This window comes from Nocardia sp. NPDC004568 (genome assembly GCF_040609955.1).
Taxonomy (GTDB): Bacteria; Actinomycetota; Actinomycetes; order Mycobacteriales; family Mycobacteriaceae; genus Nocardia.
This window is the reverse complement of sequence record NZ_JBEXLL010000031.1, coordinates 1-57,100: the sequence shown is the minus strand read 5'-3', so window position 1 is coordinate 57,100 and position 57,100 is coordinate 1. Positions and strand designations below refer to the sequence as shown.

Annotated in this window: 54 protein-coding genes (1 of these 54 cut by a window edge); 18 read left to right on the top strand and 36 right to left on the bottom strand. The window is 69.5% G+C overall.

Going from position 1 to position 57,100, the window contains the following annotated elements:
• The 5 genes from ybeY to hrcA form a co-directional block, all read right to left on the bottom strand.
• Positions 1-419 carry the 5' portion of an rRNA maturation RNase YbeY gene (ybeY, locus tag ABZV91_RS16390; RefSeq protein ID WP_355241707.1) on the bottom strand. The gene continues 151 nt to the left of window position 1, outside the view, so 419 of the gene's 570 nt are visible here — the first part of the coding sequence; it begins with the start codon at positions 417-419; the stop codon falls past the left edge of the window.
• A gap of 94 nt (positions 420-513) precedes the next feature.
• Positions 514-2,598 (bottom strand): PhoH family protein, encoded by a 2,085-nt coding sequence (locus ABZV91_RS16385; protein ID WP_355241746.1) that lies wholly within the window; start codon positions 2,596-2,598, stop codon positions 514-516.
• Between the two features lie 263 nt (positions 2,599-2,861).
• Positions 2,862-3,602 carry a 16S rRNA (uracil(1498)-N(3))-methyltransferase gene (locus ABZV91_RS16380; protein WP_355241704.1) on the bottom strand — a complete coding sequence of 247 codons (741 nt, stop codon included), beginning with the start codon at positions 3,600-3,602 and terminating at the stop codon, positions 2,862-2,864.
• Positions 3,603-3,607: 5 nt separating this feature from the next.
• Entirely contained in the window at positions 3,608-4,765 is a 1,158-nt protein-coding gene (gene dnaJ / locus ABZV91_RS16375) for a molecular chaperone DnaJ (protein WP_355241701.1), read from the bottom strand.
• 244 nt (positions 4,766-5,009) lie between these two features.
• Entirely contained in the window at positions 5,010-6,041 is a 1,032-nt protein-coding gene (hrcA, locus tag ABZV91_RS16370; protein WP_355241698.1) for a heat-inducible transcriptional repressor HrcA, read from the bottom strand.
• A gap of 484 nt (positions 6,042-6,525) precedes the next feature.
• On the opposite strand from hrcA, the gene ABZV91_RS16365 reads away from it, so the two are divergent.
• The gene (locus ABZV91_RS16365; protein ID WP_355241695.1) at positions 6,526-7,524 is read left to right on the top strand and encodes an SDR family NAD(P)-dependent oxidoreductase; all 999 of its coding nucleotides are present in this window, start codon (positions 6,526-6,528) and stop codon (positions 7,522-7,524) included.
• Positions 7,525-7,545: 21 nt separating this feature from the next.
• Here ABZV91_RS16365 and hemW read toward each other — a convergent pair whose 3' ends face one another.
• Both hemW and ABZV91_RS16355 read right to left on the bottom strand, forming a co-directional pair.
• Complete coding sequence (hemW, locus tag ABZV91_RS16360; protein WP_355241743.1) at positions 7,546-8,706, bottom strand: radical SAM family heme chaperone HemW; 1,161 nt, start codon at positions 8,704-8,706, stop codon at positions 7,546-7,548.
• Positions 8,707-8,775: 69 nt separating this feature from the next.
• The gene (locus ABZV91_RS16355; RefSeq protein ID WP_355241692.1) at positions 8,776-9,204 is read right to left on the bottom strand and encodes an SgcJ/EcaC family oxidoreductase; all 429 of its coding nucleotides are present in this window, start codon (positions 9,202-9,204) and stop codon (positions 8,776-8,778) included.
• Positions 9,205-9,411: 207 nt separating this feature from the next.
• On the opposite strand from ABZV91_RS16355, the gene ABZV91_RS16350 reads away from it, so the two are divergent.
• From ABZV91_RS16350 to ABZV91_RS16325, 6 genes are all read left to right on the top strand, one after another.
• Entirely contained in the window at positions 9,412-9,504 is a 93-nt protein-coding gene (locus ABZV91_RS16350) for an Ms4527A family Cys-rich leader peptide (protein WP_355241689.1), read from the top strand.
• A 127-nt stretch (positions 9,505-9,631) separates the two neighbouring features.
• Complete coding sequence (locus tag ABZV91_RS16345) at positions 9,632-11,365, top strand: nitrite/sulfite reductase (protein WP_355241686.1); 1,734 nt, start codon at positions 9,632-9,634, stop codon at positions 11,363-11,365.
• Positions 11,366-11,397: 32 nt separating this feature from the next.
• On the top strand, positions 11,398-12,126 hold the full coding sequence (locus tag ABZV91_RS16340; protein ID WP_355241683.1) for a phosphoadenylyl-sulfate reductase: 729 nt from the start codon (positions 11,398-11,400) through the stop codon (positions 12,124-12,126).
• Positions 12,123-13,055 (top strand): sulfate adenylyltransferase subunit CysD, encoded by a 933-nt coding sequence (gene cysD, locus ABZV91_RS16335; RefSeq protein WP_063060014.1) that lies wholly within the window; start codon positions 12,123-12,125, stop codon positions 13,053-13,055. The genes ABZV91_RS16340 and cysD overlap by 4 nt, the downstream gene beginning before the upstream one ends.
• A gap of 1 nt (position 13,056) precedes the next feature.
• The gene (locus ABZV91_RS16330; RefSeq protein ID WP_355241679.1) at positions 13,057-14,385 is read left to right on the top strand and encodes a GTP-binding protein; all 1,329 of its coding nucleotides are present in this window, start codon (positions 13,057-13,059) and stop codon (positions 14,383-14,385) included.
• Entirely contained in the window at positions 14,385-15,134 is a 750-nt protein-coding gene (locus tag ABZV91_RS16325; RefSeq protein ID WP_355241676.1) for a sirohydrochlorin chelatase, read from the top strand. Before ABZV91_RS16330 ends, ABZV91_RS16325 begins: the two co-directional genes overlap by 1 nt.
• A 178-nt stretch (positions 15,135-15,312) precedes the next feature.
• Here ABZV91_RS16325 and ABZV91_RS16320 read toward each other — a convergent pair whose 3' ends face one another.
• On the bottom strand, positions 15,313-16,110 hold the full coding sequence (locus tag ABZV91_RS16320) for an HAD family hydrolase (protein ID WP_355241673.1): 798 nt from the start codon (positions 16,108-16,110) through the stop codon (positions 15,313-15,315).
• A gap of 83 nt (positions 16,111-16,193) precedes the next feature.
• On the bottom strand, positions 16,194-18,275 hold the full coding sequence (locus tag ABZV91_RS16315) for an Hsp70 family protein (protein WP_355241670.1): 2,082 nt from the start codon (positions 18,273-18,275) through the stop codon (positions 16,194-16,196).
• Between the two features lie 726 nt (positions 18,276-19,001).
• Between ABZV91_RS16315 and ABZV91_RS16310 the strand changes: the two genes are divergently transcribed.
• Positions 19,002-19,961, top strand: coding sequence for an Lrp/AsnC family transcriptional regulator (locus tag ABZV91_RS16310; protein WP_355241667.1), 960 nt, complete (start codon positions 19,002-19,004; stop codon positions 19,959-19,961).
• Positions 19,962-20,036: 75 nt separating this feature from the next.
• On the opposite strand, the gene ABZV91_RS16305 is transcribed toward ABZV91_RS16310, so the two are convergent.
• Entirely contained in the window at positions 20,037-20,432 is a 396-nt protein-coding gene (locus ABZV91_RS16305; RefSeq protein ID WP_355241664.1) for a helix-turn-helix domain-containing protein, read from the bottom strand.
• Positions 20,433-20,496: 64 nt separating this feature from the next.
• Between ABZV91_RS16305 and ABZV91_RS16300 the strand changes: the two genes are divergently transcribed.
• Positions 20,497-21,336, top strand: a complete 840-nt coding sequence (locus ABZV91_RS16300) for an NAD(P)H-binding protein (RefSeq protein ID WP_355241661.1) — start codon at positions 20,497-20,499, stop codon at positions 21,334-21,336.
• Positions 21,337-21,450: 114 nt separating this feature from the next.
• On the opposite strand, the gene ABZV91_RS16295 is transcribed toward ABZV91_RS16300, so the two are convergent.
• The 7 genes from ABZV91_RS16295 to ABZV91_RS16265 form a co-directional block, all read right to left on the bottom strand.
• Positions 21,451-23,043 carry an FAD-dependent oxidoreductase gene (locus ABZV91_RS16295; protein WP_355241658.1) on the bottom strand — a complete coding sequence of 531 codons (1,593 nt, stop codon included), beginning with the start codon at positions 23,041-23,043 and terminating at the stop codon, positions 21,451-21,453.
• A gap of 19 nt (positions 23,044-23,062) precedes the next feature.
• Positions 23,063-24,076, bottom strand: a complete 1,014-nt coding sequence (locus ABZV91_RS16290) for a diiron oxygenase (RefSeq protein ID WP_355241656.1) — start codon at positions 24,074-24,076, stop codon at positions 23,063-23,065.
• Positions 24,077-24,270: 194 nt separating this feature from the next.
• A complete protein-coding gene (locus ABZV91_RS16285) occupies positions 24,271-25,266 on the bottom strand; it encodes a sulfate ABC transporter ATP-binding protein (RefSeq protein ID WP_355241653.1) in 996 nt (331 codons plus the stop codon).
• Positions 25,267-25,482: 216 nt separating this feature from the next.
• Positions 25,483-26,289: a sulfate ABC transporter permease subunit CysW gene (cysW, locus tag ABZV91_RS16280; protein WP_355241650.1), complete on the bottom strand. Its 807-nt coding sequence runs from the start codon at positions 26,287-26,289 to the stop codon at positions 25,483-25,485.
• The gene (cysT, locus tag ABZV91_RS16275; RefSeq protein ID WP_355241740.1) at positions 26,286-27,086 is read right to left on the bottom strand and encodes a sulfate ABC transporter permease subunit CysT; all 801 of its coding nucleotides are present in this window, start codon (positions 27,084-27,086) and stop codon (positions 26,286-26,288) included. The genes cysW and cysT overlap by 4 nt, the downstream gene beginning before the upstream one ends.
• 111 nt (positions 27,087-27,197) lie before the next feature.
• Complete coding sequence (locus tag ABZV91_RS16270) at positions 27,198-28,169, bottom strand: sulfate ABC transporter substrate-binding protein (RefSeq protein WP_355241737.1); 972 nt, start codon at positions 28,167-28,169, stop codon at positions 27,198-27,200.
• Between the two features lie 199 nt (positions 28,170-28,368).
• Positions 28,369-28,578 (bottom strand): hypothetical protein, encoded by a 210-nt coding sequence (locus tag ABZV91_RS16265; protein ID WP_355241648.1) that lies wholly within the window; start codon positions 28,576-28,578, stop codon positions 28,369-28,371.
• A gap of 83 nt (positions 28,579-28,661) precedes the next feature.
• Between ABZV91_RS16265 and ABZV91_RS16260 the strand changes: the two genes are divergently transcribed.
• The gene (locus tag ABZV91_RS16260; protein WP_355241646.1) at positions 28,662-29,324 is read left to right on the top strand and encodes a class I SAM-dependent methyltransferase; all 663 of its coding nucleotides are present in this window, start codon (positions 28,662-28,664) and stop codon (positions 29,322-29,324) included.
• A 42-nt stretch (positions 29,325-29,366) separates the two neighbouring features.
• Entirely contained in the window at positions 29,367-31,382 is a 2,016-nt protein-coding gene (locus ABZV91_RS16255; RefSeq protein WP_355241644.1) for a glycoside hydrolase family 15 protein, read from the top strand.
• A gap of 8 nt (positions 31,383-31,390) precedes the next feature.
• Here the strand turns inward: ABZV91_RS16255 and ABZV91_RS16250 are convergent, their stop codons facing one another.
• From ABZV91_RS16250 to lepA, 3 genes are all read right to left on the bottom strand, one after another.
• Positions 31,391-33,220: a hypothetical protein gene (locus tag ABZV91_RS16250; RefSeq protein ID WP_355241641.1), complete on the bottom strand. Its 1,830-nt coding sequence runs from the start codon at positions 33,218-33,220 to the stop codon at positions 31,391-31,393.
• Between the two features lie 78 nt (positions 33,221-33,298).
• Positions 33,299-35,728 (bottom strand): hypothetical protein, encoded by a 2,430-nt coding sequence (locus ABZV91_RS16245; RefSeq protein WP_355241638.1) that lies wholly within the window; start codon positions 35,726-35,728, stop codon positions 33,299-33,301.
• A gap of 191 nt (positions 35,729-35,919) precedes the next feature.
• Entirely contained in the window at positions 35,920-37,797 is a 1,878-nt protein-coding gene (lepA, locus tag ABZV91_RS16240; RefSeq protein ID WP_355241636.1) for a translation elongation factor 4, read from the bottom strand.
• 121 nt (positions 37,798-37,918) lie between these two features.
• Between lepA and ABZV91_RS16235 the strand changes: the two genes are divergently transcribed.
• The gene (locus ABZV91_RS16235; protein WP_355241633.1) at positions 37,919-38,500 is read left to right on the top strand and encodes a type II toxin-antitoxin system PemK/MazF family toxin; all 582 of its coding nucleotides are present in this window, start codon (positions 37,919-37,921) and stop codon (positions 38,498-38,500) included.
• A gap of 10 nt (positions 38,501-38,510) precedes the next feature.
• Here ABZV91_RS16235 and ABZV91_RS16230 read toward each other — a convergent pair whose 3' ends face one another.
• The gene (locus tag ABZV91_RS16230) at positions 38,511-39,305 is read right to left on the bottom strand and encodes an aquaporin (RefSeq protein ID WP_355241630.1); all 795 of its coding nucleotides are present in this window, start codon (positions 39,303-39,305) and stop codon (positions 38,511-38,513) included.
• Between the two features lie 312 nt (positions 39,306-39,617).
• Between ABZV91_RS16230 and rpsT the strand changes: the two genes are divergently transcribed.
• The gene (gene rpsT / locus ABZV91_RS16225; RefSeq protein WP_355241627.1) at positions 39,618-39,878 is read left to right on the top strand and encodes a 30S ribosomal protein S20; all 261 of its coding nucleotides are present in this window, start codon (positions 39,618-39,620) and stop codon (positions 39,876-39,878) included.
• A gap of 147 nt (positions 39,879-40,025) precedes the next feature.
• Complete coding sequence (locus ABZV91_RS16220) at positions 40,026-40,271, top strand: hypothetical protein (RefSeq protein ID WP_039823397.1); 246 nt, start codon at positions 40,026-40,028, stop codon at positions 40,269-40,271.
• Between the two features lie 30 nt (positions 40,272-40,301).
• Here ABZV91_RS16220 and holA read toward each other — a convergent pair whose 3' ends face one another.
• The 13 genes from holA to ABZV91_RS16155 form a co-directional block, all read right to left on the bottom strand.
• The gene (holA, locus tag ABZV91_RS16215) at positions 40,302-41,273 is read right to left on the bottom strand and encodes a DNA polymerase III subunit delta (RefSeq protein ID WP_355241624.1); all 972 of its coding nucleotides are present in this window, start codon (positions 41,271-41,273) and stop codon (positions 40,302-40,304) included.
• A gap of 188 nt (positions 41,274-41,461) precedes the next feature.
• A complete protein-coding gene (locus tag ABZV91_RS16210) occupies positions 41,462-43,090 on the bottom strand; it encodes a ComEC/Rec2 family competence protein (RefSeq protein ID WP_355241621.1) in 1,629 nt (542 codons plus the stop codon).
• The gene (locus tag ABZV91_RS16205) at positions 43,087-43,269 is read right to left on the bottom strand and encodes a hypothetical protein (RefSeq protein ID WP_355241618.1); all 183 of its coding nucleotides are present in this window, start codon (positions 43,267-43,269) and stop codon (positions 43,087-43,089) included. The genes ABZV91_RS16210 and ABZV91_RS16205 overlap by 4 nt, the downstream gene beginning before the upstream one ends.
• A complete protein-coding gene (locus ABZV91_RS16200) occupies positions 43,266-44,165 on the bottom strand; it encodes a ComEA family DNA-binding protein (protein ID WP_355241615.1) in 900 nt (299 codons plus the stop codon). The genes ABZV91_RS16205 and ABZV91_RS16200 overlap by 4 nt, the downstream gene beginning before the upstream one ends.
• A 117-nt stretch (positions 44,166-44,282) precedes the next feature.
• Positions 44,283-45,125, bottom strand: a complete 843-nt coding sequence (locus tag ABZV91_RS16195) for a DegV family protein (RefSeq protein WP_355241612.1) — start codon at positions 45,123-45,125, stop codon at positions 44,283-44,285.
• A 3-nt stretch (positions 45,126-45,128) separates the two neighbouring features.
• Positions 45,129-45,821, bottom strand: a complete 693-nt coding sequence (gene octT, locus ABZV91_RS16190; RefSeq protein ID WP_355241734.1) for a diglucosylglycerate octanoyltransferase — start codon at positions 45,819-45,821, stop codon at positions 45,129-45,131.
• Positions 45,822-46,021: 200 nt separating this feature from the next.
• Positions 46,022-46,195 carry a hypothetical protein gene (locus ABZV91_RS16185; protein ID WP_355241609.1) on the bottom strand — a complete coding sequence of 58 codons (174 nt, stop codon included), beginning with the start codon at positions 46,193-46,195 and terminating at the stop codon, positions 46,022-46,024.
• On the bottom strand, positions 46,185-46,844 hold the full coding sequence (locus ABZV91_RS16180; protein ID WP_355241606.1) for a histidine phosphatase family protein: 660 nt from the start codon (positions 46,842-46,844) through the stop codon (positions 46,185-46,187). The genes ABZV91_RS16185 and ABZV91_RS16180 overlap by 11 nt, the downstream gene beginning before the upstream one ends.
• On the bottom strand, positions 46,841-47,320 hold the full coding sequence (gene rsfS / locus ABZV91_RS16175; RefSeq protein WP_355241602.1) for a ribosome silencing factor: 480 nt from the start codon (positions 47,318-47,320) through the stop codon (positions 46,841-46,843). The genes ABZV91_RS16180 and rsfS overlap by 4 nt, the downstream gene beginning before the upstream one ends.
• A gap of 73 nt (positions 47,321-47,393) precedes the next feature.
• Positions 47,394-48,059, bottom strand: coding sequence for a nicotinate-nucleotide adenylyltransferase (gene nadD, locus ABZV91_RS16170; RefSeq protein ID WP_355241599.1), 666 nt, complete (start codon positions 48,057-48,059; stop codon positions 47,394-47,396).
• A 39-nt stretch (positions 48,060-48,098) separates the two neighbouring features.
• Positions 48,099-49,502 carry a VWA domain-containing protein gene (locus ABZV91_RS16165; RefSeq protein WP_355241596.1) on the bottom strand — a complete coding sequence of 468 codons (1,404 nt, stop codon included), beginning with the start codon at positions 49,500-49,502 and terminating at the stop codon, positions 48,099-48,101.
• Between the two features lie 5 nt (positions 49,503-49,507).
• Positions 49,508-50,401 carry a MoxR family ATPase gene (locus tag ABZV91_RS16160; protein WP_355241593.1) on the bottom strand — a complete coding sequence of 298 codons (894 nt, stop codon included), beginning with the start codon at positions 50,399-50,401 and terminating at the stop codon, positions 49,508-49,510.
• A 180-nt stretch (positions 50,402-50,581) separates the two neighbouring features.
• Positions 50,582-51,847 (bottom strand): glutamate-5-semialdehyde dehydrogenase, encoded by a 1,266-nt coding sequence (locus ABZV91_RS16155; RefSeq protein WP_355241591.1) that lies wholly within the window; start codon positions 51,845-51,847, stop codon positions 50,582-50,584.
• Positions 51,848-51,910: 63 nt separating this feature from the next.
• Between ABZV91_RS16155 and ABZV91_RS16150 the strand changes: the two genes are divergently transcribed.
• Positions 51,911-52,777: a ribokinase gene (locus ABZV91_RS16150; RefSeq protein ID WP_355241588.1), complete on the top strand. Its 867-nt coding sequence runs from the start codon at positions 51,911-51,913 to the stop codon at positions 52,775-52,777.
• A 172-nt stretch (positions 52,778-52,949) separates the two neighbouring features.
• Positions 52,950-54,167 (top strand): RtcB family protein, encoded by a 1,218-nt coding sequence (locus ABZV91_RS16145; protein WP_355241585.1) that lies wholly within the window; start codon positions 52,950-52,952, stop codon positions 54,165-54,167.
• A 227-nt stretch (positions 54,168-54,394) separates the two neighbouring features.
• Here the strand turns inward: ABZV91_RS16145 and ABZV91_RS16140 are convergent, their stop codons facing one another.
• Positions 54,395-54,685 carry a hypothetical protein gene (locus tag ABZV91_RS16140; protein ID WP_355241582.1) on the bottom strand — a complete coding sequence of 97 codons (291 nt, stop codon included), beginning with the start codon at positions 54,683-54,685 and terminating at the stop codon, positions 54,395-54,397.
• Positions 54,686-54,898: 213 nt separating this feature from the next.
• Between ABZV91_RS16140 and ABZV91_RS16135 the strand changes: the two genes are divergently transcribed.
• On the top strand, positions 54,899-55,420 hold the full coding sequence (locus ABZV91_RS16135) for a hypothetical protein (protein ID WP_355241579.1): 522 nt from the start codon (positions 54,899-54,901) through the stop codon (positions 55,418-55,420).
• A gap of 63 nt (positions 55,421-55,483) precedes the next feature.
• Here the strand turns inward: ABZV91_RS16135 and ABZV91_RS16130 are convergent, their stop codons facing one another.
• Positions 55,484-56,239: an SDR family oxidoreductase gene (locus tag ABZV91_RS16130; protein ID WP_355241576.1), complete on the bottom strand. Its 756-nt coding sequence runs from the start codon at positions 56,237-56,239 to the stop codon at positions 55,484-55,486.
• A gap of 102 nt (positions 56,240-56,341) precedes the next feature.
• On the opposite strand from ABZV91_RS16130, the gene ABZV91_RS16125 reads away from it, so the two are divergent.
• Positions 56,342-57,064, top strand: coding sequence for a helix-turn-helix transcriptional regulator (locus ABZV91_RS16125; RefSeq protein WP_355241574.1), 723 nt, complete (start codon positions 56,342-56,344; stop codon positions 57,062-57,064).
• The last annotated feature ends 36 nt before the right edge of the window (positions 57,065-57,100 follow it).

The following is a 57,100-nucleotide window of genomic DNA, read 5'->3' as shown; positions in this document are numbered from 1 at the left end:
AGTTCGAACATCTCCTTCTCCTCGGCCGGCTCCGCATGGTCGTAACCGAGCAGATGCAGCACCCCGTGCACCGTGAGCAGGGCGAGTTCGTGATCGAGGGAATGACCGGCCTTGGCGGCCTGGTCCAGGGCGAATTCCGGGCACAGCACGATATCGCCCAGCATCGATGGGCCGGGCTCGGGACTGTCCGGCCGGCCACCCGGTTCGAGTTCGTCCATCGGGAAGGACATCACATCGGTGGGGCCGGGCAGGTCCATCCAGCGCATGTGCAGGTCGGCCATGGTGTCGAGATCCACCAGCACCATGGACAGTTCGGCGGCCGGGTGCACATCCATCCGGTCGATCACGAACCGGGCGACGCCCACCAGGTCTTCTTCGGGCACTTCCATACCCGACTCGTTGGCGATCTCGATACTCACCTGGTCAGCCTAATGGGTACGGCCGGGGCCGGCCCATTCGCACTCCCGCACGGCCGAGTCGCTGCGGAGGTGCTGACGCGGGAGGTACGGACGTCTACCGCCGCGCCGTACGACCCGCTGCCCGCCGCTGCGCCCGGTTCCCCGACATATGCGGCGGACCCACCGGCGGCCGGGTTTCGGCCTCGAACTTCTCGTAGGCGTCGACGATATCGGAGACCAACCGGTGGCGCACCACATCACTGCTGGTGAGCTGGGCGAAATGGATGTCCTCGATATCGCCGAGTATCTCGGTGGCCGCCCGCAGACCGGACCGGGAGCCGTGCGGCAGATCCACCTGGGTCACGTCACCGGTCACCACGATCTTCGACCCGAACCCGAGCCGGGTGAGGAACATCTTCATCTGCTCGGCGGTCGTGTTCTGTGCCTCGTCCAGAATGATGAACGAATCATTGAGCGTGTTGTGGGTGAGCAGGAAATCCTCGGTCACGTACAGCGAGTCCTGCGCGGCGACTTGGATGCAGACCGCCTCCTCCGTACCGGCGGGCTCGATCCGATCGATGAACCGCATGGGCCGGCCTCCACCGGCCGAGTACTTCGCGGCCTTACGAGCGAGCCGGAAGGGTTCGATTCCGGCGGGCAGGCGGATATCGACAATGTGGGCGTTGTGGCGGTAGAGCACCGGGCGGCTGTTGGCTCGTCCTGGCTTGCGCCCGGCGGCGGGCCTTGTCCGCGTGTAGGCGACGCCACCCAGTGACCGCACCAGGAACACGATGTCGTCGCGAAGTCGATCCGAGACAGTGGTGAACTGGATCCGGCAGGTACGGCCTTCCTGCACGACGGGTCCGCCGTCGGAATCGAGAAGGCCCTGCAACACGGCGAGCCGCACCGAGGCGTCGTTGTAGAGATAGAGCTCGGGCACGAACTTCGTGTTCGAGCGGGTGCCCGCGAGCCCGAGCCGACGGGCGACCCCGGTGATCGGGTTCTCGAGCGTCACCACTTCACCCGGCTGCCGTTCCCGCTTCAATACGTGATCGACCCGCGAAGTACGCCGTACCGCGATGCCGGGTACAGCTTCCACCGGCATCCCGACGAGCTCGGGGTCTTCGGCCGAGAAGGCGGGCGTCGTGCTCCCGGTGAGGCAGCCGTCGCCGAGCAGGAGCCCGAGCGCATAGGCGTCCATCGGTACCGGACGCGACGGAAGGCAGACCGGCTCGCTCAGCAGCGGCAGTTCGTAACGGTGATAATGCGCCGCGCGCAGGTTTCCGACCATTTCTCTGGTCTCGAGCACGCGTGGTGGCTTGTTCCGACGGCGATCGCTCCGGGTGTAGACCGACCACAGGTGATCCGCGGAGGCGAGCGTGGACGCGCCGTCCTGGGTGTGGACGCGATAGATCTCCTTCGGGCCCTGCGGGTAGACCCCGAGAACCGGAGTCGGACGACCGTCCGAACCGATCACCAGGTCCCCGACCAGTAGGTCACCGATCGGGCGGAAACCGTCCGGAGTGAGGACCTTGGTGAACAGCGGCTGCGCGCGACCGCGCATGTATGCCAGGGGCGCGACCTCGATCACGCCGGCCGCCATCAGCTTGGGGATGGCTTCCGGGTCCATCATGTCGTGCAGCGCGTCGTAGAGCGGGCGCAGATACGGGTCGATCTTCTCGTTCAGCGTGCCCGGCAGGAAGCCGAGCCGCTCCCCGGCCTCGACCGCGGGACGGGTGAGAATGATGCGATTGACCTGCTTGCTCTGCAACGCCTGGACCGCTTTGGCCATGGCCAGGTAGGTCTTCCCGGTACCGGCCGGGCCGATACCGAAGACGATCGTGCTCTCGTCGATCGCGTCGACATAACGCTTCTGGTTCAGCGTTTTCGGGCGGATCGTCTTCCCACGACGGGACAGGATGTCCAGGCTGAGCACCTCGGCGGGCGATTCGGAACTGCCCTCGGTGAGCATCGACACCGTATGCCGCACCGCTTCGGGCGTGATCACCCGGTTGCGTCCGGTCAGCGCGACCAACTGCTCGACGACCCGCTCGGCCAGGGCCACATCGGCCGCCGGACCGGTGAGCGTGACCACATTGCCGCGCACATGGATATCCGCGACGAGCAGATCTTCGAGTTCCCGGAGATTTTCGTCCGCGGAGCCGAGGAAGGGGAAAACCGATTCGGGCGCGAGCTCGATACTGGAACGGACGGTGCGTGCCGCGGGCGCCGAGGCGCCGTTCTCGGCCGCGGTGGGATTCTGGTCGCCGCTATCGCCTTGTGATCGCACGTAGTCGCTATGGCCTGCTTTCCGGTCTCGGAGCTGCGGTGATGCGCCGCTGGTGGAGAGGGGTGCGAACGCTGTCGCTGGCACGAGTCTAACTCCCGGCCCCGACAGGTCCCAGTGGAATTCCCGCCGACCACGGCGCCACGGACCGCTGAGGCCGGCTGTTCACCCGGCGGTCACCATCGTGGAGTGAGCGCCCCCAGCGCCCCGAGCGCCACCGCGGCGGCCGTCGAAGTGCGCAGCACGGTGGGCCCGAGCCGGACCACTTCGGCCCCCGCCGCGGCCAGCACGGTCAGTTCGGCGTCGTCGAGGCCGCCCTCGGGGCCGACGATCAACGTGACCGCCGCGGCGCTGTGCCACGGCAGCTCGGTGAAGGCGCTCGTACCCGATTCGTGCAGGGCCGCCACCACCGCACCCTGCGCCGTCGCCGTGCGGACGGCGTCCACCACATCCGGTGTCCGGTGCAGGGCGGTGACCTCGGGGATGTAGGCGCGGCGGGACTGCCGGGCCGCGGCCTTCGCCGCCGACCGCCATTTGGCCACGCCCTTGTCCGCTTTGGCCTCCCAGTTCGAGACACAGCGGGCGGCCTGCCACGGCACCACCACATCCGCCCCGGCCTCGGTCATCAGCTCGACGGCCAGCTCCGAACGCTCGGATTTCGGCAATGCCTGCACCACGGTGACCGCCGGCGAGGCCGGCTCGGCGCGGCGGCGATCCTGGACCAGCAGTTCCAGCCGGTCCTTCTGCGCGGCGACGACTTCCGAATCGGCCAGCACACCCCGGCCGTCGGAGAGCGTGACGGGTTCGCCGGCCCGGATCCGGCGCACCGTGGCCGCGTGGCGGCCCTCGGCGCCGTCGAGCACCGCGACAGCGCCCGGTTCCGGAATCTCGTCCAGGTAGAAGACCGTCGCGGCCATCGGAGTCAGCGTCCGCTGAACGACGCGCGCAACCGGGCGAACAGGCCGCTGTTGTGCTCGGACTGCGCCGACATCACCTCGGCCTTGTCCTTGGCCCGCAAACCCTTGTACTTGCGCAGCAGATCGGTCTGCTTACCGTCCAGCTTGGTCGGCACGACGATGTCCAGGTGCGCCATCAGGTCACCGCGGGCACTGGAGCGCAGCCGCGGCATACCGTGTCCGCGCAGCACCGAGATCTCCCCGGGTTGGGTGCCGGGACCGATGGTCAGCTCGGTGGGGCCGTCCATGATGGTGTCGATCACCACCGTGGTGCCCAGCGCCGCGTCCACCATCGGGACCCGGACGGTGCAGTGCAGGTCGTCGCCGTCGCGCACGAACACGTCGTGCGGCTGTTCCACGATCTCCACGTACAGGTCGCCGGCGTGCCCGCCACCGGGGCCGACCTCGCCCTGCGCGGCCAGGCGCACCCGCATCCCGTTGGCCACACCGGCCGGGATCGGGGCCGCGATCTCCCGGCGCGCCCGCACCCGGCCGTCACCGCCGCATTTGTGGCAGGGATCCGGGATGGTCTCGCCGGCACCGCGGCAGGTCGGGCAGGGACGCGAGGTGAGTACCTGGCCGAGGAACGACCGCTGCACCGACTGCACCTCACCGGCACCGCCGCAGGTCTCACAACGGACGGGGCTGGAATTGCCGTTCGTCCCGGCGCCCTGGCACAGGTCGCACAGGATGGCGGTGTCGACGGTCAGATGCTTGGTGACCCCCACCGCGCACTCGGCCAGGCTCAACCGGGTCCGCACCAGCGAATCCGCGCCCGGCTGCACCCGCCCACGCGGTTTGCGGGTGCCGGCACCACCGCCGCCGCTCATTCCGCCGAAGAACGCTTCGAACACATCGCCCAGGCCACCGAAACCGGCACCGCTGAAACCGCCGGCGCCGCCACCGGCGTCCAGCGGGTCACCGCCCATATCGACGATGCGACGCTTCTCCGGATCCGACAGCACCTCGTACGCCGCGGAGACCTCTTTGAACCGGGTCTGCGCCGCTTCGTCCGGGTTCACATCGGGATGCAGTTCGCGAGCCAGTTTGCGATACGCGCGTTTGAGCTCTTGGTCGGAGGCGTCTCTGCCTACACCGAGCAATCCGTAGTAGTCCCGTGCCACTTGAGTTCTCTTAGTCCTTGGTCGCTGTCCACGGCTCCGGCTTCACACGGCCGGCCGCGTGGCTCCTGATGGATTGAGCCGCCCGCCCGTGAGCTTAGTCGGGTCGACTCAACTTTATCTCGGCGGAGAACACGAGCCTAACAGCGCGCCACCAAGCCCCCTTCCGCGGCGGGCAAGCCCGCGCTCCCGACAGCCGAACCACCGGCCGCGCCCTGTCGCGCAAGCACCCCGGTGCCGAGTCTTCCTATCGTTCGGCCAGAACCTCACCGATGTAGCGGGCGACCGCCGCGACCGAGGCGATGGTGCCCGGATAGTCCATCCGGGTCGGGCCCAGGACTCCCATACCGCCGAGGACCGCGCCGGCGGCACCGTAGCCGGTGGTCACGACGGAGGTGCCGCGCATCTCCTCGACCTGGGTCTCCTCACCGATCCGCACCGTCACCATCCCCGGCTGCTGGGCGGCGGCCAGCAGCTTGAGGACCACGACCTGCTCCTCCAGCGCTTCGAGCACCTTACGCAGGGAGCCGTGGATGCCGAAGTCACCGGCATTGCGGGTGAGGTTGGCCGTCCCGCCCAGGACCAGGCGTTCCTCGGGATGTTCGACCAGCGTCTCGACCATGACCGTGGAAACCTTGATCAACACGTCGCGGAGCTTGGGCGGCGCCTGCTCGGGCAGTTCGGCGACCGCGGCGGAGGCCGCGGCGAGGCGTTTGCCGTCCATGGCCGCGCCGAGCATGCCGCGCAGGGCGGCCAGGTCCTCGTCGTCGACGACGGTGCCGAGCTCGACGATGCGCTGGTCGACGCGACCGGTGTCGGTGATCACCACCAGCAGGAGCCGGGCGGGATTGAGGGCTACCACTTCCAGGTGGCGCACGGCCGAGGCGGACACCGTCGGGTACTGCACAACGGCGACCTGGCGGGTGAGCTGGGCGAGCAGGCGGACACCGCGGCGCAGCACATCGTCGAGGTCCACCCCCGATTCGAGGAATTGCATGATTGCTTTGCGTTCGGCCACCGACAGCGGTTTGACCTCGGCGATCCGGTCCACGAACTGGCGGTAGCCCTTGTCGGTGGGGATGCGGCCGGAACTCGTATGGGGCTGGGTGATGTAACCCTCGGCTTCCAGAACCGCCATATCGTTGCGCACCGTCGCGCTGGATACACCCAGGTTGTGCCGTTCGACCAGAGTTTTCGAACCGATGGGCTCCTTGGTGGAGACATAGTCGGCGACGATCGCTCGCAGGACCTCGAAGCGCCGATCCTCGGTGCTCGACATGACCCCACCTCCTAACCTTGCCGCGCGTCGATGTGGTCGTCCGGCGCACCGCGTCCAGCGAACCCGACGCACCTACCACCGGGTTCCTCACTCAGTGTAATTGCGCTCGCCGACTGATCCGGCGCCCGTGGCAGCACGCATGTCGACGCCGGATTCGCACAATCACGATACCCAGAGGGGCCGCGGCGCAGTCGATGATCCGTCCCGGGGTAACCGCCGATGGACTCGACAGGTCGAACGTACGAGCAGTGCCCTCGGGGTCGCCACCGTGGATGCGCGATGAACGCGGCCCCACCACCTCCAGCCACCAGCGCGTCACACCACGGGAGATCGGCAACGCGCAGCTGGTCCCCTCGGTCGTCGGAACGACCGCATACGAGAGCGCCACCGAAATTCTGGCGTGCACTACTTTCGACAGGACAAATCGGCCGGGGCGGCGCACAATCCACTCAGCAGAACAATTTCAAAGAAAGGCGCGACCGGAATGTGGTCTGTCACAGAGATCCCCGGCCTACACGATCGCTGCGCCCTGATCACCGGCGCGACCTCGGGACTGGGCCGGTACGCAGCCCTGCTACTGGCGCGCGCCGGTGCAGCTGTCACGCTGGCGGGGCGGGACGAGCAGCGGCTCGCTGCCACAGCCGCGGAATTCGCTGCGGACACCGCGGTCCAGGCCGCGGGCGGGGTCGTGGAGACTCTGCTGGTCGACCTGTCCGCAGTCGATTCCGCACGGCGCGCCGGCGACGAATTCCGCAGTAGGCATCAGCGATTGGATGTGCTGTTGAACGCCGCAGGTATGCAGTCGTTCCGGTACGCGCGCAGCGTGGACGGTATCGAACAGCACCTGGCAACGAACTATGTGGGGGCCTTCGCCCTGACCGGGGCGCTACTGCCGATACTTGCCACGACTCCGGACGCAAGGGTGACGATGGTGACCTCGGTGGCCTATAAATGGGGTGATCCCGCCGACCCCGCCGCCTGGTTCGACGCCGCACCGAGGCCGGGCGCAGACGGCGCCCCCTCGACCGGCTTCCGGGACCGCTTTGCCTATTCCAAACTGGCGTACTCGAATTCTAAACTGGCCGTCGCACTGTTCGCGGTGGAGTTGAACCGCCGGTTGCGTGCGGCGGGGTCGCCGGCATCCGCCACGGTGGCCCACCCGGGAATCGCACCCACCAATCTCTTCCGCGAATGGCCCGCCCCGGCGGCGCGGGCGTACCTGGGCCTGGCCAGATTGGTGCGGGCCGGGCATCCGATCGAGCAGGCGGCACTGCCGCTGCTGCGGGCGGCGACCGATCCGGAGGCCGATACCTCGGTGATCCACGCGCCCGGCGGTCCGATTCGTGAACAAGCTGGCCCGCCCGCCACTTTCCCGCTGGCGGCGACGATCACCGACGCAATCGCCCAGGGGGCCGCGGAACGATTGTGGACCGCCACCGAGGCCAGGATCGGGTATGCCGTGGCCGTCCCGAATCGTGCCTGATAGACGGCCACAGTCCGCCCATCAGCGGATCAGCACCCGGACCACACCGTCGGCCAGCAACCGGCCGCGATCGGTGAGGATCAACCGCCCATCGGAGATCGTGACCAGTCCTTCGGCGGCGACACGCTGCGCCGCGGCTCGCCCGTCCGCGTCCAGGTCGGCCAGCGGCAGCCCGGTGCGCAGGCGCAGAGTGAGCATGATGCGCTCGAGGTAGCGGTCGGCCGCGGTGAGGTCCTCCCAGTCCGCGGCGGGCAATCCGCCGCGAACCACCCGGTCGGCGTAGCGGGCCGGATGCTTCACATTCCACCAGCGCACTCCCCCGAGATGGCTGTGCGCGCCCGGTCCGGCGCCGAGCCAATCGCCGCCGTCCCAGTAACCGAGGTTGTGCCGGCAGCGCGCGGCGTCGCTGGATGCCCAGTTCGACACCTCGTACCAGGTGAGCCCGGCGGCTTCCAGTCGCGCGTCGATCCGCTCGTAGCGGGCGGCGAGTACATCGTCGTCGGGTGCGGGCAGTTCGCCGCGACGCACTCGACGGGCCAGCGCGGTGCCGTCCTCGACGATGAGCGAATACGCCGACACATGGTCGACACCCGCGTCCAGCACGGCGTCCAGGCTGGCGTCCAGATCGCTGTCGCGTTCGCCCGGGGTGCCGTAGATCAGGTCGAGGTTCACGTGGTCGAATCCGGCCGCGCGCGCCTCCCGGGCCGCGGCGACCGCACGGCCGGGTGTGTGGGTGCGGTCGAGCACGGCCAGGACATGTGGGGCCGCCGATTGCATGCCGAGCGAGATCCGGGTGAATCCGGCCGCCCGGATCCTGTCGAAGAACGCCGGTGAGGTGGATTCCGGATTGGATTCGGTGGTGACCTCGGCGTCCGGGGCGAGGTCGAATTCCCCGCGGATCGCGTCGAGCACGGCCGCGAGACCGTCGCCGCCGAGCAGCGAGGGGGTGCCGCCGCCCACGAAGACCGTCGCCACCGGCGGGGTCGCGGTGGGCAGCGCGGCGAACTGCCGGGCGGCGGTCGCCAGTTCGCCACGCAGTGCCTCCGCCCACGACTGCGTGGAGGCCGAGGTGCCCAGTTCACCGGCGGTGTAGGTGTTGAAGTCGCAGTATCCGCAGCGGGTCGCGCAGAACGGTACGTGCACATAGATCCCGAAGGGACCGCCGCCGAAATCACGCAGCACCGGAGCGGCGGCGTCGGTGTGCGATGTGGTGGTGGCGGGACTCACCCCTCCAGTGTGACCGGGCACGGATCAGCCCTCGACGATCGGGGTGTTCTGGTTCGCGGTCAGCAGCCAGCGGCCGTCCTCCTTGGTCATGACGTACAGGGGAGTGCCCTCACTGTCGAGGTCACCCGCGGTGGTGAGGTAGCGCTGCCGGACCTTGACCGCGGCCACATCGGGCCGCAGGAACATGATGTGCTCGATGTCATAGGTGGCGTGGCCGTGCGCGGTGGCCCCGGGTAGGACCCGGGCGGTGAACTCGGCGACGGCCGCCCGCCCGTAGAGGCGTTTACCGTGGCCGGTGGTCCAGATGGCGTCTTCTCGGAAGAGTGCGACGAAACCCTCGACGTCCTCGTCGCGCTGGGCGCGCGCCACGGCCGCGACCACTGCGTGGAGGGCGGCGGTCTCGGTATCGATATCGGCGGGACGGTGACCGGTATGCGCGGTTTCGAGTGTCATGATGTGGAGCCTGCAACCTCGAGTGAACTCGAGGTCAACTCCCCCGGACCCGCGTGGCCGGTCCGAACCACACCCGGATACCGCCGCCGGAGAAAATATGACGGCTGTCACAAATAGACCCGTAGAACCAGGGAATTTCCCGCCTGTTCGCGGGAAATACTGGTAGGGCCATCGGAACGCGCGCTCCGGCATGGCACAATAGACCGCATGCGCGCATCCGGAGTACGACTTGTGGCACGTCGCCACGTCGACTTCAAGCGTGTCTGCAGCGCCTGTTGTCTGCCCGGTTCCCCCCGGTAGCTCAGCTGCGCCCGCCCCGGATTTCCGGCGATTCCCCTTCGAGGATTTCGGCCCGCTGACACCGCGGGCGCGAGCGGAGTCCCTCGCGCCTTCAGCCCGGAGTACGACCACAAGCAGGAGCCACTTCATGACGTCGAGCACCGACGCCGATCCCACCGCGAAGCCCGAGGCCCCCGCAGGGCGGCCCACGCGCGCCCGTACCGGCAAACCGGTGCGCCGCCGCGCCGAGGGGCAGTGGGCGCTCGGTTATCGCGAACCGCTCAATCCCAACGAGCAGTCCAAGAAGGACGACAACCCGCTCAACGTCCGCGCCCGCATCGAGAACATCTACTCGAAAAACGGTTTCGACAGTATCGACAAGGGTGATCTGCGCGGCCGTTTCCGCTGGTGGGGCCTCTACACCCAGCGTGAGCAGGGGTACGACGGCACCTGGACCGGCGATGAGAACATCGACCTGCTCGAAGCCCAGTACTTCATGATGCGGATCCGCTGCGATGGCGGTGCGCTGAATGTCGCGCAGCTGCGCACCCTCGGTGAGATCTCCACCGAGTTCGCCCGCGATACCGCCGACCTCTCCGACCGGGAGAACGTGCAGTACCACTGGATCGAGATCGAGAACGTCCCGGAGATCTGGCGGCGGATCGAGAGCGTGGGCCTGCAGACCACCGAGGCCTGCGGCGACTGCCCGCGCGTGGTACTCGGCTCACCGCTGGCCGGGGAATCGCTGGACGAGATCATCGACCCCACGCCCGCCATCGAGGAGATCGTCCGGCGCTACATCGGCAAGAAGGAGTACTCCAACCTGCCGCGCAAGTTCAAGACCGCCATCTCCGGTCAGCAGGATGTGGTGCACGAGATCAACGATGTCGCGTTCATCGGCGTCGAGCATCCCGAGCACGGGCCCGGCCTGGACCTGTGGGTCGGCGGCGGGCTGTCCACCAACCCGATGCTGGCCCAGCGGGTCGGCGCCTGGGTGCCCCTGGACGAGGTGCCCGAGGTGTGGGAAGCGGTCGTCTCCCTCTTCCGTGACTACGGGTACCGCCGGTTGCGTACCAAGGCGCGGCTGAAGTTCCTGATCAAGGACTGGGGTATCGAGAAGTTCCGCCAGGTGCTCGAGGACGAGTACCTGAAGCGCAAGCTGATCGACGGGCCGGCGCCGGAACAGCCCAGCCGCCCCATCGACCACGTCGGCGTGCAGCGGCTGCGCAACGGTCTCAACGCGGTCGGCTTCTCCCCCATCGCGGGACGGGTCTCCGGCAGTGTCCTCAGCGCGGTCTCCGACGCGGTCGAGCGCGCCGGGTCGGACCGGATCCGGTTCACGCCGTACCAGAAGCTCATCGTGCTCGATGTGGCCGACGACAAGGTCGATCAGCTGATCGCCGAGCTGGAACCGCTGGGCCTGCAGGCGCGTCCCTCGGTCTGGCGGCGCAACCTGCTCGCCTGCAGCGGGATCGAATTCTGCAAACTGTCCTTCGTCGAAACCCGCAAACGCTCCCAGGTGCTGGCACCGGAGCTGGAACAGCGGCTGGCCGATATCAACGCCGAACTCGACGTCCCGATCACCATCAATATCAACGGCTGCCCGAACTCCTGCGGCCGGTCGCAGATCGCCGATATCGGATTCAAGGGCCAGCTGGTCGACGACGGCGCCGGGAATCAGGTGGAGGGCTTCCAGGTTCATCTGGGCGGCAGCCTCGGCCTGGACAGCGCCTTCGGGCGCAAACTGCGCCAGCACAAGGTGACCAGCTCCGAACTCGGTGACTACATCGAGCGCGTGGTCCGCAATTTCATCAAGCACCGCGAGGGCGGGGAACGGTTCGCGCAGTGGGCCGTCCGCGCCGAGGAAGCCGATCTGCGATGAAACCCGCGAGCGTCGTGACGGGAGAACCGACTGTGACCACCGAGCAGAAACAGCTGCCCACCAAATTGAGCGCCGACGAACTCCGGGCGCTGGCCGAGCGCGGCGCCGCCGAACTCGGTCCGGATGCCACGGCCGACGAGCTGCTGCGCTGGACCGACGAAACCTTCGGCAGTGGCTATATCGTCGCCTCCAATATGCAGGACGGGGTGCTGGTGCAGCTGGCGGCTCAGGTCCGGCCCGGGGTGGACGTCCTGTTCCTGGACACCGGCTACCACTTCGCCGAGACCATCGGCACCCGGGACGCAGTGGAGGCGGTGTACGGGGTGAACGTGGTGAACGCGCGCCCCGAGCAGACGGTCGCCGAACAGGACGCGCTACTGGGCAAGGATCTGTTCGCCCGCGACGCCAACGAATGCTGCCGGCTGCGCAAGGTGGTGCCGCTGCGCAATTCGCTGGCGCCCTACAACGCATGGGTCACCGGTATCCGCCGGGTGGAGGCGCCGACCCGCGCCAACGCCCCGCTCATCTCCTTCGACGAGGGCTTCGGGCTGGTGAAGATCAACCCGATCGCCCCCTGGTCCGACGACGAGATGCAGGACTACATCGAAAAGCATTCGATTCTCGTCAATCCCCTGGTGGAGGAGGGATATCCGTCCATCGGCTGCGCTCCGTGCACGCGGAAGCCGGAGCCGGGTTCCGATCCGCGAAGCGGCCGCTGGGCCGGCCTCGCCAAGACTGAATGCGGGTTACACGCCTCATGACCGAAGCCATCACCACCGAACGCTCCGTCGGACTCTCGGATTTCGACACCCTGGCCGCACTGGAATCGGAAGCCATCCACATCTTCCGTGAGGTCGCGGGCGAATTCGAACGCCCGGTCATCCTGTTCTCCGGCGGTAAGGACTCCACCGTTCTGCTGCATCTGGCGTTGAAGGCCTTCTGGCCGGCGCCGCTGCCGTTCGCGCTGCTGCACGTGGACACCGGGCACAACCTGCCCGAGGTGCTCGAGTTCCGCGACCACGTGGTCGAGAAGTACGGTCTGCGCCTGCACGTCGCAAGCGTGGAGGACTATCTCGCCGACGGCCGGCTCACCGAACGCCCCGACGGTATCCGCAACCCGCTGCAGACCGTCCCGCTGCTGGACGCCATCACCGAAAACCGTTTCGACGCGGTCTTCGGCGGCGGTCGCCGCGACGAGGAACGGTCCCGGGCCAAGGAGCGGATCTTCTCGCTGCGCAATGCCTTCGGCCAGTGGGATCCCAAGCGACAGCGGCCCGAGCTGTGGAACCTGTACAACGGCCGGCACGCGCCGGGCGAGCACGTCCGGGTGTTCCCGCTGTCGAACTGGACCGAACTCGATATCTGGCGCTACATCGCCCGCGAGAACGTGGAACTGGCCACCATCTACTACGCGCATCAGCGGCCGGTGTACCAGCGCGACGGTATGTGGATGACCCCCGGCGTCTGGGGTGGCCCACGGGACGGCGAAGCGCTCGAGACCCGTTCGGTGCGGTACCGCACCGTCGGCGACGGTTCCACCACCGGGGCGATCCTGTCCGACGCCGCCGACAACGAGGCCATCCTGGCCGAGGTCGCCGCTTCCCGGCTGACCGAACGCGGCGCGACCCGTGGCGACGACCGGGTCTCCGAAGCCGCCATGGAAGACCGCAAACGAGAGGGTTATTTCTGATATGTCCGACCTATTGAGGCTGGCCACCGCCGGTTCTGTCGACGACGGCAAGTCCACACTGGTCGGACGTCTGCTCTACGACACCAAATCCGTGCTCGCCGACCAGATCGACGCGGTGACCAGGGCGTCGGTGGACAAGGGCCTGTCCACTCCCGACCTGTCGCTGCTGGTGGACGGTCTGCGGGCCGAACGGGAACAGGGCATCACCATCGATGTCGCCTACCGGTATTTCGCGACCCCGCGACGGTCGTTCGTGCTGGCCGACACCCCCGGTCATGTGCAGTACACCCGCAACACCGTGTCCGGGGCGTCGACCGCCCAGCTGGTGATCCTGCTGGTGGACGCGCGCAAGGGCGTGATCGAGCAGACGCGGCGGCACGCGGCGGTCCTGGCGCTGCTGGGTGTGCCCAAGCTTGTCTTGGCGGTGAACAAGATCGACCTCATCGGCCTGGACGAGCCCAGCGAAGAGGGCCGGCAGGCCGCGGCCGCCAAGGTCTTCGCGGAGATCTCGGCGGAATTCTCCCATCTCACCCGGACGCTGGGCTGGTCCGACGAGGATGTGCTGGAGATCCCGGTCTCGGCGCTGCACGGCGACAATATCGCCACCCGCTCGGACAAGACCCCGTACTACAGCGGCCCGTCGCTGATCGAGCATCTCGAATCGGTGCCGGTGGACGCGGACAACTCCGGGGAGCACGCGGTGGGGCTGCGCTTCCCCGTGCAGTACGTCATCCGGCCGCGCACTCCGGAATACCCGGACTACCGCGGCTACGCGGGCCAGATCGCGGCGGGTTCGGTGGCCCCCGGCGACGAGGTGGTGGTCCTGCCCTCCGGTATCCGCACCACCGTCGAACGGATCGACACCCCCGACGGGGAACTGGCCGTCGCGCAGGCGGGCCGCAGCGTCACGCTGGTGCTGACCGACGAGGTCGATATCTCGCGCGGTGACACCATCGCCTCCCCCGCCGACGCGCCGGAACCCGTCGACACCTTCGACGCCACCGTGTGCTGGCTCGGTGACAAACCGCTGCGTCCCGGCGCGCGGCTGCTGCTCAAGCACGGCACCCGCACCACGCAGGCGATCGTGGGCGCGCTCACCGAGCGTTTCGACGAGCAGCGACTGGCCGCCGAGCCGAACCCGGAAACGCTGTCGCTCAACGATATCGGCCGCATCTCGGTGCGGGTGGCGGAGGCGATCGCGGCCGACGACTACCGGACCAACCGGCACACCGGCAGTTTCCTGCTCATCGACCCGGCAGGCGGGAACACCCTGGCGGCGGGTCTGGTCGGGGATGTGCTCACCGCGGTCGAGGTCGGAACCGGAGCCTGATGCCCGGCAGTCCCACACTGGTGGCGGTGGCGCACGGCAGCCGGGATCCCCGGTCGGCCGCCACCGTTGCCGCGCTCCTGGACCGGGTGCGGGCCGCGCGTCCGGGAACACCGGCCCACCTCGCCTTCCTCGACCTGAACGCTCCCTCGGTCGGGCAGGTGCTGGACTCGGTCGCGGCCGCCGGTGAAACCGACGCGGTGGTCGTCCCGCTACTGCTGGGCAGCGCCTTCCACGCCCGCGTGGACCTGCCTGCGCTGCTGGCCGGTGCCGCAGCCCGCAACCCGCGGTTGCGACTCACCCAGGCCGAAGTGTTCGGCGCCGACCCGCGGCTGCTCGAGGTGGTGTGCGAGCGGGTGCGGGCGGTGCGTGAGCGGCACGGCTGGAACGGCCCGCCGGCACGGCTGGGTATCGCCCTGGCGGCTGTCGGCTCGTCGTCGGCGGCGGCGAACCGTCGGACCGCGCGGCTGGCCCGCCGTTTCGCGACCCGGACCGGCCATCCCACCGAAGTATGTTTCGCCACCGCGGAACCCACTCTCACGCAGGCGGCTGCACGGCTGTGGGCGCGCGGCGCCGACCGTGTGCTCGTCGCTCCCTGGTTCCTGGCGCCCGGCCTGCTCACCGACCGGCTGCGCGACCAGGATCCGCTGCTCCCGCATGCCGAGGTCCTCGGCCCGGATCCGGCGCTCGCCGAGATCGTTTGGGACCGTTACGACGCCGCGCTCGCGGGCGTTCTGCCACTGTCGGCCTGAGGCCGGGCACTACTGGCTGCGCTACACCGCCGGGCGCCGTCGCGGGCGTGGGGCCGAGGCCGCCGGCCTCCCGCATGATTCGCCGGGCGCGGTTGCGGGCGTGGGCCGAGGTCGCCGGCCTCCCGTACGCTTCGCCGCCCGTCCGTCACGGCGTCGGCCGCGGACTGAGGGACCGAGTTCAGAACCAGCGCTCCAGCACCGCGGCCACCCCGTCGGCCGCGACATCGTCGGTGACCTCGTCCACCAGACCGTGCAGTTCGACCGGCGCGTTCGCCATCGCCACCGAATGCCCGGCCCAGGCGAACATCTCGCGATCGTTGAAACCGTCCCCGATGGCCAGGGTGGCCGTACGCGGGATATCGAGCAGGCGGCGCAGATGTTCCAGCGCCCACCCTTTGGAGATCCCGTGCCGGGAGATGGTGAGCCAGGGGCCGAATTCGCCGTAAACCCAGCTGATCTCCGGTAGCGCCAGCCCCTCCAGCAGCCGGCGCATCTCCTCCGGCGCGCCCTCGGGCCACCAGCAGTTCAGGCGCGGTGTGGGTTGGCTGCCCAGTGTGTGGTCGTCGACCACCACGTAGTTGCCGCCGGCGTAGTACTCGCCGGGACTCGTTCCGGTGGCCCAGAATCCCTCACCCACCCGTTCGGCGGTGAAGATCATGTCCGGGAACAGCCGGCGCAGCGCGGTGACCGCGGGCGCCGGATCGAAATGGTGCACCGCCACCGGGAGCGTCTGCTCGATATCGATGTGGACGGCGCCGTTCGAGCAGATGGCATGTCCCTGGACGAGCCCGAGTTCGTCGAGCACCGGCCGGGTCGAGATCACGGTGCGGCCGGTGCTCACCACGACGTGCGCACCCGCCCCGACCGCCGCGCGCACGGCGGCGTTCACCCGGGCGCTCACCTGAACGCCGGTCTTCAGCAGTGTCCCGTCCACATCGAGCGCGATCAGCCGCGGTGGGCCCCCGTCAATGTCCACCTCATCGATTGTGCCGTGCACCAGCGCCCGGCCGCACCGTATTTTCCCGGACCGCTCGGGCCGGTCGGCCGTATTCGCGCGGCTCAGCGGTGCGATCCGCCCCGAGAGGACCCGCCATGCGAATTCCCGCCGCGGGAGGACCCACCGTCGCCCCCGGAGGAATTCGAACCCCTGGACTTCGCGCCACTGCTGTGCGATCCGCCGGAAGAGTCCGATCCGCCGGAGGCGGTCCCGGAAGACGGTCCCCCGCCGACGGGTCCCGAACGCCCGCCGAACCCGCCGAACCCGCCGGAGTCGCCGGATCCATCCGCATCGGCTCCGCCGGAATGCCCGGGGGAAGTTCCGCTGCGATCGCCACCGCCGCTGTCCGTGCCGTCGGGTCCGCCCGGAGCCCCGGAACCGAAACCACCGCCGCCGTTCTCACCCGATCCGGCTCCACCCGGACCGAAGCCGCCACCACTGTCCTCGCCCCCTCCGGTTCCGCCCGAGTCGAGTCCACCACCGCTGTCCTCACCCGATCCGGACTCGCCCGGACCGGCTCCGCCACCGCTGTCCTCCTCCCCTCCGGATCCGCCCGGAGCGGTCCAGCCGCCGCCCGGCAGACCGCCGGTCCAGCCGCCGGCGGAACTGTTACCGGACCCGGGAATCTCGACACCGGGCGGCCAGCCGCCGCCGGATTCGTCACCGCCGTCGGCCGGCCCGCCGGAACCTTCGCCCGGCTCGTCCACTACCGGTGGATCGTCCGGTTCCGGACTGCCCGGGCCACCGTCGCCGGGGGCGGGTCGATCCGGTTCCGCGCCGGTGAGTGGTGGGAGCTGCGTCCCGGGACGGCCGAACGGCCGAGGGCCGAACCGCGCGGGATCGTCTTGCCGTGGCCGGGATTCGGGGTGTTCGTCCCAGGGAGTGTGGTGTGTTCCGGCCCCACCGTCGGCCGGCGCTCCGGGGGCCGTTCTCACCGGAGCGGGTGCACGACCGGGCATGGGCGGCCCATACGGGCGGGTCAGCGCGGCGGGCGCGATCATCGTGGGGGCGCCCAGCGGCGCATAGGACACCGTCCAGCCGGTGTCCGACCGCTCGACCCGGGCCTCACCGTGGATCTCGAACTGCACCGCCCCCGGGCTCTGCAGCGGAACCCGGTCCTGGTCGAGGTGTTCGGTATCCACCGGAGCGCTGCCGAGAACGGTGGCCGCGGACATGGCGACCGCGGAGAAGAGGGCGGCCCCGGAGAAGATCGGCGGATGCTTCATCCCACGGGTGGCCGCCGGAGTCACACTCTCCGCGGCCATCGCGGCGGCACCGAGCGCCACGCATTGCCCCGAATCGGCGGCGACGGTCACCGGAAGTCCGAGTTCGGCGAGTGTTTCGGCCACCTGCGGGGGTCGCGCGGCGCCGCCCACCACGAGTACTCGATCGATATCGGAGAGCGCGACACCGGCCGTGCGCACCGCGGCCCGGACCACCTCGAGGGAATCCCGCACATGTTCGCGCCGCAGACCCTCCGGGTTCACGAACGACATGAGCGAGACGGCTCCGGTATCGGGTTCGGCCGGTCCGATGGCCCGGTCACCGGCGCAGCGGGCGATCATCGCGCCCAGCGGCCGGGCACCGAACTCGTAGGAGCGGACCGCGTTACCGACCACCGGATGATCGGGCCAGTCCGGTCCGGTCCGCACCACGGCGACATCGAGGCTGTTCCCGCCGAGGTCGTAGACCAGGACGAAGCCACTGCCCAACGGCCCGTGTTCGGTATCGAGCCAGTGCGCGGCAGCCACCGGTTCCGGTACCAGCTCGACGTGCCCCACTCCGGCGAGATCCAGGCTCTGCCGCAGGAGGCCGAGTTGTTTGCGGGTGTACCCGGCCGGATGGGTGGCGATCACCCCCGCCGCCGGTTCGGCGGTGACCAGCCCCTGCACCACCGAGGCGAAGATGGTGGCCGGCGACCAGATCCGCCCGTCCACGTACACCGATTCCGGATTCCGCCCCAGATCGGCGAATTCGTTGATCGCCGTGGAGAACCGGGTGATCCCCCCGAGTCTCGCGGTACCTCCGCTGTCGAATCCGACGGCGGTCCGTCGGGTCCGGACCACCGGCCGGACGTCCGGACCCCCGATCCGCGCCGACACCACGTTCACCGTACCGATACTGATACCCAGCCCAGAAGTCATCTGCCATCCCGTCAACGCACCGTGACCACGTCCTCGAAAGAGCCATGGGCGCGGTCGTCTTCCAAACAGCGACCACAGGTTAGCTGGAACTCCGTCCGAACATCGAATAATCGAGAAGTAAATCCGAAGTTGCGGAGAGACTTTCCCGCATCCGAGCAGGGCCACCGCTCGCGTAGGGACAGCGAATGAATTTCGAAATAGAGCTTCTGATCAGCCAATACATCTCTCTGTGGCGAGGCTTTCGATATGCACGCGGGCCGATGGATCCGTAAACCCCGGTGACGCAGCACCACCCGAGCACCCCTCCCACCCCGCGGTAACGGACCGGTAGCCGTATCCGCAGTCATTATTCGGCCCTGCACAGCGCCCACGCAGGAACTTTTCGGAATACCCGGCTCCAGGCTCCCTTCGTGCCCGAAGAGACAAGTCGAACGTGTTGCGCCGCAGCGGTTTTGCGTGCCGACCGTGCCGCCGTGACAAGCCCGGCGCGGGGGGCATCGCGCGCGGGAACGGAGAGGCTCTGCCGCACGTGATCGGGTCCCGTTTCCCGCAGTACGAGCGCCCGGTGTGCGTGATCGATCTCGGCGACGGGGACGGTCGCCGCCGGACCGGAAACATGGAAGGCGTGAACAGTGTGGGTCAGGGTCCGATCGTGAGCCGTCCCCGGATCGCGGCCGGGCTCCGCTCGGGAACCGGCGGATTCCGGCGGCGACCTATTCTGATCGGGTGGAATCGGTCATGCTGGACGCTCTCGACCAGTGCCTACTGCACGCCCTGCAAATCGACGGGCGTGTGCCGTTCAGCAGGATCGCCGCGGTCCTGGACGTCTCGGACCGCACCGTCGCCCGGCGCTTCGGCCGGCTTCGGGCCGCCGGCGCGCTCCGCGTCAGCGCGGTACCGCACAGCCATCTCGCCGCGGATGCCCAGTGGCTGGTGCGCCTCCGGGTCCATCCCCGGGCCGCCGCCGGCGTGGCGCGGGCGCTGGCCGCCCGTCACGACACCGCCTGGGTCACCGAATTGTCCGGTGGCACCGAGATCGTCTGCCTGTTCCGGCTACCCGGCGACGGTGCGGCGCCGCTGGCGATGCTCAGCGCGCACCCCGGCGTCATCGAGGTGACCGCCCAGCGACTGCTGCGCCATCTGATGGACCAGCGCTGGCGCGGGCGTATGTCCGCACTCACCGAGCACCAGCTCGCCGGGATCCACCCGCCCGATACCGCGGCCACCGAGACCATCCGGCTCACCGACCTGGATCGCAGGCTCTTCCGCGCCCTGTCCGCCGACGGGCGGACGGCGTACGCGGAACTGGCCCGGCACGTCGACTGGTCGGAATCGGCGGTGCGGCGGCGGCTGACGGAACTGCGGGCCGCCGGAATGCTGCTGTTCGACGTCGAGGTGGAGCCCGCACTGTTCGGCTACTCCGCGCAGTGCCTGCTGTGGCTGTCGGTCGCTCCGGCGCGGCTGCGCACGGTCGCCGCGAGTCTCGCCGCGGATACCGAAACGGCCTATCTCGGCGCGACGACCGGAAGGCACAATCTGCTCGCCGTCACGATCAGCCGCGACACCGGCGCGCTGTACAGCTACCTGAGCGAACGGATCGGTACGCTCACCGGAGTCGCGCAGGTCGAAACCGCGCCGATCACCGCCTACGCCAAACGTTTCGGCCCGACGAGCCGGGCGGTTTGACGGCACCGGCGCCGTACGCGCCCGGGCGACGAGCACATGGCGGGCGTTGCACGGAGTGGATGCGGTGACCGCCGGTCAGTTCTCCCGGTCGTGGCGGCGCTGGGCGGCCACGACTTCGACCGTGTGCAAGCGGATCCAGTCCAGGAATTGGTGCAGCGACGCGGTGAGCCCACGGCCGAGGTCGGTGAGCTCGTAGCTGACCCGCGGCGGCGTGACGGGCTCGACGGTGCGCGAGACGAGGCCGTCCCGCACGAGTGTGCGCAGCGTCTGCGACAGCATTTTCTCGCTGATCCCGCCGATCGTGGCGTGCAGTTCGGAGAACCGTAACGGCCCGCGCCCCAACGCCGTCAGGATCAGTACTCCCCAGCGGCTGGTGATGTGGTCGAGCACCTCACGCGCGGGGCAATCGCTGTTGAACGCGTCACTCGTCAAAGGCCATTCGGTCTTCCGGGCCTGCGAACCTACTGTCACGCCAGGAGCTTACTCCTGGGTATGCTCTTACCGAAAGTAAGCTCCTGGACCTACGCTGCCGCCCATGACCACAGTCGTTTTCGGAGCAAGAGGTAACGTCGGCCGCCACGTCGCGGCCGGACTCGTGGAGCGGGGCGTCCCGGTCCGCCCGACAAGCCGCGAGCCGAACCCGGCGGACTTCCCACCGCACGCGCGAATCGTCGCGGCCGATCTGGAACGCCCCGACACCTTGCCCGCCGCACTCGAAGGCGCGGACCGTGTCTTCCTCTATGCCAAGCCCGACGGGATCGAGGATTTCGTGGCGGCGGCCGAGGCCGCCGGGGTGCGGCGCGTCGTGCTGCTGTCGTCCGGGGCCGTCCTGCAGGCCGACGCCGAGAAGAACCCCATCGCTCGAATGCACCGCACCGTCGAATCCGCCATCGAGACATCCGGTCTGGAATGGACATTCCTCCGGGCCGGTATGTTCGCCACGAACACCCTGTGGTGGTGGCAGCGGTCGATCCGCGAGGAGGGCGTCGTCCGTCTCCCGTATCCCGAAGCGCGGACAGCACCCGTCCACGAGCGTGACCTGGCGGCATTGGCGGTGACCGCGCTGACCGAGCCGGGTCATGAACGCCACGCCTATTCGGTGTACGGGCCGGCGGGACTGTCCCTGCGGCAGCAGGTCGAGCACATCGGCGCGGCCATCGGCCGCGAGGTCGCCGTCGAGGCGATCTCCGTCGACCGGGCCCGCGCGGAGCTGAGCGAGACCATGCCCGCGATCGGTGTCGAGGCCGTCCTGGCCGGATGGCAGGCGGGAACGACCGCGCCGCCGGAGGTATCGGCCGTCGTCGAGGAGGTCACCGGCCGCCCCGGGCGCACTTTCGCGCAGTGGGCCATGGACCACGCGCACGACTTCCGCTGAACACGCGGCCCCGCAGAGCCGTTCGGGTGGTCGTGCGCGCGGCGCCGGAGCCGGTGCACGAACGACTGCGCGGCGGAACACGCTGAGGAACGCGTGGTCCGCCGCGCAGGGGGTTCAGGCGCGGCCGAAGAGGCGGCGGCGTGCCGATTGCCCGGCGCGCAGTACCGCCCCGCCCGGCCGGGCCTGCGGTCGGCGGCCACGCACCAGGCGGTCGAACGCCTCGGCGCTACCGGAGGGTTCGGGTAGGCGGCCCGCAGTGAAATCGTCGGCCAGCTGCCGCACCGTCTCCTGCGCACAGGACTTGTTGGTACCGATGAAGCCGGTGGGTCCGCGCTTGATCCAGCCGGTGACATACGTACCCGGGAACACCGCCCCGTCCGGCGCCTCCAGCACCCGCCCGGCCCGATTCGGGATGACCCCGCGCTGTTCGTCGAACGGCAGCCCCGGCGTGGGCACACCCCGGTAACCCACCGAGGTGAGCACGAGTCCGGTTTCCAGAAGATCGAAGTCGCCGGTGGGCACCGCGCCCACCCGGCCGTCTGCACCGGTCACCGGCTCGGTGCGCTCGACCTCGATCCCGGTGACGGCGTCGGGGCCGAGGATACGGCTCGGCGCGGTCCGATAGCGGAAGACGATGCGCCGCCGCCCGGCCGACGGCCGTGCCGCGGCCCGGCGCAGCAGCTCCAGTTTGCGCTCGACCTGGTACGGCAGTCCTTCCGCGACCGGAGGCAGTTCGCCGTCGACGACGATATCCACGTCCGCGCCCAGCAATCCGACGAATTCCGGCACTGTGAAAGCCGATTCGGCGGGGCCGCGCCGACCCAGCACCACGACCTCTTCCACGCTGCTGCGCCGCAGCGCCTCCAGCGCGACCGGGGAGATATCGGTCCCGGCCAGCCGTTCGGGATCGCTGGTCAGAATGCGCGCCACATCGAGCGCGACATTGCCGTTGCCGACGAGGACGACCCGGCGCCGGGACAGATCGAAGTCGTGGTGCTGGTGGTCGGGGTGACCGTTGTACCAGGCCACGAAATCGGTGGCGGAAACATTCCCGGCCAGACCTTCGCCCGGGATACCGAGTTTGCGGTCGGTCGACGCGCCGACCGCGTAGACGACGGCGTGATGGTAGGCGAGCAGTTCCTCGTGGGAGATGTGCTTGCCCACCTCGACGTCGAAATAGGACCCGAAGCCCGGCTGCTTCGACATCACATCGAACAGATCGGCCACCCGGCGGGTTTTCGCGTGGTCCGGCGCCACACCGTAACGGGCCAGCCCGTACGGCACCGGCAGCCGCTCGAACACGGTCACCTGCACGTCGGGCCGGGTGAGCAGTTCGTCGGCCGCGTACATGGCCGAGGGGCCCGAGCCGACCACGGCGACACGCAGCGGCCCGCGCCCGGCGGTATCGATCGCCGGCGCCGGCACCGGGGGCGCCAACAGCGGACGCGGTCGCGCGTGCCGGTAGAAGTCGGCATTGATCTCGATGAACGGCTGCTGCTCCGCGGTCAGTTTCTTCGAGGAGGTGATGGCGTCCACCGGGCAGGCCGAGGCACAGGCGCCGCAGTCCACGCAGGCCGCCGGATCGACGTAGAGCATATCCGCCGTCCGGAAGTCCGGCTCGTCCGGCGTGGGATGGATGCAGTTGACCGGGCAGGCGTACACGCAGGACGCGTCGCTACAGCACGACTGGGTGACGACGTAGGGCATCGGAGGTTCTACCCGCCGCTCAGGCCGCTTTGCCGCTGACAGCACGCAGCGGTTCGGAGCGGTACCGGGTGGTGTGGCCGTCGATTCCCAGCGCCTTCCACACCCGCTTGGCCACCGGGTTCATCAAGCCGATCTCCTGGGCCAGGGCGCGGACGTCACCGAAGTAGTCGCTGAAGGTCCGCTTGGCGTCGTCGGACCCGTAGAACAGTTCCTTGCGCACGCTCTTCGGAATATCGAATTCGTCGAAGAACTTCTTGGGCGGGGTGACGATGGCCCGGCCGAGGATCCACATGACGATCGGCATGGCCAGCGACAGCACGAACTTGTTCCGGGCCGAGGACTCCGGTACGTGCTTCTCGAGGAATTCGTGGGCGAAGGAGATGTGCCGCGCTTCTTCGGCCACGTGGATGGCCATGACGCCGCGCATGATCGGATGCACTTCCTCGCCGGAGCGCAGGACTTCCTTCTGGATGTGGTCGATCGGCTCCTCGCCGCCGAGCACGGCCATGAAGAACAGGTTCGGGAAGGCCACCGCCACCGGAACGGCGATATGCCGGATCTGGCGCACCAGCGGGCCCATACCCGGGACGTCGACGCCGATCCGGTTCACCATCTCCTGGAACATCAGGGTGTGGTTGTGCTCCTCGATCATCTCGTGGGAGCAGTAGCGGAATTCCGGGTCACCGTTGGGCAGGCCGAAGATGTGCTGCATCATGCCGCTGATCAGGATGGCCTCGAACTGCAGGCCCACCTTGGCGACATTGGCCTGGCGGTACTTGCCGAGCGCGATCTTCTTGTCGTGCGGCAGCGCCTGGTACCAGGGGTGGCGGCCGACCGTATCCCCGGAGACGGGCAGAATCCAGCGCTCCGGCCGGGCATCCGCGGCGAAGTCGGGATGATCCCAGTCGATATCGGTGAACGGATCGAAGTTCCGGTTGACCGAACCCTCGGACAGCAGCAGCAGCTTCTCCGCGTATTCCTGGGCCTGCGCGACCAGTTGGTCGTCGGAGACCGTGGTGGCTGAAGACGTCATCGTCACTGCCTCTCGTCGATGATTCGGGCTTAACTGTTTCCCATAGTTACAGCTACGCCGGGGTACGTCAACACGACTACCCGCGGCGGCCGGGTCACACCGGGGACGTGGCGAGCATCACTCCAGCTCAGCGTGGGGGAGCAGCCGCCGGTCGGGCCCGAAGGCCCCCGCGGCGCCGACGCCGACGCCCTCGATCACCGCACCGGCAACTCGGGGATCCTGGTCGCGCGGGCGTAGACCGTCTCGCCCTCCGCCAGGCGCAGCGCCTCGGCGTCACCGCGGGTGACCTGGGCGGTGAACAGATCGCCGGTGGCGGCGTTGCGCAACTCCACCCGCACCTCGAACCCGAGCCGTACCACCCGCTCGACCGTCGCCCGGGTGACACCCGCCGATTCCGCGGTGCCCTCGTAGGCGGCCAGCGCCATATTCGAGTCCCGGCCCACCCGGATATCGTGCGGCCGCACCAGATGCCCGTTGAGCCGCGCCACCGCGCCCAGGAAGGACATGACGAACTCGCTGGCGGGCCGGTCGTAGACATCCTCGGGACTGCCGACCTGTTCGATCCGCCCGGCGTTCATCACCGCGATCCGGTCGGCCACGTCCAGCGCCTCCTCCTGATCGTGGGTGACCAGCACAGTGGTGACGTGCACTTCCTCGTGCAGGCGACGCAACCAGGTCCGCAGATCGGCGCGGACCTTCGCGTCGAGCGCGCCGAACGGCTCGTCCAGCAGCAGTACCTGCGGGTCCACCGCCAGCGCCCGGGCCAGGGCCATGCGCTGCCGCTGCCCGCCGGACAGCTGCGCCGGATACCGGTGCTGGAAACCGTCGAGACCGACGATGCCGAGCAGTTCGTCGACGCGTGTCGCGATCTCGGGTTTCGGCCGCTTCCGGATGGTCAGCCCGAAGGCCACATTGTCGCGGACGGTCATATGTTTGAACGCCGCGTAGTGCTGGAAGACGAAACCGATATCGCGCTTCTGCGGCGGCACCCGGGTCACATCCCGGCCGCCGATGGTCACCACGCCGGAATCGAGATTCTCCAGCCCCGCGATCGAGCGCAGCAGCGTCGACTTCCCGGACCCCGACGGGCCCAGCAGCGCCGTCAGCTCACCCGAGGGGATGTCCAGGCTGACATCGTCGAGGGCGGCGAACGAACCGTAGTTCTTGCGGGCGTTGGTCACGGTGATCACGGGCGGCCTCCGGCACACACAGACGAAATGTCCTTCTTCGAAGCTGATACATGCGGCCCGCGACGGCCGGCGGGAAGGCGGAGGTATCGCGTCAAGGTGTCTTCCTTCGCGTCGGGTTCCTGCGGTCCACCGCGGCCGGGACATCGGCCGCGGTACCGCACCTCGGAGCCGGTACCGGACGCGGGCGGACACCGAGGTGGCGGTGGAGGTGGCGCCTCACGACGCGTTCCGCTTACGTTCCAGGAGCGTCATCAACAGCAGGGTGATGAGCGCGAGTCCCATCAGCAGAGTGGCGGCACAGTACGCGCCGAAATCGTTGTGATCGTTGATGTAGCGCTCGTGCACCAGCAGGGTCAGCGTCTGCGATACACCCGGGAACCCGGACGACACCATGATGACCGCGCCGAACTCGCCCAGCGCGCGGGCCACGGTGAGCACCACGCCATAGGTCAGGCCCCAGCGGATGGCGGGAACGGTGATCCGCCAGAACGTCTGCCAGCGCGACGCCCCCAGGGTCGCCGCCGCCTGTTCCTGGTCGTCGCCGATCTCGTGCAGCACCGGTTCCACCTCGCGCACCACGAACGGCATGGTGACGAAAATGGTCGCCAGCACCATTCCGGGCAGCGCGAAGATCACCCGGAAACCCCAGTCGGTGACCGCACCGAACCAGCCGTCGACACCCCACAGCATGATCAGCGCGACACCCACCACCACCGGTGAGACCGCGAAGGGCAGATCCACAACGCCCTGTAGCAACCGGCGGCCGGGGAAGTCGCCGCGTACCAGGGCCAGGGCGATCACCACCCCGAGGATCACGTTGACCGGCACCACGATCACCAGGATGATCATGGAGAGATTGAAGGCCGAGATGGCGGCGGGCGTGCTGATCTGATCGATGAACGCCCCGATCCCCCGGCCGAACGCCCGGTACAGAATGATTCCGAGCGGCAACACCAGCAGGACGAACAGGTAGCCGAGAGCGAGCACGCGCAGTGTGATCCGGCCGGGAGCGGACAGTTTCATCGGGCCTCACGTTCCTTACGCGCCGTCCGCTCGGCGAACACCCGCAGCACCAGCAGTGCGAGGAACGCGATCACCAGCAGCGCCACCGACACCGCCGCCGCGTTCACCGGCCGGTCGATCTCGATCTGCTGCTGGATGTACTGGGAGGCCACCTGCGTCTCCCACGGGATATTGCCGCCGATCAGCACCACCGAGCCGAATTCACCGAGGGCGCGCGCGAACGCCAGGCCTCCACCGCTGATGATGGCCGGCGCCAGCGTCGGGAGTACCACGCGGCGAAAGGTCGTCCAGTTGTCGGCGCCCAGCGACAGCGCCGCCTGTTCCACCTCGCGATCGGCCTCGATGAGCACCGGCTGCACCGAACGCACCACGAACGGCAGGGTCACGAAGGCCAGTGCCACCACCAGGCCCGGCCGGGTGGCATTGAGATGGATGTCGACCGGACTCTGCGGTCCGTACAGGGCCAGCAGCACAATGCTGGCGACGATCGTGGGCAGCGCGAACGGCAGGTCGATCAGCGCGTTCACCAGGCCCTTGCCCGGGAAATCGTCCCGGACCAGGACCCAGGCGATCATCGTGCCCATCACGACGTTCAGCAGCGCCACCGCCAGCGAGACCAGCACCGTCACCCGCAGCGACGCCAGGGCCGCCGGGTCGGTGACCGCGCCCCAGAACCCGGACCAGCCGTCGTCGAACGCGCTGAAGGTCAGCGCGGCCAGCGGAAGCAGCACGATCACACTGAGCCACAGCATCGCGGTGGCGATACCGAGTGGACCCACCGAACCGGTGAACCGCAACCACGACCCGAGCGGCCTGCGGGGAGACGGATCCGGGCCGGCGGGCGCGTGGTCGGAGGCGGTGCTGGTGGTCACGAGTATCGAGTATCGCGTGTGGTCGGGGTCACCCGACTACTCGGTCGCCTTGTCGTAGGCGACAGCGATGGTGCCGGACTCGGGCGCGAACAGTTCCGTTTCCACCGTCTCCCAGCCGCCGAGGTCGGCGACGCTGTACAGGGTGGGCGGTTGCGGGAAGACGTCGGTGTACTCGGCGGCCACGCCCGGATCGACCGGGCGGAAGCCCGCGTCGGCCCAGGCACGTTGCGCTTCGGTCGTATAGAGGAAATCCCGGAAGGCGATCGCCTTCTCCGGATGCGGGGCGTGTTCGAGCACCGCCACCGGGTTCTCGATCTCGAAAGTGGCCTCCGGCACGATGTGCTCGACCGGATCGCCGTGCCGTTCGGCGAAAATCGCCTCGTTCTCGTAGCTGATCAGCACATCGCCGGTGCCCTGCAGGAACGCCTCGGTGGCCTCCCGCCCCGATTTCGGCTGTACCCGCACCCGGGTCAGCATCTGGTTCAGGTAGTCCACCCCGGCCTGCGGGTTCTGTCCGCCCGCGCTGGCCACGGCGTAGGGGGCGAGCAGATTCCATTTCGCGGAACCGGAACTGAACGGGTTGGGCGTCACCACCTCGACATCGGGACGCAGGAGATCGTCCCAGGTGCGGATGTTCTTCGGATTCCCGGACCGCACCACCAGCACCACCACCGACCCGAAGGGCACTCCGCGGGTGGCGTCGGCGTTCCAGTCCGGATCCACCAGTCCGGCGTCGACCAGACGCGTGATGTCGGGTTCGAGGGAGAAGCTCACCACATCGGCGGGCGCACCGCGCGCGATCTTGCGGGACTGGTCCCCCGACGCGCCGTAGGACTGACGCACCTCGACACCCGCACCCACCTCGGTCTCGTTGAACTTCGGGATCACTTCGTCGTAGCCGGGCTTGGGGATGGCGTACGCGTACAGATCGACGGTTCCACCGCTGCCGTCGGCCCCGCCGCCGCCGACCTCGTCACTGGATCCACCGGCACACCCGGCCAACAGCATCGTCGCCGCGACCAGCACCGCCGGCAGGCGCGGTACCGGCCGGCCGGTACGCGTGCCGGCCCGCTCACCGGCTCCGCGCCCGCCCGGCACGAACCGGGCGCCGGCGCGCACGACAGCCCGCGTCACCGGGTGAACAGCCAGGCAACGATCACCAGCACCAGCAGTGCCAGCAGTGCGATCTGCACCCGTGAGCGCGGCATCAGCACACCTCGTTTCCGGCGTCGCGGCCACCGTCGGCGTCGTCGCGGCCCAGCGCGACACCCGCCACGTGCAGGAGCCGGTCGATCAGGTAGGCGATCGCGAAACTGATCGGCACCATACCCACCAGCACCACGAGGAACTGAGGTATGAACGGCAGCCCCGCCACCCACATCTCGAACCCGTCCCACCAGTCGGCAATACGCTCCACGGCGACCAGCGTAGAACACCGCACAGTGGCCGTTCCGACCCGTGCCTTGACCTCAACCCGACTCGAGATTGCAGGCTGAGGTCATGACACAGGCACCAGAGGTATGGAACTCCGCCTACGACAACGACACCGCCCCGTGGATCATCGGCGAACCCCAGCCCGCGATCGTCGCACTGGAACGCGCCGGCCGGATCCGGGGCCGCGTCCTGGACCCCGGCGCGGGCGCCGGTGAGCACACCATCGCGCTCACCGCCCTCGGCTACGACGTGCTCGGCGTGGACCTGTCCCCCAGCGCGGTCGCCTACGCGCGCCGCAACGCCGCGGCCAAGAAGGTGCCGGCCGCGCGGTTCGAGGTGGCCGATATGGTCGCCCTCGCCCGGTCCGGCGACAACCCCCTCGGCACCTTCGACACGATCGTCGACAGTGCGCTGTTCCATGTGTTCGTCGCCGACGCCGCGGCCCGGGCCGACTACGTCCGGACGCTGCACCGCCTGTGCGCGCCGGGCGGCGAGGTGCACATCCTGGCGCTCTCGGACACCGAGCCCGGGTTCGGCCCGCGGATCGGCGCCGCGATGATCCGCGACTCCTTCGCCGGCCCCGGCTGGAAGGTCGAGGACCTGCGGCCCGACCACTACTACGGCCGGATCACCGAGACGGTCGCCGACCGGGCCGGGGACCTCACGCCCGACGCCGCGGGCAAGGTGCGACTCGCCGCCTGGCTGGCCCGGATCCGCCGCCTCGCCTGAACCGTGGTGGACGGCTCGGGGCCGCGCGACACATGATGGGGTATGCCGAGTCCCGAGCACGCACCGTCGGCCGACGGAGAACCGGGCACCTTCCCGGCCGTCTCGCCCGAGAACAAGTCGTCACAGGGCAACTTCCCGGTCATCGACGACTACGCCTTCCTGTCCGACTGCGAGACCACCTGCCTGATCGCCAGCAACGGCTCGGTCGAGTGGATGTGTGTCCCGCGCCCGGATTCACCGAGTGTCTTCGGCGCCATCCTCGATCGCAGTGCCGGCCATTTCCGGCTGGGTCCCTACGGGCGCACCGTGCCCGCCGCCCGCCGTTACCTGCCCGGCGGCATGATCCTGGAGACCACCTGGCAGACCGAAGCCGGCTGGTTGATCGTCCGGGACGCGCTGGTGCTGGGGCCGTGGCACAGCACCGAACAGCGCAGTCGCACCCATCGCCGCACGCCGACCGATTGGGACGCCGGCCATATGCTGCTGCGCACGGTCAAATGCGTGAGCGGCACGGTCGAGCTCGAGCTGAGCTGTGAGCCGTCCTTCGACTACCACCGGGCCTCGGCCACCTGGGAGTACACCGGCAAGGTGTACGAGGAGGCCTCCGCGGTGTGTGCCGCCGACCCCACCGCCGGGCCCACCCTGGTGCTCACCACCGATCTGCGGCTGGGCCTGGAGGGGCGCGAGGCCCGGGCCCGGACCCGGATGCACGAGGGCGACTGCGCCTACGTGGCCCTGACCTGGTCGGAACTACCCGCGCCGCAGACCTTCGCCGAGGCCGCCGAGAAGATGTGGACCACCGTCGAATGCTGGCGGCAGTGGATCACCCTGGGCGATTTCCCCGACCACCCCTGGCGGCGCTATCTGCAGCGCAGCGCGCTGACCCTGAAGGGCCTCACCTACGCCCCCACCGGCGCCCTGATGGCCGCCGCCACCACCTCGCTGCCGGAGTCACCCGGGGGCGAGCGCAACTGGGACTACCGCTACTCCTGGGTGCGCGACGCCAGTTTCGCCCTGTGGGGTCTGTACACCCTGGGCCTCGACCGGGAGGCCGACGATTTCTTCGCCTTCCTGCACGACGCCACCACCGGACCCGACGGCGAGGCAGTACCCCTGCAGGTGCTCTACGGGATCGGCGGGGAGCGCGAGCTCACCGAGCGCACCCTCGATCATCTGTCCGGGTACGGCAACGCCCGGCCGGTCCGGATCGGCAACGGCGCCTACAACCAGGAGCAGCACGATATCTGGGGCACCATGCTCGACGCGGTCTACCTGCATGTGAAATCTCGTCAGCACGTACCGGAGACGCTGTGGCCCATGCTGGAACGCCAGGTCGGCGCCGCCATCGACCACTGGCGCGAACCGGACCGCAGCCTCTGGGAGGTCCGCGGCGAACCCCAGCACTTCACCTCCTCGAAGGTGATGTGCTGGGTGGCGCTGGACCGTGGCGCGCGCATCGCCGAACTCCACGGCCAGGCACATATCGCCGCGGAATGGCATCGGATCGCCGAGGAGATCCGGGCCGATGTGCTGGCCCACGGGGTGGACGACCGCGGCCGCTTCACCCAGGTGTACGGCGGCACGACGCTCGACGCATCCCTGCTCCTGGTGGTACTCACCCGGTTCCTGCCCTCGGACGACCGGCGGGTCCGCGCGACCGTGCTCGGCATCGCCGAGGAGCTCACGGAGAACGGCCTGGTGCTGCGCTATCGCAACGAGACCACCGACGACGGCCAGGTCAGCCCCGAGGGCAGCTTCACCATCTGCTCGTTCTGGCTGGTATCGGCGCTGGTGGAAATCGGTGAGATCGGCCGCGCCCGCAGATTGTGCGAACGACTGCTCACCCACGCCAGCCCGCTCAAGCTCTACGCCGAGGAGATCGACCCGTCCACCGGCCGGCATCTGGGCAACTTCCCGCAGGCGTTCACCCACCTGGCGCTGATCAACGCGGTCACCCACCTGATCCGGGCCGAGGGCTCCCAGGAGGCCGGAACGTTCCGCCCGGCCCACAGCAAGACCGGCGGCGGCACCCCGTGGCGCAGCCGCCCCCGGCGGTAGGCGGGAGGTCAGGCGGCGACGAAACTGTCGGCCTGCTGGCGCAGGTCGCGCAATTTACCCATCTCGCTGTCCAGCCGAGCGAGGCGCTCCGCGCCCCGATCGCCGTACTGGGCGCCCGCTTCCTCGGCGACCCGCAGCGCCTCGTCCGCCGTGCGCAACGCGTCGGTGGCGATATCGGTGAAATGATCGCGCAGCACCCGCTGGACCTCACGCAGGCGGGTCCGGGATTCCTTGCCGACCTGGAAGACCACATCGTCCATCAGACGCGCCAGCGCCACCTTGGCCTCGGCCTGACGCCGCTGCCGGCGGGTGCGCCGGTCCTCCCACAGCGCATGCAGGCCGAGCAGGATGCCCGCACCGGCCGAATACCAGTTCACCAGGGACATACCGAGCAGACTGGTGGCCAGGCCGACCATGAGGATACCGCCGTAGGAACCGCGCAACGCGGACAGGAACTGCTCGGTGACACCGGCTTTCGCGCTCTGCAGCGGCTCCAGCGGTGCCACGTTCTCCAGCAGTTCCGCGGGATACTGCGGGCGGATATCGGGCAGATCAGGGCGGCGGTGGTCGGCGGGGAAGCGTGCCGCCACCTGTTCGCCCAGTTCCTCGGCACGATAGTTGGCCGTTTCGAAATTCTCCGCGATCGCCTCGGCGATCCTGGCCTCGAGATCGGTACCGAAGCGCGCCCAGCGGGTCGCCGGATCGCTACGCGAGATCTCGGCCTCGGCGTCGCGCACCAGGATGCGCAGCCGATGCCGGAGATCGTGTTCGATATCGGCCATGAGTTCGGTGCTGCCGTCGGCGAGCGTGATCTGCCAGGTCGCGGTGCGCTGGCGGAGCTGATCGGCCTGATCGCGGGCCGTCGCCAGCTGCTGGGTGACATGGGCCCGGCGGCGCGGATCACGCAGCGCGTCGGCCTCGGTGCGCAGTGTGACGCCGAGATGGTCACCGACCAGCCGGATATCGCGTACCGCGGACTGTACGGCCGCCGCGTCGGCGTGCGCGACCACGTAGTCGCGCAGATGCTCGACCAGTTGCGGGAGACCGGATTCGATCGCCCGCTGCTGATCGCCCGACTGCTGTGCCTCCTGGTGGAGTCTGGCCGAGACCGGCGCCACCGCGAAGCCCAGGCCGGCGGCGTCGAGCAGTTCGCGGTTGCGTTCCTGCACGTGTGTCCAGTGCGGGTTCCGGTCGATCTTGTTGAGCACGCAGATCACCGTGGGGCACACCTGCCCGATCCGGCGCAGATGCGCGATCTGTTCCCGGTCGAATTCGGCATCCGCATCGCTCACGTAGAGCACGGCGTCGGCGGCGGCGATCATCGACCAGGTGCTGCGGTCCTGTACGGCCGCGCCGGGGGCGTCCATCAGCACGATCCCCTCGGCCAGCAAGGGGCTGGGCTGGGTGAAATCGGCCCGGATCACACCTTTGGCGGTGAGCGCCGGAGTGGGATTCAGCGGATCGACGGGCTGCCGACGGATTCGACCCCCACCCTCCCGCCGGATGAGGGTGGCGGAGGGTTCCGGACCGTACTCCACGATCGCGGGCACGCTGATCGCGCTGTCGGTGGCGCTGATCGGCGCCCCCGCCATGGTGTTGACCAGGGTGCTCATCCCGCTCTTCGGCGGACCGACCACCACCAGCCGCACCCTGGTGTCGGCCACCCGGGCGCGCACCATCCCGAGCCGGCCACGCAGGTCGTTACGACTCGCGGTGCGCGATACGTCCCGCAGCTCATCGATGATCTGGATGAGGGGGGCCATCACATCCGGGTTCTTCACCGTGGCGGCCCGCGGTCCGGCTACGGCAGACAAGCCCTGCTCCTCACTCTCGGTCACAACATCGGTGTCCTCGACCGCGCTCAGTCGAATCGTCCCTCCCGTACGACCGGACGGAACCCCGCCGGTCGTGAACCGTCACATGAATACCCAGTGGCCGTGATCGGCAATCGGGTCCTCGGTCACCGCCACTGTATGCGGCAGCAATCCGCCCGACAGATCACCGGTCAGCCCACCGCCCGCGATACCGAACGCGGTGTGCTCGGTATGCGGCGTGACGGCCACCGCGTGCACATCGTACGGAACCGGCGAACCGTGGTCGGCGATCGGCTGCACCTGGGGTGCCATCGTCGGCGGTGTCGGCAGCGGATGCGGCGCAACCGGCGCATCCGGCAGTACCGGCTGCTGGGTCGGCACGCTCACGGTGGGGACCACCGCCGACGGTTGGTCCGCGGTGGGGACCTGGTGAGTGGGAACCTGCTGAGTGGGGATGTCCACCGTGGACGGGATCACGTCCGATGACTGATCTGCCGGATCCGTGCCGTCCGGGCTGGTTCCACCGATCGGATCGGTGGTGGTACCGCCGGTCACCGTCTCACCGGTGGAGGAGGAGCCAGGGCTCGTGGTCGTGGCGCCGCTCGATTCGCCCGTGGTGGATCCGCCCTCGGAGGTGGTGGTTTCCGGCGAGGTGTTCCCGGTGGACGGACCCTCGGTGCCGGTGGTGGTCCCCGGCGAGGTGGTCGAACCGTCCGGAGATGTGCTGGTACTCCCGCCGATCGACGGTGTGGTGCTCCCCCCCACCGTGGTACCGAGGTCCGGGGACGTGCTCGTACTGCCGTCGGGTCCGGTGGTCGTGGTACCGGTGGTGGACGTGGCGTCACCGGTGCTCGTCGGCACGGTGGTGGTCGGCACGATGGGGGTGGAGGAGCCGGGCAGGGTCGGCTCGGCCGGCGGCTGGGTATCCGGCGTCGGCGCCTGGGGCGGCCGGTGGAACAGATCCGGCAGCTGCGCGGCGGGGGCGGTGAGCGGCGACGGTCCGCCCGGAGCATGGAGGACATTGGCCATCGGCGTGGTCGCCGCGTCGGGCTGGACCGTCGTCTGCAACGGAGTCGCCGCGACGGGCTGCACCGCCGGGGCCATGGCGGCCGGTACGACGACCGGCGGCGGGACGGGCGCGGGAGCCATCGGCGCCATCGGGGCGGGCGCGATCGGAGCCGGAGCCATCGGGCCCGCGGCCATCGGCGCGGGCGCGATCGGGGCGGGCGCGACGGCACCCGGGGCCATCGCGGCGGCCGGATTCACCCCGGGCACCGCCGGGCCCGGGGCCATCGCGGCCCCGGCGCCGGTCGACGCCGCGGCACCGGAGGCCGCACCCGTACCCGACGCGACACCGGGAACCGCGGCCTCCGCCCCGGCCGCGACACCGGAATCGGCTCCGCGGGCCGCGGCCTCCGCACCGGCGTCCGCTCGCGCGGCGGAGTCCAGCGGATCGCGCGCGGCAGCCTGCCACATATCCGACGCGGCAGTACCCGCTTGCGCCCAGTCGAGGTACTGATCGAGCCGATCGTCGAGCAGGCTGCCGTCACCGACGGTGATATCGAGATCCCAGTCGCTGGCTACCCAGAACCCGTCGGCGCCCGCCGAGATATCCAATCCCATATGCGAATCGACGGCCACCGCGTGGCCGAACCCGTCGGCGAAGACCATCCCGCCGTCGGCTCCGAAGTCGATGACCAGTTCACCGGTCGGACCGCCCTCGCCGAACCAACCGGACGCCGGATCACCGGCCGGGCGCGCGAGGAGATCGGCGAGGTCGAAACCCCAGTCGCCGTCGTCGGCGCTGCGCGCCACCGCCTGCGCCGAGGAGTCGGGACTCAGGTCGAACCGGGGCAGGTCGAAGATATCGGTCTGGAAGGCGTCGCCCGGTGCCGGCAGCTCGAATTCGCCCGGGGCACCGAAACCCTCGTTACCGGGCAGCGGAAATCCCTGCCCCCATCCGGGGATACCGTCGAAACCCGGGATATTGCCCGGCGGCAGACCCGGATCCGGCGCGCCGAACTCGGGCATACCCGGAATCCTGGATTCGGGCACCCCGGTGCCCGGCATGAACTCCGCACCGGGCGCGCTGCCCTCGGGTGCGCCGGGTACCAGCGTCAGGCCCGGTATGTCCTCGGTGTGCACACCCGGGTAGTAGTCGTCGAAATCGTAACCGCCGGGCCGGCCGACCTGGATATCGAAGGTGGGGCCGTGCGGGAGCGGCATGGTCGTGCTCGCGTCGCCGGCGGAGCCCGGTGCCTCGGTCTGCACCGGATCCGGATCCGGGAAGGTGATCACCGGACTGGGGACATCGGGATCGGGATCGGCGCTGTAGGCCCAGCCGGCGTTCCGGCTGTCCAGTTCACTGGGCGCCGCCGGGACCCCGCCGCCGTTGTTCGCGATCAGCGCGCCACCGGTCACATAGGCGCCGCCGCGGGCGACTCGCGACGTGGCGCTGGCAATGCGGTAAGCGGTGTCACCACCACGTTCGGTGACCTCTTCGTCGCCGTCGAACGGCAGATCACGCGCCATTCCAAACTCCACTCTCGCGTTCAACAGCAACCACGCCGGGGCCGCCCCGGCGTGGATCAGCTATCAGCCTATTGTCGACATCTGCGGCTGTCACATTTTCGTTATCAGCCGATTCCGTGGACCGGATGGAGGTGCGGAGGGAGATCCGGCTATCGCACAGCGATATTCCCGCGAGCGGGCCCGGCGGACCCCTACTTCTTGTCCTTCGGCTTATCGGATTGCGCGTCCGAGGACAGCGCCGCGACGAAGGCTTCCTGCGGCACGTCGACCCGGCCGATGGTCTTCATCCGCTTCTTGCCCTCTTTCTGCTTCTCCAGCAGTTTGCGCTTACGGCTGATGTCACCGCCGTAGCATTTGGCCAGCACGTCCTTGCGGATGGCGCGGATGTTCTCCCGGGCGATGATCTTGGACCCGATGGCGGCCTGGATCGGCACCTCGAACTGCTGACGTGGGATCAGCTCGCGCAGTTTGGTGGTCATCTTGTGCCCGTAGGCCTGGGCGGCGTCGCGGTGCACGATGGCGCTGAACGCGTCGACCGCCTCGCCCTGCAGCAGAATATCCACCTTGACCAGCTGCGCCTGCTGTTCCCCGGACTCCTCGTAGTCGAGCGAGGCGTAGCCGCGGGTCCGCGATTTCAAGGAATCGAAGAAATCGAAGATGATCTCGGCCAGCGGCAGGGTGTAGCGCAGCTCCACCCGCGTCTCCGACAGGTAGTCCATCCCGCCGAGGTCACCACGCCGCGACTGGCACAACTCCATGATGGCGCCGATGAATTCGCTCGGCGAGATGATGGTGACCTTGACGACCGGCTCGAAGACCTCGCGCACCTTGCCTTCCGGCCAGTACGACGGATTCGTCACGATATGTTCCGCACCGTCTTCCATCACCACCCGGTAGACCACGTTCGGCGCGGTGGAGATCAGGTCGAGACCGAATTCGCGTTGCAGGCGCTCGCGGGTGATCTCCATATGCAACAGCCCCAGGAAGCCGCAGCGGAAACCGAACCCCAGCGCCACCGAGGTCTCCGGATCGTAGGTGAGAGCGGCATCGTTGAGCTGGAGTTTGTCCAGCGCGTCACGCAGATCCGGATAGTCCGACCCGTCCACCGGATACAGCCCCGAGTAGACCATCGGACGCGGTTCGCGGTAGCCGGTGAGCGGCTCGGTCGCGCCGTTGCGGGCGGCGGTCACGGTATCGCCGACCTTCGACTGCCGGACGTCCTTGACGCCGGTGATCAGATAACCGACCTCCCCGACCCCGAGGCCCTGGGTCGGCTTGGGTTCCGGTGAGACGATGCCGATCTCGAGCAACTCGTGGGTCGCGCCGGTGGACATCATCTTGATCTTCTCGCGCGGTGTCAGCTTGCCGTCCACCACCCGGACATAGGTGACCACGCCGCGGTAGGTGTCGTAGACCGAGTCGAAGATCATCGCCCGCGCGGGGGCATCCGCCTCGCCGACCGGCGCCGGGACCCGCTCGATCACCCGATCCAGCAGTTCGGTGACGCCCACCCCGGTCTTCCCGGAGACGCGCAACACGTCCTCCGGCTCACAGCCGACGATATGGGCGAGTTCGGCGGCATAGCGCTCGGGATCGGCGGCCGGCAGATCGATCTTGTTCAGGACCGGGATGATCTCCAGGTCCTTGTCCAACGCCAGATACAGATTCGCCAGGGTCTGGGCCTCGATCCCCTGTGCCGCGTCCACCAGCAGGATGGCGCCCTCGCACGCCTCCAGTGCCCGCGACACCTCGTAGGTGAAGTCCACATGGCCCGGCGTATCGATCAGGTGCAGGACGAAATCCTCACCCTGGTGCTCCCCGGACTTCGGTGTCCACGGCAGCCGCACGTTCTGGGCCTTGATGGTGATACCGCGTTCCCGCTCGATATCCATCCGGTCCAGGTACTGCGCACGCATCTGCCGTTCTTCCACGACACCGGTGAGCTGCAGCATCCGGTCGGCCAGCGTCGACTTGCCGTGATCGATGTGCGCGATGATGCAGAAGTTCCGGATCCGCGACGGATCGGTGAACGTCGTATCGGCGAAGCTGGCGGGCACTCCACTCCTCATGGGGTATCGGGCGTACTGACGACCATCGTCCCATGCTGGACCCCGCCCACCGCCGCCCAGGTCCCGCCGCGGCCCGCCGGAGGCGATATCCCCCGCGACGGCGTGACGTTATCCTCCTGAGATGGCCCGCAGTTGGAACAGTCTCGGCAAGCAACTCACCGCGATCGCGAAACAACAGGGTCCGAAGATCGTCAAGCGGCAGGCGCCGCGCCTGGTCGAGGCCCTGCTCGATCGCCGGGGTGCCCGCGACGGCTCGGGCCGCGGCCGCCGTCCCGCCGCGCCCGGCGGCGTCCCGGTACGGCCCGCCGCCTCCACCCCGGTGCCGACCGCCCACCGCGCCCGGCGGGTGGTGTACGCCCCTCGGCTGGACGGCCGCGCCGACCCCGGCGAGATCGTCTGGACCTGGGTCCCCTTCGAGGAGGATCCGAGCAACGGCAAGGACCGCCCCGTCCTGGTGGTCGGGCGCGACGGGCACACCCTGCTCGGCCTCATGCTCAGCTCCAACCCGGTACGTGGCGACGATCCGGACTGGATCGGAATCGGCGCGGGGACCTGGGATCACCAGGGCCGGGACAGCTGGGTCCGGCTGGACCGGGTGCTCGACGTCCCCGAGGACGGTATCCGCCGCGAGGGCGCCATCCTGCCGCGCAAACTGTTCGATCTGGTCGCCCACCGGCTCGTGCGCGAATACCGCTGGAGCTGACCGGCGCCGGTCAGACCTCCAGGTCCCGGGACCGGCCGAACAGCATCCCGTACACCAGCGCCCCCAGCACCCCGCCGATCAGCGGGAACACGATGAATGCCCACAACTGACCCATCGCGCCGTCCTGGAACGGCGCGACCGCCAGACTACGGGCGGGATTCACCGAAGTACCGTCGACCGGAATCGAGATCAGGTGGATGACCGCCAGGGTGAAACCGATGGCGAGGCCCGCCTGCGGAATCTCGGAGATCCGATCGGTGGAGGCCAGCACCACGAAGACCAGCAGCGCGGTGAGCATCACCTCCACGATGATCATGGCGGCCAGGCCGTACCCGTCCTGGATCACCACCTGCCCCGCCGGACCGGTGACCGCCGACGGGCTGTGCGAACCCCAGCCGTTGGCACCCAGGCCGTCCGCGGCGCGATCGTAGGACGGCAGGTTCTTCGCGATCGCGAACAGCACCAGCCCCGCCGCCAGACCGCCCACCACCTGCGCGACGATGTAGCCCACCGCGCTGACCGGCCTCAATCGGCCCATCAGGAACTGCCCCACGGTGACGGCCGGATTGACATGGCAGCCGGATACCGGGCCGATGGCATAGACCAGGAGCAGCAGGGACAGACCGAAGGCCAGCGCCACACCGAGCGGACCCACCTTCCCCCCGGCCAGTACCGCCGTTCCCACACCGCCCATGACCAGGACGAACGTGCCGAGCGCCTCAGCGGCCCACTTCTTGGTGTCGGACGCGGCCGCGGGTTCGACACCTTCGAGGACTGCTTCCTTTTCCTGCGCAGTGGGAGACATACTGGTCCGCCTTCCGAGAGGATCGCCGCCCCGCCTGGCAGGGCGCGCACCGGGAACACCTGGGTCCTACTGGGAAAACTCCTACGCCGATCGCGGGGGACGTTACGCGGGACGTCGGGCCCGGACAACGACATCGCCGCGCCCGCGATGTGACGATCCGCCCACGATTTCGTCGCGCCGCCACGTGCTGGTAACCTGGCCAATCGGCGTTGCCTACCCCGTGCCCGGCTGTTCCCTTCGTTGGACGAGCACCAGGGCGGGGGTGCACACAGACTTTCCGACCGAACCAGACAGGAACCAGAGGATACCGGCGTGGCCAATATCAAGTCTCAGATCAAGCGGATCCGCACCAACGAGGCGGCGCGTCAGCGCAACCAGTCGGTGAAGTCCGAACTGCGCACCCATATCCGCGCCTTCCGGACCGCTGCCGCGTCCGGCGACAAGGACGCCGCCGCCGAGCGCCTGCGGTTCGTCAGCCGCAAGCTCGACAAGGCCGCCTCCAAGGGCGTTATCCACGCCAACCAGGCCGCCAACAAGAAGTCGGCGATGGCGATCGCGCTGAACAAGCTCTGATCAACTGAATCCTTTCGACGACCAGCCGCCGCGGCATTGAGGACCACGGCGGCTTTTGGTGTTCCCGGCCCCGGTCAGCGCGGCTTTTCCAGCCGTTCCCGGATGGCGCCGGTCCGGTAGCGCGCTACCTGCCGTAGCATGCGGCGCATGGTTACGGTGTATGCGAACCAATCGGTAGTCCAAGCCGAGGACCTGCCCGGTGTGATCCGGGCCGCCGAAGTCCTCGGTATCGGCGTGAAGATCGAAAACGTGCTGGTCCCGGCCGACGACGACGGCGGTCCGGTGGTGGTCTGGATGGTCACCCGGGACGAGGAGACCCCCGTCTACGAGGAGTGGGACGGCCGTTACGACGAAGCGGCCGAGGAAGCGCTGGGACTCAGCGCGGTCGAATAGCATCCCGCCCCCGGCTCTGCGCCGGCCCGTTCAGCTGCGCCCGTGCAGGGCGAGCAGCTTCAGTACGGCGTCCTCGAGTGCGAACCCGGAATCGGCGGCACCACCTTTGACATCAGCGTTCAGCGTCGCCACGACCTGGAGCGCGGACCCGATCGTGGCCGGGGTCCAGCCCCGCGCCTGCGATTGGGCCTTCTTCACCTTCCACGGCGGCATCCCCAGCGGACCCGCGAGTTTGAACGGATCCCCGCGCCCCGCGGATCCCACTTTCGCGATGGTGTGCACGGAATCCGCCAGCGCGTCGGCCAGCACCACATGCGGCACCCCGCGGTCCTGCGCCCAGCGCAGCGCCTCCACCGCGCCCGCGCGGTTCCCGGCCACTGTCAGGTCCGCGACCTCGAAACCGGACACCTCCGCCTTACCGGAGTAGTACCGGCGGACCGCCGCGACATCGAGCTTCCCCCCGGTATCGGCGGCCAGCTGCGAGCAGGCCGCCGCCAGTTCGCGCAGTTCGGATCCCACCGCGTCGAGTACGGCCTGCACCACATCCGCCGGCACCCGCGCCCCGGCCGCCCGGAATTCGGCCCGGACGAATTCGGACCGCTCCGAGGCCTTGGTGAGCTTCGCGCATTCGTGCACCACCGCCCCGGCCTTCCGCAATTCGGGTACGAGGGCCTTGGCCCGGCCCCCACCGGAGTGCACCACCATCAGCACCACTCCGTCCGGCGGCGCCGCGGCGGCTTCGGCGATCACGGCGACGGCATCCTTACCGGCCTGATCCGCCGCCTCCAGAATGATCACCCGGTCCTCGGCGAACAGCGACGGACTCAGCAGCTCCGCCAGTTCCGCGCTACTGGCGTCACCGGCCCGTAACCGGTCCACCGGGACCGCGTCCGGGTCCGGCGCGACCGCCCGCACCTGCCCGGTCACCCCGGCCACCGCGCGCTGGATCAGCAGTTCCTCATCGCCCAGCACCAGATGCAGGGCCGCAGGTCGCTCGCTCACGGCTCCGATCGTACGGCCGCCCTCCGACCCTCGGCCGGAGCCGGGGCGACAAGGGCACCGGGTCCCCGCCGATCCGGCAGCGTCCGAGCCGACGGAGAGCACCGAGTGCCGTAGTACCGGGCCGATTGTGCCGCGGTGACCGTCGCACCGGGGGCCGGGTCACCACGTTTGCGACCGGAAGTGACCGATCAGCCGAATCCGAAGACCAGAAGCAAATACGCGGCGAAGACGCCGAGGGCTACGGCCACCAGCACACGCCGGACGCGGTGCAGCCGCAGAGCCGCGATCCCGCCGGCGACGAGCGCGGCGGCGAGCAGACCGCCCGATGTACCGCCGGGGACCGGGACGACCGCGCCCGGAGCGGCGGCCGCCTCTGTCGCCACGGTGAGCAGCCACCACAGCGGCGGCCCGATCGGGCACAGGATGAGGTGAGCGAGGGGATCCCAGCAGGTGGCCGCCACGGCCGCGAGGGCTCCGCCGATGGTGATCGGCGCGATGACGGGAGCCACCAGAATATTGGCGGCCACGGCCACCAGGCTGAGCTGCCCGGATATCGCGATGGTGAGCGGGGTGGTGACCACGAAGGCCGCGGCCGCCACCGCGACCAGTTCGGCGGGCAGTCGACGCCAGCCGCGTCCCCGCAGATGATCTACCCAGCTGGGGGCGAGCAGGAGCAGCGCACCGGTCGCGAGGACCGAGAGCGCGAATCCGGCCTTTACGGCGAGTGCGGGCCACAGCGCCAGCAGAGCGATCACCGCGGCGCAGAGGGCGGGCAGGGCCTGTCTGCGGCGGCCGGTCAGCAGCGCCAGGAGCGTCACCGAGCCCATGGCCGCGGCGCGCAGCACACTCGGATCGGGCCGGGCGATGATCACGAAGGACACCAGCGCCACTGCCGCGCAGAGCGACGACAGGCGGGGACCGAGGGTGAGCAGACGGGTGACGGCGAGTACCGCGGCGAGCAGGATGGAGAAGTTCGCCCCGCTCACCACCGTCAGGTGCTGGAGGCCGGCGGCGGCGAAGTCGGCGTGCACCCGATCGCTCAGTGCCGAGGTGTCTCCGACGACGAGCGCGGGCAGCAGGCCCGCCGGGTCCGGGGCGAGGGCGCCGGCGGCCGCCGCGACCAGATCGGAGCGCAATGAGTCGGCGGCCGCCTGCCACCACGGCAGCGGACCCACGGTATCGGGCGCCCCGACGGGCCGCAGGGTCACCACGGTGAGATCGTGCTGCCGCGGCGGAGCGGGCCTGGCCCGGAATGTGATCGGCTGTCCGGGCAGGAGCTCGCTCCAGCCCGGTCCCGCGGCCAGCACGACCACCGCACCGCCGCCGCGCACCACCCGGTCGCGATATCGGAACTCCCGCAGGTCGCCTCGCACCACCCAGAGCCGGCCTGCTCCGGAACCACTGCTGCGCACCGGTTTCGGATCGTCGGCGGGCACCATGGTCACCTCCACCGTCGCGGCGGCGGGCACCGTGCGCAGCGGATGCGCACCCACCCGGTACTCCCGCCACGCCCCGGCGCCGGCGAACACGACCCCGAGCAGTGCCGAGCCCAGCACGATCGTCGCGAGGACGCGGCGCCGTTCGCTGCGGTGGGCGATACCTGTCCACAACAGTCCCCACGAGGCCAGCGCGAGAATCAGCAGCACGAGCGCGGCGAGCAGCCCGGCGACCCATCCGGCGCCCACCGCCGAAATCGTGACCAGCCAGCAGGTCACCGCGGCCGGCAGCAACCGGGCGTCGAGCACCGGCTCCGCGCCCAGCGCGGTCCCGTTCGATTCCTCGATCGGTTCCCGGACGCTGCCCGGTACCGCACTCACCGGCACACCCGTCCGGCGGTGCGCACCATCCGCCAGAGCAACCGGCGGCCCCGCCCGGATACGGGCGGGCGGCCGGTGAAGTCGTCGACCAGGCTCGCCCATATCGCGCGCACGCCGGCCACGCCCGGCAGCCGCCCGGCGTCCCGGGGGCCGGGGCGCCGGAACGGAAGCGTCGTCATACCGTCACCAGTGCACGCAGCCGCGCCAGCCGGGCCGGACCGATACCGTCCACCTCGGCCAGTTGCTCCACGTCGGTGAACCGCCCGTTGGTCGCCCGCCAGGCGATGATCGCCTTCGCGGTCACCGGCCCGACTCCGGGCAGTGCGTCGAGTTCGGCTTCGGTCGCGGCATTCAGATCCACCGGTGTACCCGCTGCGGGCTCGCCGCCGACCGTGCCCGCGGCGGGCGGGGCACCCACGGTACCGCCGCTGATCGTCGCGCTGCCGGGCAGCGGCCCGCCGGGCCCGCCGGGGCCGACGCGCACCTGGTCGCCATCGGCGAGCCGCTGGGCCAGGTTCAGGCCCGCCAGGTCCGCGCCGTCGCGCGCACCCCCCGCCGCGGAGATCGCGTCGGCGACCCTGGCTCCGGGCGGCAGCCGCACCAGGCCGGCCCGGTGCACCAGGCCCACCACACTCACCACCAGCTCGACCGGCGGCGCTCCGGTCGGCGGCGGCTCCACCGCGGGAGGCGCTCCCCCGGCCTCCGGGGAATCCACCGGCATCGCGGCCGGCACGACCGCGGGCAGCGGCGGAACCGGCTGAGCGACCGGACGTTCCCACAGCACCATCACGACCGTCAGCAATCCGGCGAGCAGGCCGGTACCCGCCAGGGCCATCACCCCGCGCCGTCCGGTGTCCAGGCGCGCGCCGCGGAACCGATCGGGGATCAGCCGGTCCCGCCAGCCGGCCGGGGCGGGTTCGTCCTCCAGCCACCGCGGGGTGCGTACGGAGTCGGCCTCGCCGAACGCGGAGTCCGGCCACGGACGCGCCCGGCCCTCGGGACCCTCGCGCGGTAGCTCTGCGAGGTGCCCGCCCAGTTGTCTGCGTACCCGTTCACGCTCGTCGTGTGCTGCCATGCCCGCGACGCTAGGCCGGGCCGGTCCCCGAACACCTATCCCCACCTGGGGTTTCGTCAAGTCTGTGGACAACTCCGCCCTGGGGATGAGCGGTGGCCGGGTGGATACCGCGGCCGGTCAGCCGCACCCGCCGGGAAGTACCAGTACCCCGACCGCGCCGACACCGAGGTGGACGGCCAGCGCCGGTCCGAATTCGGCGACGAGCACCTCGGCGAGCTGGGGAATCCGTTCCCGCAGTTGACTCGTCACCGTCTCGGCGGCCTCGGCGGCGGCCAGATGCTGCACCCCCACCGCGGCGGGCCCCTCCCCGGCGACCTCCTCGGCGGCCGCGACCAGTTTCGCGAACGCCTTCGACCGGGTACGCACCTTGTCCCGTAACTCCAGCCGCCCCTGCACCAGTTGCAGCACCGGTTTGCTCACCAGTTCACTGCCGAAGAAGCCGGCTGCCGTACTGAGTCTTCCGCCCCGGCGCAACTGCTCGGTGCGGTTCACCACGAAGAACGTGCGGGACCCCGCCGCCGCCCGTACCGCGGCCTCGTGCACGGCCGCGAGCGTGCCGCCGGCGGCAGCGCACCGGGCGGCGGCCAGCACCGGGAATCCGGTCGCCAGACCCGCCCCGAGCGAATCCACGAGCAGTACCGACTCCGCGGCGGCCATTTCCCGGACGGCCTGCCGGCCCGCTTCCCAGGTCGCCGAGAGCTGCCGGGACAGGTGCACCGCGACCACGCCGTCGCCGCGGCTGCGCCGCAGCGCTTCGGTATAGACGTCGCGCAGTTCACCCGGCGAGGGCGCGGACGTGGTGACGTCGTCGGAGGCGTAGTCGACGGCGAAGTCGTCCACACCTTCCCGGATCTGGGTATCCCCCACCAGCACGTGCAGGGGCACCACCTCGATCCCCAGCGCGCCGGTCAGCTCCGCGGGCAGGCTGGCGGACGAATCGGTGACGACCACGACCGCCACGGCTCACCGCACCTCTTGCAGCGTTTTCACCATCGCCTTGGCGACCTCGGTGTGCCCGTCCCAGCCCCAATGGATCCCGTCGGGGTTGGCGTCGCCGGAGTAGATGTTGTCGTGAACCGCCGCCTTCAGATCCACCAGCGGCACACCGCACCGGCGCGACCAGGCCCGCAGGGCACGCACCGCCGGTTCCCGGCCGTTGTGCACCCGGCCGTAGGCCGCGCAGTCGTGCACCGACGGCAGCACCGCGACCACGGGCAGTTCGGGCCGGAGGTGGCCCAGCGCCGCCCGGCACTGTTCCAGATAGTCCACGCTGACTTCGGGCGGAAGTGCCACCGGGCGGCCGAGTTTCGCGGCCCGGGGCTGGATCCACTGATATGCCGCGCGCACCACCCGGCGCAGACCCGACGGCCGCACATAGCGGATCAGCTCCCGTAGCGCGGTGGGCAACGGCGAGGGCAGCGAATCCATTCCGCCCACGGCGAAGACCACGGCACCGGCCCGCGGTACCGCCGCCCAGACCCGCGGGTCACCGATCAACGCCCAGTAGGCGTCTCGGCAGGTCCAGCCGATCCGGGCGACGAGTTCGACATCCCAATCGAGTTCGGCCGCCACCAGATTCGGCCAGATACGTGGATGGTCGGCGGGCAGGCCGCCCTCGGGGCCGAAATAGGACAGCGAATCGGCGATCACCAGCAGTACCGGTCGCGGGTCACCGTGATCCGCGGATCCGGTGGGGGCCGCGGGATCCGTCGTGACCTCCGCGTCCGGCGTAATGCGTGGCGTGGCACCCGGCCGCGCGACCGCACCCGTGTCCGGGCCGGCCGTTTCCGGTTCGCCACCCGGATCGGGCGCGTGTGTACCCGCGGACGTGGATGTCACTGCGGAATCCTCCTGGGTCAGACAGCCTTCCGGACGTCGTCGTCCTCGGCGGCTCCGGTGTCGTCGGCGGCGCCGTCCGCCCGTGTGGGGGCCGGGCCGAACAGGGCGTCCGGTAGGGCTCGCTCAGGTTTCGCGGATACCTTCTGGAACAGTTCGTCCGGTATCTGGCGGTTCAGGTCTTCAGATGACATCGGGTGCTACTTTCGCCGCTGCGTTCCACACATCGAGACGCCAGCCGGGCCGGTCCGGGCTCGGGCCGTGGCTGCTCAGCTGCACCCAGCTGGCATTGGCCAGGCCACCGAGGGCCGGCCAGTTCCGAGGCGGCAGATCGAGCAGCGCGGCCGTGAGCGCGGCGATCAGCCCGCCGTGCGCCACGAGAATCATAGTGGCGCCGGGCCAATCCTGCCGCTCGTCGAACAACTCCTGTACCACCGGCAGTGCGCGAGCACCGACCTCCAGTTTGGATTCCCCACCGGGCGGGGTGAAGGTGGCGTCCATCCGCCACTCCAGCCGCGCACCGGGGTAGAGGGAATCGACCTCGACATCGCCCATCCCCTGCCAATCCCCGAGGTGGGTCTCCCGCAGCCGGGGTTCCCGCACCACGTCGAGTCCGGAATGTTCCGACAGGGCCAGCGCGGTGTCGTAGGCACGGCGCAGATCGGAGGAGATCAAGCCGACGGCCTTGTGGGAGACCAGTTCCCGCGCCGCCTCTTTCGCCTGCCGTCGGCCCAGATCGGTGAGATCGGTGTCGATCTGTCCCTGCATCCGGTCGTTGGCGTTCCATTCGGTCTGCCCGTGGCGCAACAGGATCAGGGTGCGCACACCGGTTTTCTGTCTCACTCGGTTTCTCCAGCACTTTCGTCTCCGGCGGCCGGTGGCGCGCCGTGTCCACCCGGCATGGGCGAGGGCCCTGCGTGGTCGCGCTCCGCTACCTCCGCCGGGCCCGACTCGCTCATACCGATCCCCTCGACCGGAACGACGGGGCAGTCTTTCCACAACCGTTCCAGCGCATAGAAATTACGTTCGTCGTTGTGCTGGATGTGTACCACCACGTCGACGTAGTCCAAGAGCGCCCAACGGCCCTCGCGCGTCCCTTCCCGGCGTACCGGTTTGTGACCGGCCGCGCGCAGTTTCTCTTCGACATTATCGACGATTGCGTTGACTTGGCGCTCGTTCGGCGCCGAAGCGATCACGAAGCAATCCGTGATCACGAGTTGTTCGGAGACATCCAGCACCACCACATCGGCGGCCAGCTTCTCGTCCGCGGCCAGCGCGGCGACGGTCGCCATCCGCACCGCCTCCTCGGTCGCGCTCATGCTGCTACCTCCGGGCACGAGCGCCGCACGCCCTCCGTGGTTACGCAAGCTGCCGCCTCCGGGCGTCCGCCGCTCATGCCAGCACCTCGTTCACGTTTCCATCACCTTCCGCTCGAGCGGGCACGTAGAGATGCCGCTTCGATATGTACTGCACGACCCCGTCCGGTACGAGATACCAGACCGGCCGCCCCTCGGCCGCGCGACGGCGGCATTCACTCGACGAGATGGCCAGTGCGGGGACCTCGATCATGGTGACCGCGTCGTCGGGCATACCTCGCAGATGGTCGGCGAGATGGTCGATGTTCAGCTCGTACCCCGGCCGGCTGACCCCCACGAATTTCGCCAGCTCGAACAGTTCGGCCCAATCCTGCCAGGTGAGGATGCTGGCCAGCGCGTCGGCCCCGGTGATGAAGTACAACTCCGCGCCCGGGTGCTGGGCGTGTAGATCACGCAGGGTGTCGACGGTGTAGGTCACCTTGCTCCGGTCCACATCCGCCCGGCTCACCGAGAAACGCGGGTTGGAGGCGGTGGCGATCACCGTCATGAGATACCGGTCCTCGGCCGGGCTGACCTGGCGATCGGTCTTCTGCCACGGCTGTCCGGTGGGCACGAAGACCACCTCGTCGAGGTCGAACCGGTGCGCGACCTCACTGGCCGCGACCAGGTGTCCGTGGTGGATGGGGTCGAAGGTGCCACCCATCACACCCAGCTTGCGTCCACCCCGGCCCGTTCCGTGCATGAGTGTCGAGCTTAACGGTGGGGTCGCGACGGGTTCCGGTCAGACCGGTAGCAACCGCGAGACCACAGCCGTGAGCTGCGCCGCCGAGCGGCATTCGTGCATTTCGATGACCTGCTGATACCGGTCGGCGGCCGAATCCCCGGATCCCCAGTTGGTGCGCGGTTCCGGATTCAGCCAGTGCGCGTGCTTGGCGACCTCGACCAGCCGGCGCAGGGTGGCCGTCTCGGGATCGCGGTAGTTGGTGCGGGCATCGCCCAGGATCAACAGGGAACTGCGGCTGGTGACGGCGTCGGGAAACTCCTCGGCGAAGCTCGTGAGCGCGCTGCCGTAATCGGAGTGACCGGTGAAGTCGACGATATCGGCCTCGGCGAAGATCCGCTGCATCGCTTCGTCGAGCTGGGTGTGCGGATCCAAGAACCTGGTCACCTCGTCGGTGTGATCGACGAAGGCGAAGATCCGGACCTTCGAGAACTGCTCACGCAACGCGCTCACCAGCAGCAGGGTGAAATTGCTGAAACCCGCGACCGAGCCGGACACATCGCAGAGCAGGACCAGCTCGGGCCGGCCGGGCCGGGGTTTGCGGTTCACCAGATCGATCGGTACCCCACCGGTGGACATGGACTTGCGCAGGGTTTTGCGCAGATCGATCTCGCCGCGTCTGGCATGCCGGCGGCGCACCGCCAGCCGCGACGCCAGGATCCGGGCCAGTCGCTGCGTGCTGCGCCGCAGTTCGGCCAGCTCCGCCTGCGAGGCACGCAGGAAATCCACTTCCTCGGCCTGCCGCGGGACCCCGTAGGAGGCGACCCGCTCCTTGCCGATTCGTTCGGCGACCCGGCGACGGGTCTCGGCCTCCACGGTGCGCCGGAACTTCTCGATGCGGGCGCGGGCGGCCCGGCGCGCGATCTCGGTATCGAAATCGCTCATACCGGGCGTGGCCATGGCGGCCAGGATCTGCGCGAGCAGCGTCTGCGGCTGCACCTCCTTCAACGCCTGATACGACGAGAAGGACGCGCCGCGCGCCGACCGGTACTGCCCCAGCTGTTCGACCAGCTGCGCGGCCATCAGCGCCTGCTGCTGACCCGAGCCCTCGTCGGCGAGCATCTCGGCCAGCATGCGCCGCAACTCGGGGATGTCGACCCCGCCGTCGTCGCGGTACGGGATCTCGGCCGCCGCGGCGGCGGTACGGTCACCGATGGCCACCGGGAACCACAGGTCGAAGAGTCCGTCGTAGGTGCCGCGATGGGTGGTGCGCCGCAACAGCGCGCAGGCCAGCCCCTCGCGGACCGACTCCCGGTCCAGCAGATCGAGCACCGACAGCACCCGGCCCGCGTCCACCGTCTCCGACGGGCCCACGGGTATCCCGCGCGCCCGCAGCGCCTCCACGAAAGCGACCAGATGCCCCGGCAGACCGTGCGGGGCGAGAGGCTGGTCGTCGGTGGCCACCACGGTCAGGCCGGTTTCAGATCGGCCAGCGCCCGCTGGTGGTCGCTGCGGTGTTTGAGCACCACACCCAGCGTTTCCCGGACGGTGGCGTCGTCGAGCTCGGTATGGCCGAGGGCGAGCAGGGTGCGGGCCCAGTCGATGGATTCGGCGACCGAGGGCAGTTTCTTCAACTGCATACCGCGCAGTACGTGCACGATCCGCACCAGCTGGGTCGCCACCGCCTCGGGTAGTTCCGGAACCCGGCTCGCGAGGATGCGCCGTTCGAGATCCTCGTCCGGGAAATCCAGGTGCAGATAGAGGCAGCGCCGCTTGAGTGCCTCGGACAGCTCACGGGTGGCGTTGGAGGTGAGGACCACGAACGGGGTCCGGGTCGCGGTGATGGTACCCAGCTCCGGCACGGTCACCGCGAAATCGCTCAGCACCTCGAGCAGCAGGCCTTCGATCTCCACATCGGCTTTGTCTGTCTCGTCGATGAGCAGGACCGTCGGGTCGGTCCGCCGGATGGCGGTGAGCAGGGGCCGCGACAGCAGGAATTCCTCGGTGAACACATCCGATTTGGTCTCGGCCCAGTCGTTCTCGCCGGCCGCCTGGATCCGCAGGATCTGTTTGGCGTGATTCCACTCGTAGAGCGCCCGTGCCTCGTCCACGCCCTCGTAGCACTGCAACCGCACCAGTTCGGCGTTCGCCGTCTGCGCCACCGCCCGGGCCAGTTCGGTTTTACCGACACCCGCCGGGCCTTCGATGAGCAGTGGTTTGCCGAGCCGGTCGGCCAGGAAGACCGAAGTCGCGGTGGCCTTGTCGGCCAAATAGCCGGTCTCGGCGAGGCGGTGCGCCACATCGTCGACCGATGCGAAGATCGGCTCCTGAACCGGCGGGGTGGGGGTACTCGCGGGCTCCATCGGGCCGTCCTTCCGTCGAACTCTCGCACCCCACGCTACCGGTCGGTTACGCGCGTGGCGTCGTCCCCCGGGGCCGAGAGACCGGCGCCACGGGGGCCCGCACCGGATGATCGACTTCGAAGACCCGGCGGCCGGGCGGCAGGACCACACGAGGCCCGCGTGCCCGGCCGCCGAGCCGGGTCAGACGGGCCGGACCTGCCCCGAACCGCGCACGACCCACTTCGAGGAGGTGAGTTCCGGCAACCCCATCGGGCCGCGGGCGTGCAGCTTCTGGGTGGAGATGCCGATCTCGGCACCGAAACCGAACTGTTCGCCGTCGGTGAAGGCGGTGGAGGCGTTCACCATGACCGCCGCCGCGTCCACCCGGCGCGAGAATTCGTCGGCCGCGGCCAGTTCACCGGTGACGATGGCCTCGGTGTGCCCGGTGCCCCAGGTGTTGATGTGTTCGATCGCGGTGTCCAGATCGTCGACGATCTTCACCGCGATATCGAGGGTCAGGTACTCCTCGCCCCAGTCCTTGTCGGTGGCCGGGACCATCCCGTCGAGATCGCCGTGCAGGGTGACGCCCTTGTCGGCGAGCGCCTTGCTCAGCCGCGGCAGCGCGGTCTCGGCGATGGCCGCGTCGATCAGGACCGTCTCGGCCGCATTGCACACACTGGGGCGGCGGGTCTTGGCGTTGATCAGGATCTCCTCGGCCATATCCAGATCGGCGCCGGAGTGCACGTAGACGTGGCAGTTGCCGGTACCCGTTTCGATGGTAGGGACCTGGGCGTCGCGCACCACCGCGTTGATCAGGCCCGCGCCGCCGCGCGGAATGACCACATCCACCAGGCCCCGGGCCTGGATCAGATGGGTCACGCTGGATCGATCCGAGCTCGGCAGCAGCTGGACCGCGTCGGCCGGGATGCCGACCCCGCTCAGCGCGTCGCGCAGCACGGCGACCAGCGCCGCGTTCGACCGCGCCGCCGACGACGAGCCACGCAGCAATGCCGCGTTCCCGGACTTCAGCGCCAGCCCGAACGCGTCGACGGTGACATTCGGCCGCGCCTCGTAGACCATGCCGACCACGCCGAGCGGTACCCGGATCTGGCGGATCTCCAGTCCGTTCGGCAGCGTCGACCCGCGCTCCACGACGCCCACCGGATCGGGCAGCCCGGCCACCTGGCGCAGCCCCGAGGCGATGCCGTCGATCCGGTCCTCGGTCAGCCGCAGCCGATCCAGCAGCGAGTCCTCGGTGCCGGCCGCTTTCGCCGCGACCAGGTCTTCGCCGTTGGCCTCCAGCACGGTGCCGGCGGCGGCGAGCAATGCGTCCGCGGCGGCGTGCAGCGCCTCGTTCTTCCGGTCTGTGGTGAGCTGGGCGAGGACCCGGGAAGCGACCCGCGCCCGGCGGGCGGCCTCGTGCACGGCCGCGCGCATATCGAACTCAGCGGTGGTCTCTACCGTCATGGCCTACAGCCTACGCACCGGAAAAATCGGTTCTACCGGCACTCACCACGCTAGGTTCTCCCCGTGACCACTCCACTGATCGCTGTACTCGGCAGTATCAACATGGATCTGGTGACCACCACCGAGCACCGGCCCGCACCCGGCGAAACGGTCCTGGGCCACGGGTTCACCATGGTGCCCGGCGGGAAGGGCGCCAACCAGGCGGTCGCGGCGAGCCGGGCGGGTGGCCAGGTGATGTTCCTCGGCGCGATCGGCACCGATGTCTTCGCGCCGCGGCTGCGCGCGGTGCTGACCGGGTCCGGGGTCGACACCACCGGGCTGCGCACGATCGAGGGCCCCAGCGGGATCGCCTCGATCGTCGTCGATACCGCGGGCGAGAACTCGATCATCGTGGTGGGCGGCGCCAATGCCGCGCTGCGCGGCCTGCGCGCCGGCGATCTCGCTGCCGTCGCCGCGGCCGATATCCTGCTGTGCCAGCTCGAGGTCCCGATCCCGACCATCGACGAAGCGGTGCGGCACGCCCGGGACAACGACACCACCGTGATACTCAATCCCTCCCCGGCGCAGCGTCTTCCGGCGGAGTTGTGGAGCCGGGTGGATGTGGCGGTGGTGAACCGGGGCGAGGCCGAGGACCTGGGCGGCGCGCTCGACCGGGTGCCGCATCTGGTGGTCACGCTCGGCGCGGACGGCGCGCGCCATCGAGGGCCGGACGGCACGCAGATCTCCGTCGCCGGACCGGCCGTCGATGTCGTCGACACCACCGGCGCGGGTGACACCTTCACCGGCGCCCTGGCCGTCCGCTGGTCGCGGGGCCCGGCCGAGGCACTGCGTTTCGCGTGCGCCGCGGGGGCGCTGGCCACCACCGTGCTGGGCGCCAGCGCCGCCATTCCGTCGCGTGCCGATATCGAGGCCGCCCTGGCCGCCGGGTAGGGCGGATCTCCCGCGCGAGACGTCTCCACTCCCGTCGCCGGTGGCGCACACCGCGGGCGCGGACAACCCGCCGGCACCCACCCGGAAATTCGATCGCCTCCCCGTATCCGGCGGCCTACCGTGGAATTACGGCGGCGGATATCGGTCCGCCCCGGAGGGAAGGAACGAGACGATGTTTCCCGTCGAGCTGTCCGGCACCCGGGCACGGACGTTGATGTGGGCCCACGAGCACGATATCGAGGCGCAGGCGCTGCAACAGCTGCGCAATATCGCCCGGTTGGAATGGGTCCACGGCGTCCGGGTCATGCCGGATGTGCACCTCGGGAAAGGCGCCACGGTCGGTTCGGTGATCGCCATGCGCGACGCCGTCGCCCCGGCCGCGGTGGGTGTGGACATCGGTTGCGGGATGGAGAGCGTCCGCACCGATCTCACCGCCGCCGACCTCCCCGACGATCTGCGCGCCCTGCGATCGGCGATCGAGGCGGCGGTGCCGGTCGGTTTCGCCGCCCATCAGCACCCGGTGCCGGTGAACAAGCTGGCGCCCGGACCGTCCGGAGTCGCCACCGCGACCCTGCGCACCGGCTGGGACCGGTTCTGGTCGGCATTCGGCGATCTCGACGATGCCGTGGCGTCGCGGGAGTCCAAGGCGCACAAGCAGATGGGTTCGCTCGGCGGCGGCAACCACTTCATAGAAGTGTGCCTGGACCAGGACGATCAGGTCTGGATCCTGCTGCATTCGGGGAGCCGCAATATCGGCAAGGAACTGGCCGAACGGCATATGGCGGTGGCGCGCAAGCTGCCGCACAACCAGAACCTGGTCGATCGCGATCTGGCGGTATTCCTGGCGAACACTTCGGAAATGGCCGCCTACCGGCACGACCTGACCTGGGCCCAGGAGTACGCGGCGCGTAACCGCGCGGTGATGCTGGCGCTGGTGTGCGAGGCGGTGCGCACGCAGTTCCCGACCCGGGACGTCCGATTCGATACCTCCATCAGCTGCCACCACAACTACGTGGCGGAGGAGAAGATCGACGGTGTGCCCATGCTGGTCACCCGTAAGGGCGCGGTGCGGGCGGGAGCGGGCGATATGGCGCTCATACCCGGCTCGATGGGCACGCGATCCTATGTGGTGCGCGGTAAGGGCAATCCGGATTCGTTCCAGTCCGCGTCCCACGGCGCCGGCCGCCGGATGAGCCGTAACGCGGCCAAGCGGCAGTTCAGCGTCGCGGATCTGATCGCGCAGACCGAGGGTGTGGAGTCGCGGAAGGACGCGGGTGTGGTGGACGAGATCCCGGCCGCGTACAAGAACATCGACGAGGTGATCGAGGCGCAGCGCGATCTGGTCGATGTGGTGGCGACACTGCGGCAGGTGCTGTGCGTGAAGGGTTGAGGTCGCGGTGAGCGGGCTGAGGTCGCAGTGAGCGCGGAGCCGATCCGCGGTGCCGGTATGCCCGGGAGGTCGCGGTGGTGGCACCGGACCGGACGGCGGACGCGTCCGGGTAGCGGCGGGAGCGATGTCCGGCGCCCGGGGTACCGGACGCGGCGGCGGTCCGGACAGCGCTCCCGGACGATCGCGCCGTCACCGCCGGACGCGGCGGCGGTCCGGAGAGCGCGCACCTACGATCCCGCATCCGCTCCGCCGCCGCTGCCACCCGGGGGATCGTGCGGCGGGGTCATCGGCCGACCTCGGCCGGGTAGTCCACGCCGGTGCAGCAGCGCCACGGCGATCCCGGCCCCCGCCGGCAGGACGCCGATCGACAACACCACCCCGCTCGACAGCCAGGTGTGCAGCGCGCGGGCGAGGTCGGCGGGCAGGCCGGGCAGCGACGAGATCAGCCGATAGGTCTGTCCCGGCGCGGCGATCCGGACGGCGGCCGACACCGCGCCGCAGAGCAGCCCGGCGGTCACCGTCGCAGGTTCACCGACCACTACGCCTTCCGGCGAACCGGATGCCCCACCGCCGAGAGCAGTGGCCGCCGAAGGATTGTGCGCACTACGGCACAGCTACGTATTGACTAGTTATCATCCGATGCATACCATCGAGTTGTTATCAGTCGATAACCACAGGCTCTGCCCGGCGCCGCGGCACCGGACAACCGACTCCCGCCTCGGAGGAACCGCATGTTCGACACCCTGATGCTGTTCGTGGTCCCCACGCTGGTCCTGCGGCTACTCGGCCGGATCGGCGTCCGTCGCTTCGACACCTGGCGGGTCAGCGCCGCGCACGGACTGGCGTTCCTGTTCACCATGACCGGGCTGGCTCATTTCATGCCCGACTCGGTCACCGTGATGCCCGGCCACGCCGACCTGACGGCCATGGTTCCGTCCTTTGTCCCGTTCGCCGACTTCGCGGTCTACGCCACCGGCGTCCTGGAACTGGCCGGTGCCGTGGGGTTGGTGGCGACCGCCACCCGCCGCTGGGCCGGTCTGGGTCTCGCGGCCCTGCTCGTGATCATGATTCCGGCGAATATCCATGCCGCGCTGAACGACATTCCGCTCAACGGCGAAGCGGCGACGCCGCTGTGGTTCCGGATCCCCGAGCAGATCGTGTACTTCACCCTCGCCCTTTGGGTGGGTGGAGTTCTGCCCGCGGTACGCCGGGAGCGGCGCGCCGAGCGGTCACTCGTGGCCACGGCGCGCTGACCCGCCGATCCGGCCCCGTTCCCGCCCGGCATTCCGCGGGAACGGGGCCTTTCGCCCAAAAGATCAGCCCTGCTGGGTGGGTACCAGGACCAATTCGGCCACATTCAGCCGCGCCGGTACCGAGGTGGCGAACGCGATCGTGTCCGCGATGTCCCCCGGTTCCAGGATCGTGAACGCCGAACGCCACTGTGCCAGCTGGGCCTGCTGCTTCTCATCGCGCATGCCCGCGCCGAGTTCGGTGGCCACGAAACCGGGTTCCACGTTCTTCACCCGGACACCCCGGGGACCGAATTCGGCGCGCAGGTTGCGGGTCAGGTGCGCGACCGCGGCCTTGGTGGCGCAGTACACGGCGTATTCGGGGAACACGGCATGCCCGCCGACCGATCCCACCAGCACCAGATCGGCCCGGTGGCCCTCCCCGGCGGCGGCGAGCAGATCATCGATGAAGGCCCGCGCGGTGTGGAGCAGCCCGGTCACATTGGTCCCGACCATCTGATCCCACTCCTCGACCTCGGCCGCTTCGAAGGGCGCCCCGAGCATCACGCCCGCATTCGCCACGACCAGATCGACCGGTCCCAGCGCCGCCCGCACCGCGGCGGCGGCATCGCGCACCGAATCCCGATCGGTCACATCGGCGACCACCGCGATCGCGCCACCGCCGAGTTCGGCGGCCAATTCTTCGATGCGCTCCTTGCGGCGGCCCAGCACGGCGACCCGCGCGCCGTCCGCGGCGAGCCGGCGCGCGGTCGCGGCGCCGATCCCGCTGGAAGCTCCGGTGACCACGGCCACCCGTCCGTTCGCATTCTCGTTGTTCGTCATGACCTCGAGCCTCGGCCCGGACCGGGTGCGCTGCCAGGTCGCGGACTTCCTGGTAGTCACAGGGCCACCCGGCACGCGGGGCCCGCCCCTACCCTGGAGCACATGCATTCGGACAACCGCCTGGGCGCCTTCTTGCGCGCCCGCCGTGAACTGGTCCGGCCGGAGGATTTCGGGCTGCCCGGTGGCGGGCAGCGGCGGGTCGCCGGACTGCGGCGGGAGGAGATCGCGTTGCTGGCGGGGGTGAGCGCGGACTATTACATCCGGCTCGAACAGGGGCGGGACAAACATCCGTCGGAACAGGTGGTCACCGCCCTGGCCCGGGTGTTCGCGCTGGACGAGGAAGGCACCGCGCACCTGCGCGAGCTGGCCCGGCCGGCGCCGGCCCGGCCGAAGCGACCCCGCCGGCCCGAACGCGTGGCGCCCGGCCTGTTGCGGCTCATGGATCTGTGGGCGCGGACACCGGCCCTGGTCCTGGGGCGCAACCTCGATGTCCTCGCGGCCAATCCACTGGCCGTCGCGGTGAACGCGTGCTCGGTCCCCGGGATCAACCAGGTGCGGATGGTCTTCCTCGACCCCCGGGCGCGCGATGTGTACCCCGAGTGGGACTCGATCGCCGCGGATACGGTCGCCAGTCTGCGCGCGGCCGCGGGCACCGATCTCGACGATCCGCAATTGACCGAACTCGTCGGCGAACTCTCGCTCAAGAGCGAGGATTTCCGGCAATTGTGGGCCCGGCACGATGTGCGCACCAAAACCGCCGGGACTAAAAGATCAGTTCAGAATGAGCTTCCGGAGGCATATGACCGAGCAGGCCAGGCTCAGTAGTGCTTGGTGGATGTCGGCGCGCCGTTCGTAGCGGGT

Excerpts from the sequence above, each read along its gene's own strand:
- ABZV91_RS16380 (WP_355241704.1), bottom strand. The coding sequence starts at position 3,602 with ATGGCCGCGACGGTCTTCTACCTGGACGAGATTCCGGAACCGGGCGCT.
- hrcA (WP_355241698.1), bottom strand. The coding sequence starts at position 6,041 with ATGTCGAGCACCGAGGATCGGCGCTTCGAGGTCCTGCGAGCGATCGTC.
- ABZV91_RS16365 (WP_355241695.1), top strand. The coding sequence starts at position 6,526 with ATGTGGTCTGTCACAGAGATCCCCGGCCTACACGATCGCTGCGCCCTG.
- ABZV91_RS16355 (WP_355241692.1), bottom strand. The coding sequence starts at position 9,204 with ATGACACTCGAAACCGCGCATACCGGTCACCGTCCCGCCGATATCGAT.
- ABZV91_RS16350 (WP_355241689.1), top strand. The coding sequence starts at position 9,412 with ATGCGCGCATCCGGAGTACGACTTGTGGCACGTCGCCACGTCGACTTC.
- ABZV91_RS16345 (WP_355241686.1), top strand. The coding sequence starts at position 9,632 with ATGACGTCGAGCACCGACGCCGATCCCACCGCGAAGCCCGAGGCCCCC.
- cysD (WP_063060014.1), top strand. The coding sequence starts at position 12,123 with ATGACCGAAGCCATCACCACCGAACGCTCCGTCGGACTCTCGGATTTC.
- ABZV91_RS16330 (WP_355241679.1), top strand. The coding sequence starts at position 13,057 with ATGTCCGACCTATTGAGGCTGGCCACCGCCGGTTCTGTCGACGACGGC.
- ABZV91_RS16325 (WP_355241676.1), top strand. The coding sequence starts at position 14,385 with ATGCCCGGCAGTCCCACACTGGTGGCGGTGGCGCACGGCAGCCGGGAT.
- ABZV91_RS16315 (WP_355241670.1), bottom strand. The coding sequence starts at position 18,275 with ATGACTTCTGGGCTGGGTATCAGTATCGGTACGGTGAACGTGGTGTCG.
- ABZV91_RS16300 (WP_355241661.1), top strand. The coding sequence starts at position 20,497 with ATGACCACAGTCGTTTTCGGAGCAAGAGGTAACGTCGGCCGCCACGTC.
- ABZV91_RS16295 (WP_355241658.1), bottom strand. The coding sequence starts at position 23,043 with ATGCCCTACGTCGTCACCCAGTCGTGCTGTAGCGACGCGTCCTGCGTG.
- ABZV91_RS16290 (WP_355241656.1), bottom strand. The coding sequence starts at position 24,076 with ATGACGTCTTCAGCCACCACGGTCTCCGACGACCAACTGGTCGCGCAG.
- cysW (WP_355241650.1), bottom strand. The coding sequence starts at position 26,289 with ATGAAACTGTCCGCTCCCGGCCGGATCACACTGCGCGTGCTCGCTCTC.
- ABZV91_RS16270 (WP_355241737.1), bottom strand. The coding sequence starts at position 28,169 with ATGCTGTTGGCCGGGTGTGCCGGTGGATCCAGTGACGAGGTCGGCGGC.
- ABZV91_RS16260 (WP_355241646.1), top strand. The coding sequence starts at position 28,662 with ATGACACAGGCACCAGAGGTATGGAACTCCGCCTACGACAACGACACC.
- ABZV91_RS16255 (WP_355241644.1), top strand. The coding sequence starts at position 29,367 with ATGCCGAGTCCCGAGCACGCACCGTCGGCCGACGGAGAACCGGGCACC.
- ABZV91_RS16245 (WP_355241638.1), bottom strand. The coding sequence starts at position 35,728 with ATGGCGCGTGATCTGCCGTTCGACGGCGACGAAGAGGTCACCGAACGT.
- lepA (WP_355241636.1), bottom strand. The coding sequence starts at position 37,797 with ATGAGGAGTGGAGTGCCCGCCAGCTTCGCCGATACGACGTTCACCGAT.
- ABZV91_RS16235 (WP_355241633.1), top strand. The coding sequence starts at position 37,919 with ATGGCCCGCAGTTGGAACAGTCTCGGCAAGCAACTCACCGCGATCGCG.
- ABZV91_RS16230 (WP_355241630.1), bottom strand. The coding sequence starts at position 39,305 with ATGTCTCCCACTGCGCAGGAAAAGGAAGCAGTCCTCGAAGGTGTCGAA.
- ABZV91_RS16220 (WP_039823397.1), top strand. The coding sequence starts at position 40,026 with ATGGTTACGGTGTATGCGAACCAATCGGTAGTCCAAGCCGAGGACCTG.
- ABZV91_RS16205 (WP_355241618.1), bottom strand. The coding sequence starts at position 43,269 with ATGACGACGCTTCCGTTCCGGCGCCCCGGCCCCCGGGACGCCGGGCGG.
- ABZV91_RS16200 (WP_355241615.1), bottom strand. The coding sequence starts at position 44,165 with ATGGCAGCACACGACGAGCGTGAACGGGTACGCAGACAACTGGGCGGG.
- ABZV91_RS16185 (WP_355241609.1), bottom strand. The coding sequence starts at position 46,195 with ATGTCATCTGAAGACCTGAACCGCCAGATACCGGACGAACTGTTCCAG.
- rsfS (WP_355241602.1), bottom strand. The coding sequence starts at position 47,320 with ATGAGCGCGACCGAGGAGGCGGTGCGGATGGCGACCGTCGCCGCGCTG.
- nadD (WP_355241599.1), bottom strand. The coding sequence starts at position 48,059 with ATGCACGGAACGGGCCGGGGTGGACGCAAGCTGGGTGTGATGGGTGGC.
- ABZV91_RS16160 (WP_355241593.1), bottom strand. The coding sequence starts at position 50,401 with ATGGAGCCCGCGAGTACCCCCACCCCGCCGGTTCAGGAGCCGATCTTC.
- ABZV91_RS16155 (WP_355241591.1), bottom strand. The coding sequence starts at position 51,847 with ATGACGGTAGAGACCACCGCTGAGTTCGATATGCGCGCGGCCGTGCAC.
- ABZV91_RS16145 (WP_355241585.1), top strand. The coding sequence starts at position 52,950 with ATGTTTCCCGTCGAGCTGTCCGGCACCCGGGCACGGACGTTGATGTGG.
- ABZV91_RS16135 (WP_355241579.1), top strand. The coding sequence starts at position 54,899 with ATGTTCGACACCCTGATGCTGTTCGTGGTCCCCACGCTGGTCCTGCGG.
- ABZV91_RS16130 (WP_355241576.1), bottom strand. The coding sequence starts at position 56,239 with ATGACGAACAACGAGAATGCGAACGGACGGGTGGCCGTGGTCACCGGA.
- ABZV91_RS16125 (WP_355241574.1), top strand. The coding sequence starts at position 56,342 with ATGCATTCGGACAACCGCCTGGGCGCCTTCTTGCGCGCCCGCCGTGAA.